The sequence below is a fragment of the Streptomyces sp. NRRL F-5123 genome (assembly GCF_000721495.1).
Classification (GTDB): domain Bacteria; phylum Actinomycetota; class Actinomycetes; order Streptomycetales; family Streptomycetaceae; genus Actinacidiphila.
Window position 1 is genome coordinate 168477 of record NZ_JOHY01000012.1, and the last position, 42517, is coordinate 210993.

Genomic DNA, 42517 nt, shown 5'->3' on the forward strand with positions numbered 1-42517 from the left:
GTGGCGGCTCCATCGCCGATGACGCGAATCGTCAACTCGGCGCCGAGGTACTGCACGCCGCTGACCTCGTACCAGCGATAGGACTGCACCCGGGTCACGTGCAGGTCGTCGGCCAGGCCACCCAGGGCGTACTCACCCGGAAGGCCGCGGGCGGACTCGATCGCAGCCTTCAGGCTGGCCGGACCGGACCCGGACAGCAGCGCGTCCAGGGTGCGCTGCCCGGACAGGTCGTCCGAGCGGGACACCAGGACAGCGCCGGTGAACTCGACCTCGTCCTGCCCACGGCGGAAGGTCTGGTCGAAGGTGACGGTGTAGTCGCCGACGTAGAACTGCGGGGTGGTGACCGCGTCGGTGGCGTAGCCGGTCGAGGTCAGCTTCGCGGTGCCCGCGGGCATGGTGACGGTGCGGGCGGCGTCGGCGATGGCGTTGCGGACAGCAGAGATGTCCATGGGGGTCCTCCTCAGGCGAAGCCGGGCAGTACGAACTGCTCGATCAGGTTCCACACGTCCGGGTCACGGCGGGACAGCCGCACGACCCCCCATTCGGCGTTGCCGATGATCCCCTCGGGGGAGTCCTTGCGCTTGTACAAGCGGTTGGCCTGGATCAGCGCGGCCTCGGTGACCTCGTCCGGGACGGCGGGCCAGCCGAACTGGGCGGTGACCCGGATCCGCATGATGGGGATGGCCCAGATGTTCATCACGCGCAGCAGGCCCGTGATCGGCTCGCCGTCCGCGAGGGCGTTGTCGGGCCAGGGTTCGTAGTCGGTGACGGCCGCGAACGATCCGGTCTGTCCGATCTCGACGACCAGGCCGTCGACGGCGCCGATGTCGTCGGTGCGGAGAAGTTCGCCGTCGTCCTCGCGGACCAGGCGCTGCCGCGGGTTGTAGGTGCGGGTGACCGGCTCCTCGTCGAGCCAGAAGCGGCGGCCGGTGGCCCGCTCGATGCCGCGTGACGCGGCGCCGAGCGCGGAGGTCAGCAGCGCGTCGCGGGTGGTGTCGTCCGGCTCGATGTTCAGGCGGGCCTTCAGGTCGGCGAGGGTGCCGTAGGAGGTGGCCATCAGGTCGAGTCCCGTGCGCGGGTACGGCGGCCCTTGGGCGGCGTCGACCGCGAGGCCGGCGCCTTCGCGTCGCCGTCGGGGACGGGCGTGCGGTGGCCGAGCTGGCGCAGCTGCTCGTCGACCTGCGCCACCCGGTCGGCGAGACCGGCCTGGACGAGGCCTTCGCGCTCGCGCAGCAGCGCGGCGATCATCGGGTCGGTGCTCTTCGGCTCTTCGGCCATGGCTTCCTCCTGATCGGGTGCGGGGTGCGCGGCGGCCGCGCCCCGCCGGTGTGGCGGGCCGCGGCCGGGGCGGGGTCAGACGCCGGTGAAGGCCGGGGCGACCAGGCCGGTGCCCGTGACCTTCTGGGCCTGCGGGTACCGCGAGTGGGTGTAGGCGGCGTAGCCGTAGACGACCATCAGCACGCCGAGGCTCGCCAGGGCTGGCTGCTCGGCCCGGATGTACATCGGGGCGTTGGGGTCTTCCCACAGGTGGCACTCGTTGCGGTCGGCGACGTAGATCTCGTCCTGGTTGGTGCCGGTGCCCAGGTTGGTGACCACGTTGTTGTCGACGATGACCGGGGTGCCGTTCGGCAGGACGCCCCGCACGCCGGAGCCGTAGGTGGCGCCCAGGTTGGTGCCGCCCATCTGCGCGGCGATGCCCGGCTGGGAGATCAGCGGCCACGTCGAGGACAGGCCGTTCTGCAGCCAGTACCAGCGCCGCGAGTGCATCACGACGATGTTCTCTCCGGACGCCATGTCGAGCATCGCGGACTCGACACCGGCCAGGCCCGCGATGACCTGCGGGTAGGCCTCGACCACCTTCGGGGTGCCGGAGGTGTAGGTGATGGTGGTGGCCGCGGCCGCCAGGCCGGTGGTCGCCTGGTTGAGCAGCGTGGAGTCCAGCGAGGTGGCGTAGCGGCGGAACAGGTCGTCCAGGACGATCGGCTCCACGCCCGCGCCGCGCTCGATCGCCTGCCGCGACAGCGTCTGCTGCCCGGCGATCGTCTGCACCGGGATGGTGAGCAGGGTGTCGTCGATGTTCTGCTCGGCGACCGCGGTGTTCTCCGACGCCTGCAGCCCGGTGCTGGTCGACGTGGTGATGCGCGAGATGTTCACGGTCATGCCCTGCGCGGGCAGGTCGTGCGGCCGGCAGGCGTCGGCGAACGGGCGGCGCGCGGCCGCGGCGGGCGCGTACTGATCGGTGAGGTACTGCGGCACGACCAGGCCCGCGAACGCGCCGGTGCCCGCGGCGCGCTGCAGCTGGTCGCCGCGCTCGACGCGCTCCTCGGCCATGTGCCGGGCGAGCCGGTCGCGGGCCTCGTAGTCGCCGAGGAACGCCGCGGCGACGTCCCGCTCGAAGTGCTGGCCGCGCCGGTCCTGGTCGGGCCGGTAGGTCCGCTCCTCGGCGCCGACGCGCCCGACGCGGTCGTATGCCGGGGCCCGGGTGCCGGTCGGCGCGGTGCGGGCGGACAGCGCCGCCAACTCCATCTCGCGGGCCTGCTCGGCCTCCAGCTGGTCGAGGGCGGCCTGGCGGCGGGTGACCTCGGCGTCCGCGGTGTCGCGCGCGGTGATCTGCGCGGTGACGGCGTCCTCGGTCAGGTTCTCGTCGGAGCGGAGCGCCATCAGGGCGTCCTGCTCTCGCTGGCGGGTGGTGATCGCGGTGTCCAGTGCGGTGCGCGCCTGGGCGATCAGTTCGTCGAGCGTCATGGCTCGGCTCTCCTTGGGTGGTGGGGATTTCCAGGCGCCCAGGTCCAGGTCAGACGGCCACCCGAGGCGATCGCGCCGGGCGGGCTCGTGCGCGCAGAGCGCAGGGCAAACACCCGCCCGCGTCCGGCGGGCGGGAAGTCGAAGAGGGAGATCAGCGGTTGAGGGCGATCTCCAGCAGCGCGCGGGCCCGCGACGACGGCGCGGCCGTGGGCGTGCGCAGGGCGCTGGTGGTGTACGGGTTGGCGCCGTAGCCGACGATCGCCACGTCGCCGCGGTGGATGTCGTACCGGTTGATCCGGTACTCCATGTAGTCCGGGGACCACTGCCCCGACTCGATCCGGAACGCGAAGCTCATCTCGTCGATCAGGCCGGACCGCAGCTTCGGCGCGATGTACGCCACGTCGTGGTCGGCCGGGTCCAGGCCGGGGGCGAGTACGGACAAGCCGGTCTCGTCCTCCGACAGCTGGAGCGTGCGGGTGGTCGTTCGGGCCATGCGGCGCAGCTGGTCGTGTCCGAGGACGAGCGGCACGTCGAGGTCGGCGCGCGCCAGCGAGTCGGCGCCGGCCCCGGCCGTGACGATCTCGGTGTACGGGCCGAACATGTCCCACATCTCGTAGGCCTGCTCGTAGACGCTGGCGTGGCCGGAGAACTCCAGCAGCCCGGTGTCTTCGGGGGCGTCGCGGACCTGCACGCCGGACAGGGCGGCGCGGACCGCAGCGCGGGCGGTCGGGTGCTCGGCGCAGCGGCGCTGCGAGGGTCGGTCGGCGCGCTGCCGCACGTGCTGGGCGCGTTCGGCAGCCGCGGAGGCGAGCGTGACAGTCATGACGTAGCTCCCGGTGCGGCAGGGGTGGGCGAGGTGGCCGGCGCGGCGTTCCGGCTGCCGAAGAGCCGGTCGAACTCGGCGTACTGCTCCTCGGTGAACGGCTGGCGCTCCTCCAGCGCGCGGGCTTCGGACGGCGCCAGGGTCCGCGCGTTGATCTGGGTGGCGACCATGGACGCGCGCGCGGCCGGGTCCATCCGCAGCAAGCTGTCGGTGTTCAGCTTCACGTACCTGGGGTTGCTGACGAGGCGGCGGCTGAACGCGTCCTCGCGGCGGCCAACAGCGGGCCCCAGATGCATGATCAGGAACTGCAGATTCCGTTGGCTGATATTGGCGTAGGTGACGCTCGATCCGGACGCCGCGGCGTCGATGAGGTCGCCGGGGCAGCCGAAGAACCGGGCAATGTCGATCGTGCCGTACTGCCGCGCCTCGATGAAGGCGGACTGCGAGGCCACCGCCTGAATCGGCTTGTACTCCCAGTCCTTGCCGTGCACGAACAGGTCTCCGGTCGACACCGCGGCGGCGAAGGCCTCGCGGGCGATCCGGGCGTCCTTCTCGTTGATCGTCTTGTCGATGTTCTTCAACTCGGCCATCGGCACCGCACCGCCGGCGAACCAGTCGCGAGCGAACTGCTGGGCGTTCAGCGACTCCTCGATCGTCCACGCGGCAAACGCCACCGGCGACAGGCCCAGCGGCAGGCCAGCAACGGTGTACTGCTTCTCGTGCCAGACCTCCCACGGCTCGTACTCCTGGCCCGCGATGACGAACTTGGTGATCTGCGCGCCCTTGGAGCGCACCACCACGTCGGCGAGCGCGACCAGGTCGATACGGGCCGGCAGGCCGCGGCCGTCCGGCCCGATGACCCCCGACCGCTCCGTGATCAGCCCGAAGCAGTTGCCCGCGCGGTCGAGGTCGACCTGCGTGGAGTAGGCCCACTCCCGCATGCCCACCTCGGCCCCGCCTGGAGTCACCAGGACCGGAGGCGTGGGCACTTCCACCTGCAGCCCGTTGACGCGGCGGTAGACGTCCACCGGCATCGAGGAAACCAGGTCGGCGCGCAGCCGCAGGCACGCCCACACCGCGCCGTGCCGCAGCGCCGTGTCCGCGGTGACGTGCACGCCCCCGCCGCCGAACCGGCGCGAGCGCTCCAGGTTCAGCAACTCCTCGGCGGTCACGATCTGCGCGGCACGGGCAGCACGCCGCCTCGGCCAGAGCTTCATCCTGCCCCCTCTCATCCGAACGAGTCGGCCACGTCGTAGTCATCGGCGGCCCCGGCGCGGGCGGCGAGCGCCCACTTCGCCAACGTCACCGCCACCAGGGGTGAGATGTCCCGCGAGGACGAGCGGCGGTCCAACGTCCACGCGTCCCCCGCGCGGCGCGTGCGCGCGTCGTTGACCGCGCCGGTCAGCGGCGGCTGGTCGAGGTGCGCAACGCGGCCCTGCCGGATCGCGTCGGCGATCTGCCCGCAGGCCTCGATCATGTCGCCCTGCCGCAGCACCACCAGGTCGCCGCGCTCCGGCTCGTCCGACAGCGTCGGCGCCCGCAGCCCGGCCGCCACCATCTCGTCGACCAGCGAGGCCGCGGGCGACCGCCCGGCCACGGCCACCGCGAGGGGCCGCCACAGCCGCGTCAGCCGGGTCACGGCGGGGACGAGCCACTCCGTCCCCGGCCGCCGGTCGATCAGCTCCAGGTGCGTGCGCCCGTCCTCGCGCAGCGACGCCACGCCGATCGAGGCGTAGTCCCGGGCGTCCGACACGTCGAAGGCCAGCGCCACGTCGCCGCCCGGCCGCCACTTCTCGCCGACCAGGCCCGGCCACTGCGCCTTGGGCACGTTCGGGTCGGTCGGTGGTGTCGGCTTCCGCGTCCGGTTCAGGTACGCCCGGTCGAACTCGGCAGGGTCCAGCTTCACCAGCTCCGCGGCGATGACCGCCTCGGTAACCGTGTGGCCGAGCGCGGGCAGAGTCGCGTACCAGGTCGCCGGGTCGTCACGCGGCATGTCCTCCGGGGCGAACCATTCGAAGTAGCAGACGCCCGGCCACACCCCTGTCTTCCAGGCCTCCTCGATCAGCGCCCGTCCGATGGCCCGCTTCTTGTTCAGCCACACCGACTTGGTGTTGCCGCCAGCGGACGCCCACCACAGCTGGGCCATCGGCCGCGTCGTCATGGCTGGGCTGAACGCCTGCTCCAGCCGGTCGTCCTCGTGTTTGAACGCCTCGTCGATGATTCCGAGGTCCAGGGCAGGACCGTGGCCGGCCGACTCAGTGTTCGCAGTGATGCCCATGCGGGACCGGGTCGCAGGCCACAAGATCTTCTCGTTGCCGTTCGACTTGCGGATCCGCGCCCGCTTCGCCAGGCCGGAGTCTGAGATCTTCTCCCAGAACTCGTCCTCCCAGCGCTGCCGCGCCATGTTTCTGTCCTGCGCCGCATAGATGATGTTCTGCCGGTGCCAGGCCATCGCCCGGTGAACCTGTAGGCCCAGGATCAGCTCAGTCTTGCCCTGCTGCCGCGACACCGAAAGGCCGGCCTCACGGTGGACGAACACCCCGTTCTCGTCCAGTTCAAGGGCGACGTCCGTGACGTACTTCTGCCACGGCATCGGCGGGGCGCCGAGTTTCTCCATGACCTTCCACAGCTTCGGACCCAGCGACTTCCGCGCGGGGTTCCGCGGGGTACCCCAACGCGGCGGGCACTCCAGTCCGTACCGCTCCTTGAGGTCCTCGGCGAACTCAGTCGGGGGAGCCCAGGTCTCCGAGGTCGTCGTCATCGTCAGCGGCCCGCCCCTCCACCAACTGGGCGAGCGTCGCACGTAGCTCGCGGTTCAACTGCGGCAGCAGCTTCCCGTCCTCCCCGCCCCCGCCGTCGATCTCCCGGGCCAGCGTGTAGGCCATCTCCGACAGCGACGGCTCGATCCTGACCAGGTCGCCGAGCTGCTCGATGTCATCCCGGACTGCCTTCTCAACGGGGCCCACTGCCGCCCCCTTCGTGATCGTTCCCTGGCCATCCGACCGGGGAGAGAAAAAGAAAAGGTGGGCGTGGGGCTGCCAGCGGGCCCGCTCTAAAAAATCTTCGAGTTTCTGACCTGCGACTTTGCGAGACTCACATCAGTGCAGGTCAGGCCCCTGCCCGTGTGCTGCGGCGGTCGGGAGCCTCATGGTCCGGCGTACCAGTCGACCGAGGTGACCAGCCGGGCGCCGCCGATGCGGTCGCTCTTCTCGTTGTTGCACTTGCGCCCGCAGGTGGGGCAGCCGGCAACGCCGTGGATCGGCGCGAGGTTGTCGGGGTCGAGCTTGGCGCCGCCCTTGCTGACGGGGATCAGGTGGTCGGCGGCGTCGGCTTCGCGGTGTCCGCACCAGTGGCAGGTGTCGGACTCGGCGAGGATCCGGGCGCGGAGCTGACGGTAGGCGTAGGAGGTGAGTTCGCCGCGGTCGGCCACGCTCACCTCCGAAGCTGATCGGCGCCCCGCTTGCCCGGGGTCGGGGCGCCGCCACGGTCCTTGCGGATACGGGGCCTCTGTGTCAGCCGCCGATGAGCCGGGCCTTGGCCTGCTCGAAGTCGGCGTCGCTGATGATGCCCTGCTGGCGAAGGGCTGCGAGCTTGCCGAGTTCGTCGGCGACGGAGCCGCCGAAGGAGGCCGTGGCCTGCTGCGGGGCATGCCGGGCGGCGATCGCCTCGTCGATGGCCTGACGGATCGGCTCGAAGGCCGGCTGCTGGCGGGCGCCGAAGGTCACGGTGTTCTCGTCCCGCTTGGCGTCGGACCCGGTCTGCCCAGGCTTGCTGCGCCGCTCGACGCCACCGGCAAGGGTGAACTGGATGAAGCCGGTGGCGAGGCTGGCTTTGCGCCACTGGACGGCGGTGATGCTGGCGACGGGGATGCGCTTCTCGCCGCCGCCGACGAGCACGCGGGCGCTGAATCCGGTGCGCTCGATCGTGACGGTCTGGCCGTCGAAGTGGATAGTGCCGTTGGTGCCCTTGGCGCTGAGCATGTGCCCCCCTCTGTCGGTTGGGCGGCAGCTTCGCACTGCACGTCCTAGCGTGTGGGGGTTGTGACGGACCTGTGACGATCAGGTGTGCTCCGGCCAGTGCCAGGTGCCGGACTCGGTGCCCTCGGCGAGAGGGAGCGGATGCGTATCGGTGCCGAAGAGCGTGAACACGGTGAGGCTGGCCCGCTTGCCGTCCGTGCCGGTGATGATCGCGGCTCGGCACTCGCCTCGCTCGTTGTAGTGGACGATCCGGCCGACGCTGGGCTGCGGCATAGCGGCTCCCTCCGAGAGTGCCGCAGGCCCCGGACCGTGTGGTCGACGGGGCCTGCGTGTGTCTGTGTCCGGGCATACCGGTTCTGCTGCACTGAGTGTTACAGCACGTGAAGCGGCTGGTCAAGCCGCCTTGGCCTGGGTGTGGTTGTGGACTTCGGCGAGGTCGACGAGGGCGCGGCCGCGGTGGTCGTGTCCGTGGTGGGTGAGCTTGCCGCGGTGGAGCCAGGAGCGGAGGAGCGCGGGGGTGACGCCGGTGGCGAGGTGGGCGGCGTGGGTGTCGACCAAGGTGGGCGTCGTGCTCATGCTCCCAGTGTGCGCTACGTGCGCTGAACGCTCGGCAGGTGACAAATTCTGGTCACCTGCCGAGCGCGCGTGCTACATGGGGGCAGTTGCACCGCTGGTGATGACGTGGACTCTGGGGCGGGCGCCGCGCGGCACGTCGCCGTAGTCCCACGCCGACCGGTACGAGTCGGCGAGCAGCTGCACGGCGAGCGTCACCGCGGCACCGGGCTCCAGTCCTGCCTGGGCGAGCACGGCGAGGTCGTCGCGGAAGTCCGGGTCGTCGGGCAGGGGCAGCGTGGCGGGCCCGTCGGCAGGCGGCGGCGCAGTGTCCGGCGCACCTTCCGGCGCGGCGGCGGCGCAGTCGGCGGCGCGCCACCGGCGCACCGTCGACTCGCCGACACCGACCCGCTTCGCGATCGCCCGGTTGCTCAGTCCCTCCTCGGCGAGCGTGCGCACCTTGGCGCGGCGCCGGGCCCTGGCCGCGGCCGTCACCGCCCGTCTCCCAGTCGGCTCTCGATGGCGACGCGGCGCGCCATTCGGCGCACCTTCACGGCGGCTTCGAGCAGGTCGGCGGCGAGCCCTTCGAGGCCGGCCGAGTCGTACTCGGGGTCGCCGTCCGGCAGGTGCACGGAGACGTACACGCCGTTGCCCGGGGCGCTCAGCCCGTAGGGCCACTGCGACAGTGCCATCCTCAGCAGCTCGTACCTCCCGCGCGGCGAGTCAACCGTGACGACGTGATCAACCCCGGCGTGGTGGATGTCGGAGCGGTGGGCACCGTCGCGGTGGTGGCCGGTGCACCACATCGGCTCGGGGATGGTGACGGGCCCGTGGTCGCTGGTGTTGATGGTGACGGTGCGCTCGTTCACCCCGCACCCCCGGCCTGCTCGAGGGACTGCCACACGGTGTAGGTGACGGCGCTGTCGGCGGTGCGCTCGGCCAGCCGCTCGACGACCCCGGGCAGGTCGGCCTGCTGGTCGAGGACGCTGTTGAGCGCGATGCGTGCGCTGACCGTGCGCTCGTGCAGAAGGCGCGCGCGGGCCTGCTCGTCGGCGTCGGTGAGGGCGGCGCGCGGCACGTCGAGGGCGGCGCGGAGGGCGGCGAGGAGGTCGAGGACGCCGCTGGGCAACGTGGACTCGCCCCGGGGGGTGTCCTTCGCGGCGGCGGGCTCGGTGGTGTCGTCGGCGGTCTCGTTCTGGCAGCGGCGGGAGCAGATGAGCATCTGCGCGCCGGACGGCCAGCGGGCGCCGGAGGGGTCGGGGAGCCAGGGGCCGCCGCGGTTGCCGCAGAGGTGGCACTCGGGCAGGTCGGGCTCGGGGCGGGTCATCGCGGCCCGGAGGGCGGCGGTCGCGTCGGGGGTCGTCACCTGGTCACCGCCGGGCGGATGCTGCCGGTGATTCCGGCGGGAGTGGCGGTGATGCGGGTCGTGCGGCCGCCGGTGCGGCGGATGATGCCCGCGGCGACGAGGCGCCGGGGCGGGCGCGTCTGGGCGCGCGGGGGCATGGCAAACTCAGCCATAGCCGTCTCCTTGCTCTGATCAGGGAGTTCGGTCAGGCCCCGGTCGGTGTTGGTAGCACCGGCCGCGGGCCGTTTTCAGTTGTGGGGCGGTTACACCGGCTTGTCGCCGGTGGCCTTCTTCTGCAGCGCCTTGATGGCCTGGTTGACGCTGGCCCGGGTGACCCCGAGTTCGCGCGCGACGGCGGCCTGGGAGCCGAGTTCGGCGACGCCGTCGAGGAGGGCTTGAGCCCTCTCAGTGGCTGACGCCTGGACGGCCTTCAGCGCATCGGCGTGGGCGGCTACGGCGGCGTCATGGCGCTCTTTCCATGTGGTCACGTCCCTCCTAGTACCGGAAGCGGTGACGGTCCCACAACTGTAAGCACTAGGGTTAACGTGCGTCAAGGCTGGTGCTGACGTCACGCCGCGTCGCTCCGTGCGGGCGCCGCCAGCTCGTCCTGGGCGCGCCGAAGGGCCAGCCACACACCAGGCGGATAGGTGGCGCCGCACCACTGGCAGCGCACCACCGACTCGCGATCGGGCAGGAGCAGCGGCGCCCCGCACGGCCTACCGTCCACAACCTGTGGACACGGCCCCATGCGGGCCGCGAGTTCCGGCTCACCGGCCACCGTGCGGACGTCGTTGAACAGGTCCCGGATCTCGGCCGCGAAGTCCCCGGCCGCCGGCCACTCCGCCGCCACCCAGCCGAGGTGCTCGCGCAGCACCCCCGCCGCGTCCACGACGCGGGCGCCCAGGTCGCCCGTCACTGCCGGCCCGGGGCGGCGCATCGCGTCGAGCAGGGCGTTGCGCCAGGACGGCAGCACCGCGAACTGGGCCCGCAGGTCGAGCCCCGCCAAGTTCGGCGTCGGCGGCTCCACCGTCCGGGCCCGCGGCCCGTCGTCGGCCGGGCGCTGCCTGGTCCGGAACAGCATCAGCGTCAGCTCGTCGTACATCACCGGGAGCTGCTTCAGGCGGTCGCCGGTGTCGAGGCGGCAGTTCTCGCACAGGTAGGAGTCGAGGACCGTGGTGCGCTCGCACAGGGCGCAGGCGGCGCAGGCGCGAGCAGGCGCTGCGTTCGACCCAGCGGTGCAGTCGTTGATCATGCTCCTTCTCCTACACACAAATTTGATTGATGTGATTGACGGGATTGGATCTGACCTGCGGCTTTTCGATGACGGGATTGGTGACGGGAATGAAGGATCGTTGACGGGATTGAGGAAGCTTGACGGGATTGGCCCTGACCTGCGGGTTTGCGGCTGCCGCGCAGGTCGGACCCAATTCCGGCGGCTGGCCCAATCCCGTCACCAATCCCGTCAAGCTCGACCCGGAGAGAACCGCAGGTCAAGGCCATTCCCGTCAATGCCGTCAATCCCGTCAGGTGTGTACGCGCGCGCGAGGGCTCAGGCACTGACCGGCTCCTCGGTCCAGGCCTCGGGCAGGTACCAGTGGGCGCCCTTGTCCCTGCCGAAGCCCTGCTGGCGGGACTTGACGCCGAGCTTCCGCTTCGCCCGGTCGATCGTCGAGTCGCTGAGGCCCGCCGCCTTGGCGCACTTCTTGATCTCCTGCATGCGCTCCGAGCCGCCCATGTCCGTGAGGAAGTCGCGCAGCCACGTGACGCCCTCGCCGAGGGCTCCCTGGTCGCCGGGGATGCCCTCGCTGCGCATGACCTCGCGGACGGAGGTGGTGCTCTCCGGGCCGAGGACGAAGCGCGAGACGTAGGAAGGCCCTTCGTCGGTCTCGACGACGGCGGGCTGGATCGCGTACTGGAACGACGGCAGCCCGAGCCGACCGAGGTTGTTCTTCTCCAGGCTCATGACGAACTCCTCGTTGCCGTCCTCGTCTTCCTGCCGGGCGAAGGCGATCAGGGAACGGATGAGCTGGCCGAACGCCCCGGATCCCGCCACGCGGCTGAGGGGGTCGGCGCCGCCGGCCTTGGTGAAGTGGGCCAGGCCCAGGATGGTGAAGGCGTGACGGTCGGCCGCGGCGACCAGGGGTTCGAGGGCTGAGCGGACCTCAGCGGCCCGGTAGTCGTTGATGCTGCTGTCGATCATCGAAAGCAGCGGGTCGGCGACAAGCAGGGCGACGCTGTACTCCTCGGCCGCCTTGCCCATGAGGGAGATGTCCTTGGGCAGCGTCAGCCGGGCGTGCAACTCCTCGTCGTCGACCACGTCGACCCGGAAGACCCGCTCCATGTCGGCGCCGGCCGCGACGAGTCGAGGGGCGATGGTGTAGGACCAGGAGTCCTCGGTGGCCGCGTAGATGACGCCCCGGGGCTTGCCCATCAGCTCGCCGGGAAGCGTGCCGGTGGTGACCCGCGCGGTCATCCAGCAGGCGAACTGCGACTTGCCGAGCCCCGGGCCGCCGGCGGCGATCCCGAGGGAGTTCAGCGGCAGTCGTCCGTGCGAGGTGGGCGCGGCGGCGGGCGGTGTGGTGTCCCACAGCCACCGGACGGGGCGCATGCGGATCTTCGAGGCGGGGGTGAGGATGAGGCGGCGCGCCCTGCCGTCGTCCACGGTGGGCGGCTCGTCGGGGAGCGGCGGCACAGCTCCCGCCCATGGGTCGGCATCTCCGACCGCCGGTGCCTCGACAGGGGCCGTCACGCTGCCCCCCGGCGGCCGACGTACTCGAAGGCCGACTCGATCGCCTGGTGGATTTCGTTCTCGCTCCGCTGGGCGATGCGCGCCGCGGCATGAATCTCGGCCCGCACGTCGGCCTCGGCGCACCGGCCTGCCTGCACGAGGTAGGCGGCGGCCGTGGTGACTGAGCACAGCACCCGGTGCCGCTGGCCCTCGGGAGCGGCGGCCAGCTGCGCGGCGAGATCAGCCAGGGTGGTGCGACCGCGGTCGCTGGTCGGCCGCCGCGCGGGCGCGGGGCGCACCGCCGACGGCGGCTTGGGCATGTGCCCGGTACCTTCCAGGTGGTGGAGAAGCCACTTCGGAGCGGCGAGCGGGTCCAGACCGGCGCTCAGCCGCCGGTACTCGCCGTCCGTGGTGACGCTGGTGGGGGCGACGATGTACCCGCCGGTGGCCCGCACGTCGATGTTCCACCCGAAGGCGCCCTCGGATTTGTTGACGGTGACGCCGGGCGGCAGCGTCCAGTACAGGTGCAGGCCACGGCTGGGCGTGCCGACGATCAGGGTGCTGCTGGGGAACGCCTGCCCGTACCGTTCCAGCGCCAGGGCGAAGACGTCGCCGCCGTCGGCGACGCCCATGCTGTCGTACTGCTGCGGCGGCGGCGAGCCGTCCTTGTTGGTGTCCAGGTCGACCACCACGAGCCGGGCCGGGCCGGTGGCGATGCCGATGTTCATCTCGGGGTAGCGAGCGAACCAGTCGGCGACGCGCTCGGGGTCGGTCGAGGCGATGTGGAAGCCGTGGCAGGTGTCAGGGCGGTGAGGGCAGTCGTCGACGCCGCGGTGGGGCTGGTAGTCGGGGGACTTGCTGCTGCACAGGCGGCAGTGCCGCAGGGGCTTCTTCGCGCCGGGGGTCAGGGGGAAGACCGGCCAGCCGCGTGCGATGAAGGCGGCGGCGGCGCGCTGGCGGCTCTGCGAGGTGTTCACGAACGGTGGCTCATTTCTTGTCCGTGCCGAACGGGCTTGTGTCCGTGGCGCGCGGGGCCGGGTCTGGGGGTTGCCCAGCCCCGCGCGCGCAGAGCGGCCTATCCAGCGCACCGCCGCTGGGCGACAAGCTCCTCGCCCACGTTGGTGATCGCTTCGTGCCAGCGCCGCACCGCGGCTCGGATGGAGTGGGTGGAGGGCTGCTCTTCGAGGTCGGCTCGGATCGCGCCGAGGGTGACGTGGAAGCGTGCCTGCTCGGCGACGAGCGCCAGGTGTCGGGCGCCCTGGTCGTCGTCTTCCGCCACCGGCGGATGGGTGTGGGCCGGCCACTCGCCGGGACCAGGGGCGGTCACCGGGATGCCGCCGCAGCTCGGACGATCTGGCCGACGATCTCGGCGTAGTGCTGCTCGCAGGCCGGGTAGTCGTACCTGAGGTTCGGCCTGGCGTAGAAGCTGACGACCTGCCGCGCGGTCGTCGGGCAGCCCGTGCACCGGTAGGCCGGGTTGTTGTGTGGCGAGTCCGGGCCGTCGGGGCAGTCGCACCAGGTGCAGCGGGTCTTGCCGTCGGCGGCCGTGATGGCGAGGGGCAGCAGGCTGGGGTCGGCGGCAGCGTCGCGTGCAGCGGCCAGTACCTGGTCGGACCAGAAGGTCTCCAGTGGGGTCCGTGCGCTCACTTCTGCCCGCCGTTCTTCGCCCAGTCCTCGCGCGCCATGACGAGCGCGGGCAGCACCTGCTGCTCCAGGCGGTCGGCCTGCGCCCGGAGCTTCGCCACGAAGTCGGCGACCCCTGCCGGGTCGAAGGGGCCGATCCACTCGTCTCCGCCGGCCACGGCCTCCACGTTGACGTGAGGGACGCGGTCTGCGGGGTTCCTGCCGTGCGGGGTGCACTGGATGTGGGGCAGGAGGATCGATTCCTCGCCGCGGTAGCGCCCCTGGTCGCCCGGGATCTCGACCAGCACGGTCTGGCCGTCGTAGTCACGCCGGTGGTAGACGTCCTCCAGGTGGTTCTCCAGCCGACCGGCGGGGATGCCTTCCTTGGACGGGTCGGTGTCGGCCCACGGGGGCAGGTGCCCCGTGACCTTGGCCCCGCGGTCGGTGGTGATGGTCCACTGGCGGGCGGGCGGCTGAGCTTCCGGCGTCTTCGGCGGCTCGGTCTGGACGTCGGCCGCGAGCGAGCTGATCATCGCGTCGACCTTGGGCAGCAACGCGGCCAACTGATTGCGGAAGTCGATGGCGCCGTCGAGGTCCAGGTCGGTGGCCGAGCCCATCTCGGGGGTCACCGCCATCGTCCTCGGCCCGTCGTAGCCGCCGAGCTCCTCCCTGCTGGGGTCGAACAGGTAGACCTTCAGCAGCGCACCGTCCGTGCCGACGGCCTTGATGGTCTCGGCCGATTCGTAGCTCGTCGGCGGGGTGTAGGCGGCCTGGCCGTCGAGGATGTCGGCCAGGGCCTCGATGCGCGGCAGGGCCGCGCGGAGCTTGGCGGCCTCGCGGCGGGCTCCGGCCGCGGTGACCTCGCAGTCGCCGATCATCACCGCCGCACCCGCGCCGCGGGCGCCGGTGGCGGGGTCGTCCTCGCTGACCAGCCTGGCCTCGACGTAGGGCGACTCGGCGTGGCCGTGGTTGTGGGCCTCGTCCACGCCGCACTCGACGTGGACGGTGACGGGCTCGGAGTTGTGCCAGGTGTGGTCGCCGCGCTCGATGCACCACGGGTGCACGGGGCACTGCTCGACCTCGATGGCCGGCACGACCTCCGGGGTCTCGGTGTTCTGGGGGAGGCCGACGAAGCCGCGGCCCTTGCCGGTCGTCGACGTCTTGCCCGACGGCGGGACGGTGGCGGCGAGGGTGACCTTCGGGACGGAGGGCGCCACGGCGGGCGGCGCCTCGGTACGCTGGGACATGAGGATCCTTCCGGCGGCGGCACTGATGGGGTGGCTAGACCCCGGGTGTCGCCGTTCTGCTAGTTAGCGCTGGTGAGGGAAGCGTTCTCGATAGGCGCGGCCGGGTGGCTAGACCCGGCCGCGTCGTCGTTGTCCGGGGCGACACGCAGCACCCGGAGCAGGTCGGCGGTGATGACCCGGTAGGACTTGCCCGCCCGGATGACCTCGCAAGGGAATTCCCCGCTGCGTGCTAGGGCGTAAGCGGTGGTCCGGCCGATCGCGAAGGCTCGCCCTGCAGTCACGACGTCGACGCTCGCGGGCAGAGCGAGCAGCTCCGCGCGTGTCAATCCGTGCTGGTCAGTGCTGCTCTGTGTCATGAGATGGCACCTTGCTCATGGGCTGTGTTCACTGCACACAGCCTTCTCGTTGTCTTGCTGGATGTCAAGTCCTGCCGTACTGTGCTGTCATGACACAACCTGGACGGGATGACGTGACGGGCCCCTCGCGTGTGACCGACAGCTTCCGGCCCGAAAACTGGCCTGAAGACTGGCCTAGGCTCATCACCTTGGTTGCCGCGAAGCGCATCAAGTCTTCGAGAATTGATCGAAAAATGAGCGCGCAGCAGCTTTCCGAGCGCTGTGCTGAACTCGGCGTGCCTATCGCTCGATCGGTCCTTGCAAACCTTGAAAGTGGCCGGCGGACATCGATCGCCCTTCATGAAATCCTTGTATTGTCTCGGGCTCTGAAGGTATCGCCGATCTCTCTTTGTTTCCCGCTCGGAGATGTTGAGAAATTCATCCCCACGCCAAATGAATCCGTTGATACCTGGGATTGCTTCAAGTGGTTCACTGGGGAAGCGCCGTTTCCCGGCGAGCCCCCCTCGGGCCTTCCTCGAGAAGTCATCGATACCGAGGATGCGCAGAAGTACGCGTTCCTGAGGGGGTTTAATGACATGGGCGGGCTGTTCCGGCATCATGAGCGCTACGCGGAGCATGTCAGATCCGCGCGAAATGCTCTGGATGTAGATAGGGCAAGGGCTGCGAAGTTCCGCGACGCGGAAGAGACGAGAGACCTCAGCGAGAGGCTACTTGAAATGTCTCAAAAGAGTCTTCGTAGTGCTGAATATCAACTAGTCGAACTGCGAAGGGTGATGCGAGATGCGGGCTTGGCGGTGCTCCCACCTCTAGGGGATCTCGCTTACATCGAAGATGAAGCATCAGCCGATCCCTTGAATACTGGGAAATGAGGCGGGTAAATGCCAAGTACGCGGAGAGCGGGCGGTGTCTCGAAGCGGTGTGAATGCCGCGGCCAGGATGGAAAGCTACTCGGCACCGCGTGCCCGCAGCTCACGAAGAAGAACCACGGCGCGCCGTTCGTGCGCCAGGAACTGCCCCTCGACGCCGACGGTAGGCGCCGGCAGTTCCGCCGCACCGGCTATGCGGGTGTGAAGGAGGCCCAGGCCGACCTCGACCGCGTGCGGGCCGTCCTAGACCTCGCTGGCGACGACCCGGACGCGCAACGCCGCGTCGGTGACCTCCTCGCCACCATCGCCCGCGACCGGGCGAAGATCCCCGACGCCACCGAGGTGAAGCGCAAGCTCGGCGTCGGCGTGCCCCTCGACGGCGCCATGACCGTAGGCGACTGGCTCGACACCTGGCGCGCCGCCAAGAAGACCCGCGACACCACCAACGCCGGGTACGACTCCCATATCCGCGTCCACCTGAAGCCGCACCTCGGCCACCACCGCCTCGACCGGCTCGGCGTTGCCCCGGTGCAGGCGATGTTCGACGCCATCGACGACCAGAACGAGGTCATCGCCGCGGAGAACGCCGCACGGCGCGAGCAGGCGGCCCGCTGCAAGCGGTCCCGCCCCGGCGTCCCCCGCGCCTTCGAGCGCCAGCAGATCGCCGAGCAGATCGCCGTGGAGAAGGCCAAGCTCGCCGACATGAAGCCCTACCGGCGCATCACCGGGCCGGCCACCAAGCAGCGCATCCGCGCCACCCTGCGCGCCGCCCTCAACGCGGCCATCGCCCGGCAGCTCATCACCTTCAACGCAGCCGAACACGTCGAGCTGGCGTCCGGCCGCCGGCCGAAGCCTCTGCTCTGGACGGCCGCGCACACCGCGCGCTGGCGCGAGACCGGCGAGAAGCCGTCCGCGGTGATGGTCTGGACACCGGTGCAGATCGGCGCGTTCCTCGACGCCGCCCAGGAGCACCGCCTGTACGCCTTCTTCCACCTGATCGCTTTCCGCGGCCTGCGGCGCGGCGAGGGTGTCGGCCAGGACTGGACCGGGGTCGACCTCGACGGCGGCCTGCTCACCGTGGCGAGGGAGATCGTCGTCGGCGCAGACGGCTGGACCCCGGTCGAGACCGAGCCGAAAACGGACGGCTCGGCCGCCACCATCGCGCTCGACAGTGCCACCGTGGAAGTCCTGCGCGAGCACCGCGCCCGCCAGGTTGCGGAGCGCGCCGCGTGGAACGCGGAGGCCGACCGGAAGCGCGCGGCGAACGAGGACGCGCCACGGTGGGCCGAGACCGGCAAGGTCTTCGTCCAGGAAGACGGTAGCTGGCTGCACCCGGACACCGTCTCGAAGGAGTTCCGCCGGATCTACGAGGCGGCCGGCCTGCCGCCGATCAACCTACGAGACCTCCGGCACTGCGCGGCCACCCTCATTCACGCTGGCGGCGGAGATCTGCACGCGATCAAGGAGACGCTGCGGCACTCCACGATCGTGCTCGCGTCCGATACCTATACCTCGCTGCTGCCCGAGGTGGACCGAGAGATCGCCGAGAAGGCCGCAGCTGTGGTTCCGCGCGCACGCAAGGCGCCGGCACCCACCGCTGGCGAGCCGACGGGGTGACGCCGTAATCACGGAGCAGGTCGTGGAAGCGATAGCCCGAATGACGGAGGCGGGCAGTATCGTGGAGGGTATCGAGGGACTGCTGGTGAAGGGCCACCGACCTGCGGGTCGGGGGCCCTTTCTGCTGGCCCGCTGCTGGCCCGAACGCCACGGAACTCCCCGATAATGGGCGACACAAGACGGCACAGAGCATCAAGAAGACACCCGCATTGAGCTGCACAAGTGGGCAGTTGGCGGCACGGAACGGCACAGTGGAGAATTGGGCGATAGACGACGCCATGCACCCGGCGGAGACTTTTAATCCATTGGTTGTGGGTTCGAGTCCCACACGGCCTACCGCATCGGCCCTTCTTCGAGGGCGCCGACCTGCGGTTCCTGTGCCCCGACCGTCCCCGGACGGTCGGGGCACAGTCGTGTCCGGGGGCGTGCGTGAGCGGCTGTCCGGTGCACGTACGGTCCCGGCTGACGCGGGGCGCCGGGCCGGACCGATGGCGCCCGGGTACTGGGGGAGACGACGCGGCCTCTGCCCGTCCGCTGTCTGCCGCAGACCGCAGGCGCGAGGCACCCGAGCTGGGCTCGGCGTCAGGCCTGGGCGCGGACCAGGAGCGTGCCAATGTGGTCGGGCTCGGGGGCGTCCAGGACACGGGCTTGAGGAGCGGTGAAACCGGCCCGGGCCAGCAGGCGTTCCCATACGGGCGGGCGGTAGCTGTAGCGGTAGGTGAACATGGCCTTCCCCGCGAAGCCACCCTTGTACATGCCCTGTGGGCCGTAGGCGCCCGGGATCGCGGGTGGCTGGGAGAAGACGAAGGTCCCGCCGGGATTGAGTCGGCGGCGGACGAGTGGGAAGAGCTTCGACGGGTCGGCGAACCAGGCCGCGCCGAAGATCGAGTACACCGCGTCGTAGGTCTCCGCTGTGGAGCCGAGGTAGTCCAGCACTTCGGCGCAGTGGAACTGCGCTCCTGACGGCGCCCAGCGCTCAGCGATCTTCCCGACCATCACCGGAGACAGGTCCACGCCTGTGGCCTTCACGCCGTTCTGCGCCAGGTGGGCGAGAGCGCGTCCGGTGCCGCAGCCGATCTCCAGGACGCTGCCCGGGTCGCCCAGGAGTTCAGGGCCGGGGCCGTGGTCGGCGTACTGCGTCCAGCGGAAGACCGGCTCGGCTTCGTCCTTGAAGGCGGTGCGGGCGTAGGCGTCCCACAGTTCGGTCTCGGCGACGATGTCGTGTTGCGCAGGCATATGTGTCCTCTGCTTGCCGAAGAAAGCGGCGCCTCGCCCCATGATGCCCGCAGGCACCGGACGAGCGGGGCACCGTTCGGTTCAGTGGCTGTCGGGGACCTTGTTGTCGCACGGCGAGCAGTCCGTGCCGTCGATCGCCCACAGCTCCTCGTCGATGTCGAAGCCGATCGAGGTGAGGAAGTCCGCGGTGCGAAGGCACAGGCCGTCGCTGCGGCGCTCGATGAACGGGGCGTGGTGCTTGTACCGGCCGCCGTTGTACAGGTCGCAGATCGCGAACCACACGGGCGTGTCGAGGATGAGCTGGTGGACCCCGATGTCGACGAGTTTGCCGACGCCCAGGTGCACCTCGGGGTGCTCGATGCAGGCGAGGGTGTACATGACGGCGTTGCCGAGGATCCGTTCGGCCATGTCGCGGACCATGGTGTGGTCACGCAGCAGGAGGGCGATCTCGCGGTCCCAGAGGGTCATGCCGCTGTCGAGGATGTTGACGGTCAGGTGCGCGATGTGGGGCAGGACGGCGTTGAGGAGTTCCTTCGGGTCCCGACTGCGCAACCCGATACCGGTGTCGATCTGGACGGCTGTGGTCATGGTGCTGTCCTCCTATTCTGGGGTTGGGTAAGGCTTCTGGAGTGGGCGATCCAGTTCTCGCGGGCGGCGGTGAGGGCGGGGCGGATCTTCTGGTCGAGGAGGTCGGCGTGCTCGCGGAGCTTGGCGGCGATCTCGGTGAGCTGGTGGGGGTCGAGTCCGAGGATCCAGTGGCCTTCGGCGAGTTGGAGGTTGGCGACGGGGATGCGCTTACGGGGGTCGGGGTCGTGGGGGTTGCAGTCGATGCTGCCTTCGAGGACGGGTTCGTCCTGGGGGCCGTCCCAGCGGTCGGGGGCGGTGACGGGCATGAGCGGGCCCTCGAAGAAGGTGCGGTGGTTGACGAGGGCCAGCCGTTGCGGCAGCTCTTCGACCGGGACGTCGATCTCGGTGGGGTCGTCCTCGGCCCAGTCGGGCAGGTAGCCCTCGCTGACGGTGCCGTCCGTGGTGGTGATCGTCCACGTGCCCGGCGTGCTCCAGGGCGGCGGCTGCTCGCGGGCCCCGACCTCGAACCAGACGACCTTCCCGGCGGGGTCGTCGGCGCTGCCCCAGTCCGCGGCGAGCGCGTCCACGAGCAGCAGCCCCCGCCCTCCCTCTGCGTCGAGCGAACCGTGCCGCGGCTTCGGCCGTACGGGACTGGCGTCCGTGACCTCCACCCGCACTCGGGCGCCGGTCCACCGTACGGCCACGACGCACGGGGCCTGGGCGTGCCGGATCGCGTTGGTGACGATCTCGCCAGTCAGCAGGCCCAGGTCGTCGAACATCACGCCCGTGAACGGCACACGCCATCCGCGCACCACGCTGAGCACTTCACGCCGGGCCGCCGTGACAGCCGCCTCGTCTGCCGACACGTGGAATCTGCGGCTGATGGCAGGGCGTAGGTCGCTTGCGTTCAGCCGGGCAGGGGGAACAGCCGACATCGTCTTATCCGGCGCGATGGTGTGGCACATGTCAGGGAGACCCTTCTTTGGGCTGAAGCGGAGCACGCCGGCAACGGGGCGGTGAGAAAAGGCTCCGCCGACCAACCGCTCGGCGGGAGCGTGTGCGGACTCCGGGCACGGGGTTGGCGAACACACACTGTGTGAAGGCGAATTGGTTACGCTCGGCTGCACTGAGTGATGCGAGGACTACATGGAGCCGAACACCCTGCTCGACGCTCTGCTTGACGAAGCCGGCATGTCACGGATCGGCTTGGCCGCACGCGTGAACGCCGCTGGCAGGTCTCGAGGCAGGCAGATGCGCTACGACCACTCCTCGGTGATTCGCTGGTTGCGCGGGCAACGTCCACGCGGCGTCGCGCCCGACCTGATCTGCGACGTTCTCTCCGAGCGCCTGGGCCGACCGGTGAGCCTCGATGACATCGGCATGGGCCTTCCCGGGACCGGTGGGCACGGCTCGCCGTTGGCCGGATTCATTGAGCGCTCCACCGCGCTGTGGCGGGGAGACGGCCAGCAGCGCGACGATCTCGTGTGCGCCCCACTTCTCACCGGCGTGGCCGCGATCGGCCCGGTCTGGGAGTGGGAGAACCCACCGGAGGACCTCGACGTCTCGCGAGCGGGCAGCCTCCATGTGGGGCGCGCCGACGTGGAGGTGCTACGCATCGCCCGAACGCACTACGAGGCGATGTACCGCCAGACGGGCGGCGTGGCCACGCGAGGCCGCATCGTAAGGTTCCTCGCCGAGCACACGTCCCCGCTTGTTCGAGGTGCCTACACGGATGCCACTGGCCGTGAACTCCACCGCGCCGTGGGCGGCTTGGCAGCAGTCGCCGGAATCTGTGCCTACGACTCCGACGCCCAGGGGCTCGCTCAGCGCTACTTCCACCAGGCGTTACGCCTTGCCAAGGCGTTCGGTGACCGCGCCTTCGGCGGCTACGTCATAGCGCTGCTGGTCAACCAGGCTGTGTTCGTACGGGATTTCCGGCAGGCAGTGGCCTTCGCCGAGGCCGGTATCCGTACCGCGGGCGCTCACATGTCCCCGGCGCTGGCCACCGACCTGTACGCCATGCAGGCCAAGGCGTTCTCCCGCATGGGGGACCAGGCCGCCGCCCACCGCTGCATGTTGCTCGCCGAATCTGCCGCCGCGCGCATCCGGCCCGCTGACGAACCGGCCGAGCTGGGTTACGTACAGCCTGGCCTGGTTGAAGCGCAGTTGGCGGAAGCCCTCATCAGCCTGGGCGATTGGGCCCCGGCACAGACGTACGCCACCGAAGCGGTGCGAGCCCGCGCGCACGCTCGCGGCTCCGTACACCGCTTGGCGACACTAGCCACCGCCGACCTCGGCCGCGGCAATCCCGAACAGGCCGCCGCACACAGCCTGGCCGCATTGAACCTGGCCAGGGGGCAGGAGTCGCGGCGGCTACGGGAACGCTTCGCCAAACTCCGTGGTCTGCTCGCCGACCATGGTTCCGCGGCAGGCCGCGGTGCGGTGGAGCAGATCGACGCCTCTCTCTCGCTGCCGCTGTGACGGGCACAGCAAGTGCCCGGTGCGATAGCGTCCCAGGCACCGAGGCAGACGATCAGGTACGGAGTGGGCACGTGTCGGTCTGGAAGAACCACGGCGAGAAGACCGTCTACGAGAATCCCTGGCTCACCTTGAACCTCGCGGACGTCGAGCTGCCGGGCGGCCGCCACCTCGACCACTACGTCATCCGTCAGCGCCCGGTCGCCCTCGCCACTACCGTCAACGAGGCCGGCGAGGCCCTGTTGCTGTGGCGGCACCGCTTCATCACCGACTCATGGGGCTGGGAACTGGCCGCCGGGGTCGTCGAGCACGGCGAGGACATCGAAGCGGCAGCCGCCCGCGAAATGCTTGAGGAGACCGGCTGGCGCCCCGGCCCGCTCCAGCACCTGCTGACCGTCGAGCCCTCCAATGGCCTTGCTGACGGCCGCCACCACGTCTACTGGTCGACCACGGCCGAATACGTCGGTCACCCTGAGGACGACTTCGAATCCGACCGCCGGGAGTGGGTCCCGCTGGCCTCCGTCCCGTCTCTCATCGAGCGCGGCGAGATCAGGTCCGCCAACGCGGTGGCCGCGCTTCTCCTGCTGCACCACATGCACGCCGGAAGGTAGGGAGCCGCCAGGGCTCTGCTTGAATCCGCGGTCTTCAGGACGGAGTTCTCGCGCTGTATGCGTGAGCGATGCGTGAGCGGATGTGCTGGCACCGGGCGGTGCTGTGCGGACCGAGTGACAACCTTGGTCCGTCTGACCTGCGGGTTTCGGATGGTGCTCCACCGTCCACCACCGCGCGGCACACCCTGGCCAGGACTTTTAATCCATTGGTTGTGGGTTCGAGTCCCACACGGCCTACCGCATCGGCCCTCTTCGCAGGGCGCTGACCTGCGGTTTCTGTGCCCCGACCGTCCCCGGACGGCCGGGGCACAGTCGTGTCCGGGGGCGTGCGTGAGCGGACGCGTGGCTGGTGGAGCGGCTCGCGACCTCAGCAGGGGTGTCGGCGCTCGTCAGGGCGGGTTGCTGCTGCCGGCCCGTTGTCACAGGAACGCCCTATGGTGCGTCGCAGCGGGGTGAAGCGACTTGGGGGTCATTTATGGGAACCAGCTACGAGGGCGTACTCGTCGTGGCCGGAGTCGAGGCGGTGCGTGAGGCTCTGGTCCGGGCCGAAGTGACGGCGATCGTTGCTCCTGTCGGTGTGGAGCGCACCGCGATACTGCCCCGTGAGGGCGCGTACAACGTCGCGGAGGTGGACGACCTGGCGCGCTACCTCAGCGGTACCTGCGGGTTCAGCGTGCTCGTCCACACTCTGTACGACTCCGACCTCCTGAGCTTGTACGTCTACAGAGGCGGCGACTGCGTTCACGAATACCAGTCGGAAATGGCCTACCTGGGAACGCCTTTCGAGGACGAAGACGGTGAGATGAAGGTCGAGTTGGGCGGCGTGCTCTATGCCTCCGATGACGAGTCCCTGCCCACCGGTCCCTGTGGTGCTGACCCCGAGGTGTTCTCAACCTTCGGCACCGGGCACGTGGACCATGACCGGCTCGGCGCGCTGCTCAGGTGCGAAGGCCTGGACGACGAGGATGCGTGTATGTACGCCCAGGGCCTCCACTGGGCTGTGTCGGAGGCGTTGAATCTGCAACCCGCAGCGCTGACCGAGGCCTACCGTCATGCCAATGTCTCCGACTACCCGGGGGCCGCGCTGGTTGGCCCTTCGCGGAACGAACCGTCGGCCGGTGCCGCCCTGCTGTAGCTCTGTTGGCTCGGGGCAGGGAAGGAGACGTAGCGCGGCCGTAGAGCAGCCGTTCGACGTGCGATGCCGATGCCCCCCACTCCGGTACCGGCTTTCGCCTGGGCGTCCTCGGCTACAGATTCGTGCTGAGGGCGCGTGCCAGCGACGTCGCCCGATCCGCCGTTGCCCTCTTCCACGGGGTGTGGTCCTGTTCGGCGATCTCCCGCCACAGGGACGCCGTCGCCGTACCGAACGCCGCGAGTGCTTCGGGCGCTGCACTCCGCCAAGACGGGAAGCGGCCGGCGTATTCGATCGCGGCCGAGGCCGGGTGGCCTGCGTCAATGAGGCGCAGCGCGAGGGTGCCGGGTCGATCCAGGCGGCGCCGCGTGTCGTCCATGCCCAGTCGATGAGCCGTGCCCGACCTCCTGCGATCAGGACGTTGTCCGGGGCGAAGTCCGTGTGCAGCAGTGCGTCACCGTCGAAGTGCTGCAACGTGCCAGGTTGCGCGTACTCCGCCCACCGGTCCACGGCCTGCTTGATGCCGACGTCGGCCGGTGCGGTGATCCCTTGCAGTTCGGAGAGTGCCGCTTCCACGAGCGGCAGGTCGGGAGAGCCGGGCGCGTAGTCGGCGTGGCGGCCGTCGACGACCTCGTAGCCGAGGAGGCTCCAGCCGTCGAACTCCAGGTGCCAGTACAGGCGTGGGCAGGAGGAGGGCAGGTGCGGGGCCACTGCTGCCTCACGGCGCTGTGCACCCGCCTGGGGATGGTCGGTCGGGATGCCCTTCACGAAGACGGGGCCGCTGTCCGTGTCGAGGACGGATGCGATGCCGGAGTTCATGCCGCCGGGCGCGGTCACCGCCTCGTGCACGGCGCCGGTCTTGTCGGAAACGGCCCGGCGGGCTTCGGTGGGAAGCCGCTCGAAAGGGATACGGGACATGGACACGCGCTGTTCCTCGGGTATTCGGCGATAAGGGAGTGCCGCCCCGGCCAGTTATGACCGGAGCGGCACCCTCAGGGGAAGGCTGTGAGACGCCGGTGAAACAGGCCTGTCGGCTACGCCAGTGACCGGTCGGTGATGATGCTCACCCGCTCTTCGAAGACTTTCGCCGCGTCGGGGGTGAGCGTCGCCAACGCGACCATGCTGCTGAGCATCACGTCGCACAACTCGTTCTGGACGTCCTCCCACGTGTGGCTGCGGCCCTTGCGGGGGTTGGCGGAGACAGCGCCCATTGCCGCCTGCGCCACCTCACCGACCTCCTCCTGGACCTTGAGCAGACGCAACAGCCGCGCCTGTGCCGGCGTCGCGTTGTCCTTCTCGTCCAGCCACTGCACGAGCTGGTGGATCTTCGTCCAGATCTCGTCGTTCACGACGGCGGTGCTCCTTGCGTACGCGTGGATTCCAGATCACGAGCGACGCTACCGAGCCGGGCGGGCGCGTAGGCGGCGATCTGCTCAGCAATCACACCGGCGGGTGCGGTGCTTGTGTCGACAACGAGGACGGGCACACCTATGTCGCGCAGGATCACCACCACCTCTGCGTAGAGCGCCGACTCGCGCGCAGGGAAGTCCGGCGCCCGGTTGAAGCGGTGTGTGGCACCGCGTGCGGCGATGCGGGCGGCGATGTTGTGGGGGTCCGCATTGAGGATGACCGCGAGGTCCGGCAGGCGTATGCCGGCGTTGAGGTTGAGCAGGTACTGCTGCGGTACCCCGTCGAGTGCCTGCACAACGAGCGTGGATGCGAGGTACCGAACGCTCACCACGGTGATGCCGGACTCCAGGCGCGGGACCACCTCGTGGGCCAGGTGGTAATGCCGGTCGGCGACGACCAGACAGGCCAGCGCCGCCCCGCTGTAGTCGTCCGCGTTCTCGCGGATGAACCGGCCCAGCGTCGAGCGGGAGGGCTCGGTCGTCGCGTGGACCTGCTCCCCGCGGTGCGCCAGCGTCTGGACCAGGGCGGCGACAGTCTTGGACTTCCCGACGCCGCCAGGGCCGTCGACGGTGATGAAGCGCCCCGGGCGTCCGGCCGTCATGCGGTCACCGCCGAAGCCGTGTTGCGGGAGTGCTGTTCGCGGGCGATCTGCGCCAGGGCCTGGCGCAGTTGCGGCAGCGGGGTGTCGGCGAACTGGATGCCCACGCTGAACGCGAACTCGTCGCGCTGCCTCATCGCTTCGTCCGCACCCTGGTCGGTCAGGTCGACGTCGGCGTAGGCGGTCATGGCGACCGGGTCGTAACCATCCGCCAGAAGCTTGTCCCACACCGGCGAGCCCGGATACGGCCGGAACTCGAACGCCGACGCGCGGAATCCGCCGGGCAGCCGGTCGGAGAGGTCCCACAAGCGCCGGATGTGCGTCAGCGTCGCGGCCAGGTCCTCCGCTCGCTCCGAGGGGTAGCCCAGAATGAAGTAGCCCTTCACGTTCACACCGCGCCGCATCAGCCGTTCGGCGACCCGCAGCGTTATGCCGGAGGTGATCCGCTTGTCCATCGCGGCCAGCACCCGGTCACTCCCGGACTCGATCCCGAGCGCGACCTCCCTCATCCCGGAGGCGGCGAGAGCGTCCAGCATCGCGTCGTCCTCGCGGTCCAGTACGTTGATCCGGCCTGTCGCGTCCCAGACCCACCGCTCTCCGACCCTGTCCGTGGTGAACGCGTCCATCATCGGGTGGATGATGCGGCGCGCACCGAGAAAGAGGTCGTCGACGAACCGGAAGGCACTCACGCCGTAGCCGTCGGCAAGCTGGTGCATCTCGGCGAGGATGTTGTCCGGCGTGCGGGTGCGGATCGTCAGATCCGGGTTCTTGCTGACAGCCGCGCCACAGAACCAACAGTCGTAAGGGCAGCCGCGCGCCCCGACCATGTTCGCCTCGCGTCGGCCGTCGCCCGCCAGGTACGGGTCCTGCGGCAGGAACGCACGGTCCAGGGACAGGCCGTCGATGTCCGGGCTCAGCCAATGCCGGATGCGGGCCGGGTCGTGCTCGATGCCCTCGACGGTCGTACCGAGGATCCTGTCGCGCCACATCACGCCCGGCAGCTCCGCGCGCCGCCCGACGTCGTCCAACAGCGCTGTCACGCGGGTCTCGCCCTCGCCGACGACCAGCGCGGCAAGGCGGCTCATGCGGGGGTCGGCGATCACGGTCTCCGGCGCGGCCTTGGCGTGGTGGCCACCGACCATCAGCCGTACGTCGTTACCCAGTCCCGCTGCGATCCTCGCAGACAGCTCATAGGTGGGCGCCAGGAGGTTCAACCCGGCCCAGCGCGGGGCGGCGTCGTTCGCCAGCCGGATCGTCTCCTCAATTCCCAGGCCGTGTGCCTCGGCGTCGAGAAGGCCGACGTTGTGGCCGGCCTGTGCGGCGTAGGTGGCGATGTATCCCATGCCGATGACCGGCAGGGTGTAATCGGTCACGCGGGGCCGCAGCGAGTAGTCCCGCAAGGGGGCGTTGATCAGGAGCAGGTCGACGGGCCGCTCCGGGTCGGCACCGGCGATCAGGTCAGGGACGTGGCGTAACGGGCGGTCGGGCATGGATCCCCCACGCGAGTGTGTAGGTGGTCAGGGCGTGAAGTTGCGGCCGGTCCGGTGCCCACCGGGACCAGGCGGCTTCGAACTTTCGTGGTGTTTCGGGCAGCGGCGCCGACGGGGCGGCTTTGGCCGCCCAGGTGCGCACCGCCAGGTCGCCGTGCGGGTAGACGGAGTAGTCGCCGGTGAAGTCCGCGGCGACGCACGCTGCGGTCCACGGGCCGATGCCAGGTACCTCCTGGAGGGCCTTCACCATGTCGTCAGGGGCCAGCCGACCCCAGTCCTCGGCGTGCTCCAGGTAGGCCGCCGCCGCAGCCGGTAGAGCCTTGCGGTGCAGTGCCGCACCGATCACCGCGAAGTGCTCCTCGGTCAGCTCCAGAACTTCGCGCGGGCCGGGCACGCTGTGCATCACCCCTGCCGGTGTGTCCCAGGAAGGGCCGTAGGCAGTGATCCACCGCTGGTAGAGGGCGCGGGCCTGCGGGGCGCGGATGATCTTCCGCAGGAGACCGCTGGTGATCGCCTCCCACAGCGTCGGCGACGACAGGCGGTGCACAGTCCCCAGGCGGGCCAGCGCTTTCGTGAGAGGCCGCGGGGCGCCCGCCGGGAGCTGCGCCGGCTCCGTCGCGACCGTTTCCACGCGCTCGCTGGCGAGCGGCCCACCCTGTTGCGACGTCGCCAGTGCGGTGCCGTCCCACGCCACGAACCAGGCATCGGCGCCCCTGACGACGAGGCGGCACGTGGCCCCGTCCGGGTCGGTCGTCCACGCTGGGTGGTCGGTCAGCAGGGTGGTGGTCATCGCGGCGCCTTTCGCTGTACGTCCGTGGGCACCCGGCGGTGTCCGGCCGGGCGTACCCGGCAGTCTGCTCGCTCTCCGTGGACGCGCGGGCACGAACTGCTCCTTCGGCGTCACCTCGAATGCCGGGCGGTCCAGTCGTCGCGGGCGGCGATGAGGGCGGGGCGGATCTTCTGGTCGAGGAGGTCGGCATGCTCGCGGAGCTTGGTGGCGACCTCGGCGAGCTGTTGGGGGTCGAGTCCGAGGATCCAGCGGCCTTCGGCGAGTTGGAGGTTGGCGACGGGGATGCGCTTACGGGGGTCGGGGTCGTGGGGGTTGCAGTCGATGCTGCCTTCGAGGACGGGCTCGTCCCGCGGGCCGTCCCAGCGGTCGGGGGCGGTGACGGGCATCAACGGCCCCTCGAAGAAGGTGCGGTGGTTGACGAGGGCCAGCCGTTGCGGCAGCTCGTCGACCGGGACGTCGACCTCGGTGGGGTCGTCCTCGGCCCAGTCGGGCAGGTAGCCCTCGTTGACGGTGCCGTCCGTTGCGGTGATCGTCCACGTCCCCGGCGTGCTCCAGGGCGGCGGCTGCTCGCGGGCCCCGACCTCGAACCAGACGACTTTCCCGGCGGGGTCGTCGGTGCTGCCCCAGCCGGCGGCGAGCGCGTCCACGAGCAGCAGCCCCCGCCCACCCTCGGCGTCCACCGAACCGTGCCGCGGCTTCGGTCGTACGGGACTGGCGTCCGTGACCTCCACCCGTACTCGGGCGCCGGTCCAGCGGACAGCGACCGCGCAGGCCGCCTCGCTGTAGCGCAGGGCGTTCGTGATCACCTCGCTCGACAGCAGTTCCACCTCGGCGACCTGCTCGTCGGAGAGCGGGACGTTCCAGCCGCGGACCAGGGCGCTGCTCTTGTGCCGCGCCTCCGGCACGCAGCCCTCCTCGGCCCCGACGCTGAATCCGTGGATGAGGGCCGCCGGGCCCAGGGCGGTCACCGGGGACCCCCGGCCTGAGCGGGGCAACGTCCGGGCGGAACGATGCAGGGTGCGCTGGCGGGGTGGGGAGGTCGCAGCACCGGGTGCTCCTTTCGCTACGTAAGGTGAGCACCAACTGTGCGGGGGTGAAGGCGAGGTGGCTTCCCCGGCGCGGGTATACCCGTGATGGGTACGCTTTTTCCGGCCTGTGCACCGCACACTCGGTTGAACTGGCAGGACGGGACAGCGCGATGACCGGATACCGACCAGCGACCGCGTTACCGCGCGCCGTCCTCGAACGAGCGGACATGCGAGCCGCGATCACCGCCCACGACGTCGGGACGGTGTTCCGCCTCGCGCGCGAGCTGGCCGGGATCAGCTACTCGAAGATCGCTGCGGAGTGCGACATCAAGCCCGAGCGGGTCGGCACGCTGGCCCGCGGCAAGGGAAGCGTGACCAGCTTCGAGAAGATCGCCCGCGTCGCGGACGCCCTGCGCATCCCCGGCCACATGCTCGGACTCGCACCCCGCCCCTGGGAGAAGAGCGAATCGGTTCCTGCACGTGACCGTACGAGCGAGGAGGACGAGAATCCCGTGGAGCGCAGGCGATTTCTCCGAGCAGGCACCGGTGCCGGGCTGGCGGCAGCGCTGCCCGAACTATCGCGCCCTACGGTGGGCCGACGCCTCGGCTCTGACGTGCCGGACCAGCTGCGCCGTCGCGCCGCCCGCTTGCGCCGGTTGGATCAGGTCCTCGGGGGAGGCGACACCTACCGCGTCTACCTCGGCGAATACCAGGCCACCAAGGCGCTGCTGCGCGACTCGACGTACACGGAGCAGACCCGCGGCGGCCTGTTGTCCGTCCTGGCAGAGCAGGCACAACAAGCCGGGTGGGCCGCCTTCGACGCAGGCCGCGCTGTCGACGCGCGCGGCCTCTACGAAGAGAGCCACAGCGCCGCCACCGAGGCCGGCGACACCGACCTCGCCGGAAACGCACTCGCCTTCCTCGCCTACCAGGCCGTCAGCGGCGACCAGAAAGCCGGAGTGGAGATCGCCGCCCGTTCCTGCGCCACGATCGGCCCCGACGCCCCTGCCGGAGTACGCGCCCTCCTCCGCGAACGCCTCGCCTGGGCCTGCGCAGTCGCGGGCCTGGCCACCGAATGCGAACGCGCCCTCGCCGCAGCCGAGTCCGCCCTCGCCACGGCCGGCGACGCGCCCCAGCCCGACTGGGTCTCGTGGGTCGACACCACCGAACTCCAGATCATGACCGGCCGCTGCTGGACCGAACTACGACGCCCGCTGCGAGCCGTCCCGGTCCTTGAAGCCGCCCTCGCCGCCTATGACGACACCAACGCCCGCGACAAGGCTCTCTACCTCTCCTGGCTCGGCGACTCCTACCTGACCGCAGGCGAAGTCGAACAAGCAGCCACCACAGCAGACCGCGCCCTCGATCTCGCCGAAGGCATCGCCTCCGTCCGCCCCCGCGCCCGCCTGACCCCACTCCTCAAACGCCTCGACGCCCACCGGGGGCTCCCCGCCGTGGACGCGGTACTGGAAAAGGCCGTGGCGGTCTGAGCTACGCGGACGGCTCAGTGCTGTCGGCAACCCATCGCAGGTACGCCTCCGAGCCGGCCACGATCGGCACCGCAACCACCTCCGGCTTAGCCCACGGATGGTGCTCCAGTAGATGCGCCTCCAACGCGGGATACCGCTCGGCGGTGGTCTTGAGCAGCAGTTGCCACTCCTCACCGGTCCCGAACATCCCCTGGTGCCAGAACACCGACACCACCGGCCCCACCACCTGCGCCCCCGCCGCAAGCTGCCCCCGTACGGCCGATTCCGCGAGCCGGACAGCCTGTTCGCGAGTCTCGGTAGCGGTCGACACCTGCACGAAGTCGGTCATGCGGCGAGCCTAACCAAGCATGCGAATTGGCCGTCTGCAGGTGCAGTGCATGGCTGATTACCTGCTGTCACTGATCGGTGACAACCGGTAATGTTGCTCGTCGTGAAGGCGTTTCGCGCGTACTGGGGGTATCTCGCCATCGCTGCCCTGATCGTCTCCTGGGGGCGTGGCGCAGCACCCGCCGTGATCGTTGTCCTGTCGCTCGCCGTGTTCGTGTTCGCCGGATTTCAAGCCCTGCTCTTTGCGGCGCCGTGAACCGCAACGGCACGTACTGCCGGAAGAACGCGTCTGGGCTCCTCATGGGCTGCCACAGGCGACACCACCGACTGCAGAAGCTGAAGATGATCGTTCTGCGCCACCGCGCGGGAACTGTCTCGCGCAGCCTCTTCCCGTCGTCAAAGGAGAAGTTCGAGGCAGCTATCGCTGTTGGCGGCCTCCTGTCTGCCGTAGCAGCTGTGGTCGTGCCCGTGATTACCGGTTAGAGGCGGACGTTCGGACATTGAACGTGGCGCCAGTGGCCTCGCTAGGACAGCAACTGCATCTGGCGTGCGTGAGCGATGCGTGAGCGGATGCGGCGGCACCGGGCGGTGCGGTGCGGACAGGGCGGCAACCGTGGTCCATCTGACCTGCGGGTTTCGGACGGCTGCTCACCACCCCCTACCGCCCGGCACGTCCTGGCCAGGACTTTTAATCCATTGGTTGTGGGTTCGAGTCCCACACGGCCTACCCGGTCGGGCCTCCCCGGAGGCCGCTGACCTGCGGCCACGGTGCCCCGATCGTCCTCGGACGGTCGGGGCACGGTCGTGTCTGGGGGCGTGCGTGGGCGATGCGTGATGGTCGCTCCGCCGGACAGGGCAGCCACGCCGTCGGACGCCGCGGGCGGTTGCCGACTCTGCACCGTTCAGCGCGCTGCTCAGCCTGGGTAGAGCGCTTGCGGTGTCGAATCTGCCGCGCCGGTCAGTTCGTTGAAACGGTCGGATACAGATCGGAGCCGGTCCGCCAATCCGGCTAGGGCGTCTGCTAGATCGCGCAGCTCATTGGGCTCGACTGGGCACCATCGGCCGTCCAGTTCGACCGAGAGGAAGGGTTCGAGACCAGGCGATCGCTCGGCGAACGGGTATTGCTGCAAGCAGGTACGCAGGAGCACCGCAGCGCCGCGGGGGATCGGGACCGTGAACTCGTCGTCGGCGCTTGAGTGAGTGATGTCCACGCGGTAGCCACCGGGCTGGTGCAGTTCGCCCGTGCACCATTCGGGCTCCGGGATGGTGACGACTCCGTGGTCGCACGTGGGGATGGTGACCGTTTGCGGTGTGAGGGTGCCTTCGGGCATGGCAGAACTCTCGCCGAACGGGCCCCACCTCGTCGTAGGTTGGCGCGAGATCAGCCGTCCGGGTCACTCCTCGTTGAGGAGTTCCGCGGCCGCCTTTGGATCCATCAGGGTCGACCATGCCTGTTCGGCTGGGAGGAGGGAGCGGCTGGGGAGCGCGTATTCGGGGTACCAGTCGGTGGCCTCGCACCCCGGGACATGGCGCAGGACGACGGCGGTCAGGTCGTCGGGGACGGAGCCTGTGATGCGTACGGCTACGTAGGTCTCGTGGCCTTCGTCGGCGCGTACCAGGATGCCGAGGCGGAACGTGGCGAAGTCTGCGGCGTGCTCGTGTCCGTCGTGCAGAGATCCGCGGGTCAGATCACGGATCGCGGTAGCGAGCCGGCGTACGAGGCGCGTACCGGCTTCGAGTTGGTAGCGATCACGATCGTCCTGGTCGGGCAGGAGATGGCCCACGTAGGTCTTGCTGGTCAGGGGTTGGCGGTGGTCGGCGTTGTAGCGGGCTCGTGCGGCCTGTGCGCTGGTTTCCAGGGCGGCGTAGAAGTCCTCTAAGGACCCGTCCTCGCGTTGACCGGCGGCTATGAGCCAGGGCAGGTCCAGGTCCGTGTCGGTCCAGACTGCTCCGCGCCATCTCTGGACCTTGACCTTGAAAAGGATCTCGTCGTCGATGGCGCGGATTCGCTCGCGGCCTGCTTCGTCGTCGCCGAAGAGTTCCCGAGCCTTTACGAGGAGGGGGTGGTCCAGTTCGTCGAGTGGCTTCTGTGCAGAAGGCAGCGCAAGCTCGAGGTCCTCGCGGAGCGTGCGAAGGGTGGGGCGAGCAGGCTGCACGGTCAGTCGTCCTCGCCTACGCCGCCGAGTTCCCTTATCCGCTCAGGTGACAGTCCGGTCAGGAGTGAAACGCTCGACTCGACGGATCCGTCGAGCTTGCGCATCTTCTCTCTCATGCTGGCGCGGACCTCCTCACGGCGGAGCTCCAGATATGTCCGGACTGCTGCGGCGACCAAGTCCTTCTTGGTCATCCCCAGGAAGTGGGCACCATCGGCGATCAACTCGTCCACCGCTGCATCCACTTTCAAGGGTGCGGTTGTGCGAGTTCCTCGACTCCGTGTTCCTTCTGCAATCTCCATGTGGCGCCTCCTGGTACCAGATGGTACTCCTATTCTTAGCTGCGCGGATGCCTGGGTCCGCCCAGTCCCCAGCGTGGTCGTAGGTGCGTGAGCAATGCGTGAGCGGATGTGCGGGCACTTGGCGGTGCGGCGCGGACAGGGTGGCAACCTCGGTCCGTCTGACCTGCGGGTTTCGGATGGCGGCCCACCGTCCGCCACTGCCCGGCATGTCCTGGTCAGGACCTTTAATCCATTGGTTGTGGGTTCGAGTCCCTCACGGCCTACCGCATCGGCCCTTCTTCGAGGGCGCCGACCTGCGGTTCCTGTGCCCCGGCCACCTCGTGGTGGCCGGGGCACAGCCGTGTCCGGGTGTGTGTACCGAGTTCTACGGTTGCGCGCCGAGGGTGCCGGCCAACGCGGCGGCGTGGTCCGCCATCGCCGCTTTCCCTCCCGTGCGGTCCTGCTCGGAGATCTCCCGCCACTGGGAGGCGGTTGCCGCGCCGAGTGCCGAGAGCGCTGTGGGCGTCGCATCGCGCCACGACGGGAAGGTCAGCGAAGGCGACCGCCTCTCCTGTGGCCGGCCTCCATGAGCCGCAGCGCCAGGGCGCTGGGGTCGATCCAGGCCTCGCCCCGCGTCGGCCACGCCCAGTCGACAGGCCGGGCCCGGCCGTCGGCGATCAGGACGTTGTCCGGGGCGAAGTCTGTGTGCAGCAGTGCGTCACCGTCGAAGTGCTGCAACGTGCCAGGTTGCGCGTACTCCCGCCCACCGGTCCACGGCCTGCTTGATCTCGACGTCGGCCGGTGCGGTAAGACCGGTCCGAGTATCACGTCGCACAGCTCGTTCCGGACGTCCTCCCACGTGTGGCTACGGCCCTTGCAGGGGCTGGCGGCGAGTGCGCCCATCGCCGCCTGCGCCACCTCGCCGACCTCCTCCTGGAGCTTGAGCAGGCGGAGCAGCCGTGACTGTGGGGGCGTCGCGTTGTCGTTCTCGTCCAGCCACTGCACGAGCTGGTGGATCTTCGTCCAGATCTCGTCGTTCACGACGGCGGTGCTCCCTGCGTGCGGATTCCAGATCAGGGGCGACGCCGCCGAGTCGGGCGGGCGTGCAGGCCGCGATCTGCTCAGCAACCACACCGCCGGGTGCGGTGGTCGTGTCGGCCACGAGGACAGGCATGCCCGTGCCGCGCAGGATCACCACCACCTCTGCGTAGAGCGCCGTCTTGCACCGGACGTCCCCGGCGGCGACCGCCTTTTTCTCGGGAGTTGCCGTGGGGCCGGAGAAGCGGGGGCCGGAAGAATCACGGCAGGGCGGGCGACGCCCCCGCCGGGACCGCTCAGGCGCCCGCCTGCAGCCGCAGGCCCGCCAGGGTCAGGTCGAGGGCGGAGCGGAACTGGTCCGCGTCGTCGTGGCCGTCGAACTCATCGACGATCTCGTGGACGAAGGGGAAATCCGCGGGGTCGAGCTCGCGCCAGGACTGCGCGTAGCGGGCGAGGAACTCCTCGCGGGTGGTGGCGCCGTCGAGGACCTCCTGGGGGGGCTCCTGGCCCATGTCGACGGCGGTGCCGACGACGACGCCGACGACCGCGGACACCGCGTGGAAGCGCTGGCGCGCGGTGAGGTCGAGGCGGAGGGTCTGCCGGCCCAGCTCCTCGTAGAGGCGCAGCGAATTGCCCTGGACGTCGGTGTTGCGCATGAAGTACGCGCCGAGCCAGGGGCGGTCCACGATCGCGTCGAACAGCGTCACCGCCATCACGCGGAGGTCGTCGATCGGGTCGTCGCTCGGCGGGAGCTTCTCGATGTCGGCCAGCACCGTGCCGATCACGTGGTCGGTGGCGCGGTCGAGCAGCTCCTCCTTGTTCGCGACGTACCAGTAGATGCTGGCGACGCCGCCGCCGAGGCGCTGGGCGAGGGCGCGGAAGGTCAGGGCGGGCGCCCCGGCCTCGTCGAGCAGGGCCACCGCCTCGGTGAGCACGGACTCCATCGAGTGCGACGCCCGCCGGCGCCCCTCGCCGGAACGGCGCCCCGCCTCGGAGCGGCGCCCCTCGCCGGAGCGGCGTCCCGCCTCGGAGCGGCGCCCCTCACCGGCGCGGCCCTCGCCCGAACGGCCTTCGCCGCTCGAACGGCTTCCCTCGTCCGAACGGTTCTGCAGGCGTGCCATGGCTCACATCCCAACCGGTCTTGCACACTCTCGAACGCTGTTCTATCGTACTCTATCGTACGTTGTTCGATAGCCGAACGGTGTTCGATTGGAGGACTGCCATGACCACCGCCACGCTCCAGACCCCCTCACCCCGCACCTACCCGTCGCTGCGCGCGGCGTGGATCCCGCTGGCAGCCCTGTGCCTCGCCTTCTTCGTCGAGATGGTCGACAACACGCTGCTGTCGATCGCGCTGCCCACCATCGGCCGCGACCTCGGCAGCGGGACGACCGCGCTGCAGTGGGTCACCGGGGCGTACTCGCTGACCTTCGGCGGCCTGCTGCTCACCGCCGGGTCGATGGCCGACAGATTCGGCCGCCGCCGGGTACTGCTGCTCGGCCTCGCCGTCTTCGGCTCGCTGAGCCTGTGCGTCGTCCTCGTCAGCACCGCGGGCGAGCTGATCGCCCTGCGGGCCGCGCTCGGCGTCGCCGCCGCGGCGATGGCCCCGATCACGAACTCGCTGGTCTTCCGGCTGTTCGACGACAAGGCGCTGCGGATGCGCGCGGTGACGGTGATGATCGTCGTCGGCATGTCCGGCTTCGTCCTCGGCCCGCTGCTCGGCGGCACCGCGCTGGCCCACGTCCGGTGGGAGTGGCTGCTGGTCGTCAACGCCCCGATCGCGCTGCTGGCGTGCATCGGCGTACGGCTCGGGGTCCCGGCCGACCGGCGGGAGGACCTGACCGAGGACAAGCTCGACCTGCCGGGCGCCGTCCTGAGCGTCACGGCCATCGGGCTCGCCTGCTACTCGCTGACCAGCGGCGTCGACCACGGCTGGCTCTCCGCGCCCACCCTCGCGTCGGTCGCGGGCGCCGTCGTGGCCGGGTACGCGTTCGTACGGCACGAGCGGCGCAGCCCGGCACCCATGCTCGACCTGCGCCTCTTCTCCCACGGCACCGTCCGCGGCGCCGCCATCGCGCAGACCGGCACGTCCCTCGCGATGGCCAGCGTGATGTTCGGGCTGATCCTGCACTTCCAGTACGCCTACGGGTGGAGCCCGGTGCGGGCGGGCCTGGCCAACCTGCCGATCATCGTGACGATGATCGTCGCGACCCCGCTGTCCGAGTGGCTCGCGCGCCGGTTCGGCCACCGCGTCGCCTGCCTGGTCGGCGCGGCCTGCCTGGCCGGCTCGCTCGCGGGCCTCTCCTGGGGCGTCAGCCACGGGTACACGGCCATCGCCGTGTGCATGGTGCTGATGACCGTGGGGCTGCGCACCGTGATGACGATCTGCGCGGTCGCGCTCGTCGATGCGATGCCGAGCAACCGCACCTCCATCGGCGCGGCCCTCAACGACACCGCCCAGGAGGTCGGCTCCAGCGTCGGCACCGCGGTCGTCGGCACCCTGATCGCCGCACTGGTCACCCATCAGCTCCCGGCCGGCACCTGGAGCAGCGACCTCGTCGCGTCCTTCTTCCACGGCGAGCGGATCACCTACGCGATACTCGCCGTCGCCGTCGGACTCATCGCGGCCCTGGGCGCGCTGACCCTCACCGACTCGCACTCCACGGACGAGCACGGGGGCGAGGAGGAGGAAGGGGCGGAGGCGGGCGAGGAGACCGGCGTCAAGGAACCCGCCTGACCCGCGCGGACCGGGGGGTTCCGCCGGCCGCGGCCACGGATGCGAGACTTCAGCGCCAGCCGTTGCCGCATCCCGCGGCCGCGCGGCGCGGTGACCAGGGACGGGAGGCAAGCGGAAGTGAGCCTGGAGGACCTCGGCCTCACGGCGGACGAGGACGCCGTCTATCAGGTGCTCATCGCACTTCCCACCACCTCGTACGACGCGGTGGCGGCCGCCGTCCCGCTGCCGGGGGAGCGGACGGAACGGGCGCTGCGGTCGCTGGTGGAACGCGGGCTGGCCGTACGGGCGGCGGACGGCCGCCGGTACGCCGCGGCGCCTCCGGCGGTGGCCCTCGGGGCCGAGCTGGCGGCCCGGCGGGAACGGGTGCAGCGCGCGGAGCTGACGGTGGCGCGGCTCGCGGAGACGTACCGGATGGCGACCGCGGACCGGGCGCAGCGCGAGCTCGTCGAGATCGTCGAGGGCACCGAGGCCATCCGCACCCGGCATCTCCAGCTCCAGCTCTCCGCGCGCCGCACGATCGACCTCTTCTCGGCCGGTGAGCCGCGGGCGGTCACGCCGTCCGACAGCGAGGAGGTGACGGCCATCGCCCGCAACGTGCGGGTGCGCGCGGTCATCGACCAGGGCTTTCTCCGGGAGCCCGGCGCCGCGCAGAACGTGGCGCAGTCGCTCGCCGACGGCGTCCATGTGCGGACCGTCGCCGAGGTGCCGTACAAGCTGATCCTGTGCGACGGCTCGGTCGCCATGCTGCCGCTGCACGGCCGGGCCGCCGACGTGGACCCGGCGGTCGTGCTGCGCGGCGGGCTCGCCCACATGGCGAAGGAGCTGTTCGAGCAGGTGTGGGAGCGCGGGCGGCCCTACCACGAGGAGCCCCATCCGGGCATCGACCCGGTCGACGCCCACATCCTGCGGCTGCTGCTGGCCGGGCTGACCGACACCGCCGTCGCCGGGCAGCTCCAGATGTCGGCGCGCACCGTGCAGCGCAGGCTCCAGGTCCTGATGACCCGCGCCGAGGCGACCACGCGTCTCCAGCTCGGCTGGTACGCGCGTCACCACGGCTGGGTGTGACGTCCCGGCCGCGTCCGTGCGGCGGGCCCCCTCCACCGGAGCCCGCCGCACGGATCGGGGTCACGCCAGCGCGACGGCCCGGATCACGTCCTGCTGGACGGTGAGCCCGCCCGGTGCCGCGGCCGTGGCACGCAGCGAGAGCGAGCCCGCGGTGCGCGGGGTGGTCAGCACGGCCGACCAGCGGCCGTCGCCGGTCCGCCGCAGCGGCGCCGTCCGCCAGGTCGCGCCGTCGTCGTAGGACACCTGGAGGGCGGCCGAGGTGGCGGCGACGTCACCGGTGTACGTGGCCGAGCGCAGGCCCAGTTCGAGGCGCTGCCCCGCCCGTGCCGCGCCCCGCAGATCGGTGTCGACGTCGTAGGAGAGGTCGAGCAGCGGGACGTCGGCGCGCGCGGCGGAGTTCGGCGCCGACGGCTGGTAGTCGAAGCCCCAGGTGGTGCTGGTCCGGGTGGACGTCGACCAGCCGGCGGCGGGGCGCTGCCCGGTCGCGACCAGCGTGTAGTGGCCCGCCGTCAGGTTGTACGCGCGGCCGGACTGGGCGTTGAAGGCGGCCAGTCGGGTGCCGTCGCGGTAGAGGGCGGTCTGCTTGGCCCCGCTTCCGGAACCGACATGGCCGTCGTCGCCGCCCGACCACATGGCCGCGTTCCAGTAAAGGGTGCTGCTGCTGGTGGCGTACGGGACGTAGGTGTCTGCGCCGAAGCGCGGCGCCTGGACCGGCTTGAACCACGCCCCGTCGTACCGCCGCCCCGGCGTGTACGAGGCCGTCCGGCCGCGCTCGAAGTAGCCCGCCGCGGCGCCCAGGCCCTCGTGCTGCTCGTACCACGAACCGGTGGCGCCCGTGCCGCCGGTGACGTACTCGGTGGTGGTGCGGGCGTAGGCCTCGTAGGAGTCGCCGCCGAGGCCGGGGCCCCAGGCCGGGATGAAGTAGCGGCCGCCGAAGCCCAGCGTGCCGTCCGCCGCGTAGAAGGAGTTGTCGACCCGGGCCAGGTCGGAGTCCTTCGGCGTGTAGGTCAGCGGCCGGTCGGGGATGGAGCCGGTGAACTCCTGGACCAGGTCGTAGGTGTAGTCGGGGTACTGCTGCTGCGTCACCCGCAGCGTGCCGTTGCCGGACCTCGCCTCCGTGTCCAGCCGCGCCCCGTCCGCCTGCGCCACCGAGGCGATGGTGAGGCCGCCGGCCGCCGGGTAGGTCTCGGAGAGGCGGCCGCGGGTGTCGTTGGCCACGATCAGCATCGCGGCCCCCGCACCGGCCGCCGCCTGGGCGCGCTGGGCGGCGGTGACGCCGGTGCTGCGGTCGACGACGACGGCCTTGCCCCGCGCGTCGAGACCGGTGTAGTCGGAGGCCGCGCCCAGGCCCGCGTACACCGTCTGCAGGGTGCGCGTGCCGTCGTGGAAGGTGGTGCCGGGCTGCGCCGTCAGCGTGATGTCGCGGCCGGTACCCGTCCGGGCGGCGAGGGACTTCTCGCGCAGCCTCGTGTGGACGAACGCCTTCATCGTGCCGTTCCCCACCTCGGCCGTCGGCGAGACGTAGAAGGAGTCGTACACGGTCGGCAGCAGGTCGGACGTGGTCCAGCCGTGCGCGGAGGCGTCGGCGTAGGTCCGCTGCAGGCCGAACACGACCTCGGTGGTCTCGCTCGCGCGCTTCGGTGCCATCGACACCTTGCGCACCTTGGTCGCGTCGAGGTCGGCCGTCCCGGTGGGACGGTCCTTGCCGAGGGTGACGTCACCGGATATCAGCAGCGCCTCGCCGAGCGAGTCCGGGGCCTCGCCGGGCACGTCCACGTAGGACGTGGCGGTGTACGTGCCGGGCGGCAGGCGAAGCGTCGCCCGACCGCCGGTGACGTCGACGTACAGGGGGTCGGACCACGCGGTGGAGTACAGCGTCACCGTGTCGGTGAGGGGGCTGCCGTCGCGGCCCGTCACCTTGATCGTGCAGTCGTACATCTCGGCTTCCTTGAAGAGGGCGAAGCCGGTGTGCGCGACCAGGGTGCCGGTGGCGCTGTCGGTGGCGAGGACCTGGCCGGAGAACGTCGTGTCGGCCGGGACCTTCGTGGGATCGAGGAGCAGCGTCACCTCGGCGGTGCCGCCCGCCGGCACCGTCACGGAGGGCGCCGAGAGGATGTAGGCGCCGCCGGCGCCGCCGGTGGCTCCGGTGGCTCCGGTGGCTCCGGTGGCTCCGGTGGCTCCGGTGTCGAGGGAGAGGTCGAGCGTCACGTCGGCGGCGCCGTCGTTGCGGTAGGTGACGGTGCGGGTGGTGGCCTTCGCGTCGGTGTTCGGCCAGTCGTACGCGGCGGCCGCGACCGACCCCGTCGCCTCGATCGTCGAGCCGACGGCGGTGCCGACGGCGACCCGGCCGGTGCCCGCCTCGTACGGCGTCTCGCCGGTCCGGTCCGACGTCGACATCAGCGCGTCCTTGATGCGCTGCCCGCTCCAGTCCGGGTGGCGCCCCTTCAGGATCGCGGCCGTGCCGGCAACCAGCGGCGTGGCCATCGACGTACCGCTCATGGTGCGGTAGAGGCCGCCGGGCCAGCCCGGCACCGACTGGGAGGCGGCCGCCGTCACGTCCACGCCGGGCGCGGAGACGTCGGGCTTGAGGCCGTGGGTGCCGGTCAGCGGGCCCTGGCTGGAGAAGTCCGCCCGCCGGTCGTTCCCGTCGACCGCCGCCACCGTGAGCGCGGCGGCCGCGGCACCGGGCGAACCGATGGTGCCGGGGCCGTACGCGTTGCCCGCGGCGATCACGAACAGCGGTCCGCCGTCCGCGGACAGCTCGTCGACGGCCTCGGACATCGGGTCGGTGCCGTCGGAGCCGTCGGGAGAGCCCAGGCTCATCGACACGATGTCCGCGCCCTGCGCCTTGGCCCACTCCATCCCGGCGATGCTGTACGACTCGTCGCCGGTGCCCTCGTTGCCGAGCACCTTGCCGACCAGGAGGCGCGCGCCCGGGGCCGCGCCCTTCTCCTTGCCGCCGGACGCGGCGCCGGTGCCGGCGATGGTGGAGGCGGTGTGCGTGCCGTGGCCGTTGCCGTCGTCGACGCTCTGGCCCGGCACGAAGCTCGCGGTCGCGTCGACCTGGCCGGCCAGGTCGGGGTGGTCGAGGTCGGCGCCGGTGTCGAGGACGGCGACCTCGACGCCCTTGCCGTCGAAGCCCTGCTGCCAGGCGTCGGTCGCCTTGACCTGCGCCGTCTGGTCGGCGAGCGACGCTTTCACCTGGCCGTCGAGCCACAGCTTGCCGATGCCGCCGCCCAGCGTGCGCGGCGCGGCGCCGGGCGCGACCGCGTGCCAGAACGTACGGGCCTGGTCCTTGCGGGCGCGCAGCGCGGTCGCGTCGATCGACGCGAGCGTGCGCAGGGACGTGGTGCCCGCGGGCGCGGCCGGGGGCCGGCTGTTTCGCGGGGCGCTCGCGATCAGCGGCAGGGAGGTGGTGTGCGCGTCGTCGTACCCCATGGCCACCAGCGTGGTGACGTCGAACAGCCGCGGGTCCAACTTGCCTGCGGCGAGCAGCGGTTCGGCCTGCCGGGGGACGGCGTACGTGTCGCCGCCGTGGGTCTGCACCTCCACACCGCCGGTGCCCGCCTCGGCGGGGTCGACGGACACGACGTCGTTGGCGCCCGGCAGGTCGGTGTAGTGCACGCGGTCGCCGGTGACCAGGGTGACGTCGTAGGACGGTCCGGCGGCGGGGCCGCTCGCCGCCCCCGGCGCTGCCGTCGCCGCTGCCGTCGCCGGTGAAGCGTCCGCTGACGCGGCCGACGCCCCTGACCAGCCGATGAGCGCCATGGTGAGCGCTGTGGCCGCCGGGAGGTACCGGCGTCTGGGTATGGATCGCATGGCAACGGTTTAGCCGTCGCGAGGGGCGTAGGCCCAGATCCGGCCATGGCGAACACCCGTCATGACGAGGATCGGACGGCGGCGCGGGAGCCCTGCGGGGCGGCGCCGGGAGGGAGCGGCGGTCGGGGCGGGGACGGCGGCCGTCGGGCGCCGTGGTCAATTGGCCGGGGCGCTTTTTCTCCGCCCGAATTCCTGTCGACAAATCGGCTCAGTAACATCGTTGCGGCTAAAGAACTCCGCTGACGTTTGATTTCTCCCCGAGTGGTGTGAGCCACGCCTACAACCCGTGTTCGCGACTGTACAGAAAGCCGGTTTGCGGGGCATAATCGGCGGCCTGGGCCAACTGGCCCCAGCTCAGAAGACTTTCGGCGGCGAGACGCCTCGCAGG

Annotated in this window: 49 protein-coding genes and 1 tRNA gene (1 of these 50 running past the window's edge); 10 read left to right on the forward strand and 40 right to left on the reverse strand. The window is 70.6% G+C overall.

What is annotated here, in order from left to right; all coding sequences use genetic code 11:
- From IH54_RS0114760 to IH54_RS0114875, 24 genes are all read right to left on the reverse strand, one after another.
- A protein-coding gene (locus tag IH54_RS0114760; protein WP_031516780.1) for a hypothetical protein crosses the window boundary here: on the reverse strand, positions 1-449 show its 5' portion. It extends 4 nt beyond the left edge of the window; the window shows 449 of its 453 coding nt (coding positions 1-449); it begins with the start codon at positions 447-449; its stop codon lies beyond the left edge, outside the window.
- 11 nt (positions 450-460) lie between these two features.
- Entirely contained in the window at positions 461-1057 is a 597-nt protein-coding gene (locus IH54_RS0114765; protein ID WP_031516782.1) for a head-tail connector protein, read from the reverse strand.
- Positions 1057-1278: a hypothetical protein gene (locus IH54_RS0114770; RefSeq protein ID WP_031516784.1), complete on the reverse strand. Its 222-nt coding sequence runs from the start codon at positions 1276-1278 to the stop codon at positions 1057-1059. Before IH54_RS0114770 ends, IH54_RS0114765 begins: the two co-directional genes overlap by 1 nt.
- 75 nt (positions 1279-1353) lie before the next feature.
- On the reverse strand, positions 1354-2745 hold the full coding sequence (locus IH54_RS0114775) for a phage major capsid protein (protein ID WP_031516786.1): 1392 nt from the start codon (positions 2743-2745) through the stop codon (positions 1354-1356).
- Positions 2746-2896: 151 nt separating this feature from the next.
- Positions 2897-3568 carry an HK97 family phage prohead protease gene (locus IH54_RS0114780; protein WP_031516788.1) on the reverse strand — a complete coding sequence of 224 codons (672 nt, stop codon included), beginning with the start codon at positions 3566-3568 and terminating at the stop codon, positions 2897-2899.
- A complete protein-coding gene (locus IH54_RS0114785) occupies positions 3565-4785 on the reverse strand; it encodes a phage portal protein (protein WP_031516790.1) in 1221 nt (406 codons plus the stop codon). The genes IH54_RS0114780 and IH54_RS0114785 overlap by 4 nt, the downstream gene beginning before the upstream one ends.
- An 11-nt stretch (positions 4786-4796) precedes the next feature.
- Positions 4797-6329: a terminase gene (locus IH54_RS0114790; RefSeq protein WP_031516792.1), complete on the reverse strand. Its 1533-nt coding sequence runs from the start codon at positions 6327-6329 to the stop codon at positions 4797-4799.
- Complete coding sequence (locus tag IH54_RS0114795) at positions 6292-6534, reverse strand: hypothetical protein (RefSeq protein WP_031516794.1); 243 nt, start codon at positions 6532-6534, stop codon at positions 6292-6294. The genes IH54_RS0114790 and IH54_RS0114795 overlap by 38 nt, the downstream gene beginning before the upstream one ends.
- Positions 6535-6713: 179 nt before the next feature.
- Positions 6714-7004 (reverse strand): HNH endonuclease, encoded by a 291-nt coding sequence (locus IH54_RS0114800; RefSeq protein WP_234343522.1) that lies wholly within the window; start codon positions 7002-7004, stop codon positions 6714-6716.
- 76 nt (positions 7005-7080) lie between these two features.
- Positions 7081-7548, reverse strand: coding sequence for a DUF4429 domain-containing protein (locus tag IH54_RS0114805; RefSeq protein WP_031516798.1), 468 nt, complete (start codon positions 7546-7548; stop codon positions 7081-7083).
- Between the two features lie 78 nt (positions 7549-7626).
- Positions 7627-7818 (reverse strand): hypothetical protein, encoded by a 192-nt coding sequence (locus IH54_RS39730; protein ID WP_043180881.1) that lies wholly within the window; start codon positions 7816-7818, stop codon positions 7627-7629.
- A 120-nt stretch (positions 7819-7938) separates the two neighbouring features.
- The gene (locus tag IH54_RS0114815; protein WP_031516800.1) at positions 7939-8121 is read right to left on the reverse strand and encodes a hypothetical protein; all 183 of its coding nucleotides are present in this window, start codon (positions 8119-8121) and stop codon (positions 7939-7941) included.
- Between the two features lie 72 nt (positions 8122-8193).
- The gene (locus tag IH54_RS0114820; RefSeq protein WP_031516802.1) at positions 8194-8592 is read right to left on the reverse strand and encodes a helix-turn-helix domain-containing protein; all 399 of its coding nucleotides are present in this window, start codon (positions 8590-8592) and stop codon (positions 8194-8196) included.
- On the reverse strand, positions 8589-8966 hold the full coding sequence (locus IH54_RS45515) for a DUF6907 domain-containing protein (protein WP_031516804.1): 378 nt from the start codon (positions 8964-8966) through the stop codon (positions 8589-8591). Before IH54_RS45515 ends, IH54_RS0114820 begins: the two co-directional genes overlap by 4 nt.
- Positions 8963-9463 carry a hypothetical protein gene (locus tag IH54_RS0114830; RefSeq protein ID WP_031516805.1) on the reverse strand — a complete coding sequence of 167 codons (501 nt, stop codon included), beginning with the start codon at positions 9461-9463 and terminating at the stop codon, positions 8963-8965. The genes IH54_RS45515 and IH54_RS0114830 overlap by 4 nt, the downstream gene beginning before the upstream one ends.
- A complete protein-coding gene (locus tag IH54_RS45520) occupies positions 9460-9615 on the reverse strand; it encodes a hypothetical protein (RefSeq protein WP_159011838.1) in 156 nt (51 codons plus the stop codon). The genes IH54_RS0114830 and IH54_RS45520 overlap by 4 nt, the downstream gene beginning before the upstream one ends.
- A gap of 90 nt (positions 9616-9705) precedes the next feature.
- Complete coding sequence (locus IH54_RS0114840) at positions 9706-9930, reverse strand: helix-turn-helix domain-containing protein (protein ID WP_031516806.1); 225 nt, start codon at positions 9928-9930, stop codon at positions 9706-9708.
- 80 nt (positions 9931-10010) lie between these two features.
- Positions 10011-10694 (reverse strand): hypothetical protein, encoded by a 684-nt coding sequence (locus tag IH54_RS41600; RefSeq protein WP_052397442.1) that lies wholly within the window; start codon positions 10692-10694, stop codon positions 10011-10013.
- A gap of 297 nt (positions 10695-10991) precedes the next feature.
- Entirely contained in the window at positions 10992-12134 is a 1143-nt protein-coding gene (locus IH54_RS0114850; RefSeq protein ID WP_052397443.1) for an AAA family ATPase, read from the reverse strand.
- A 53-nt stretch (positions 12135-12187) separates the two neighbouring features.
- Entirely contained in the window at positions 12188-13147 is a 960-nt protein-coding gene (locus IH54_RS41605) for a bifunctional DNA primase/polymerase (RefSeq protein ID WP_052397444.1), read from the reverse strand.
- 98 nt (positions 13148-13245) lie between these two features.
- A complete protein-coding gene (locus IH54_RS45525) occupies positions 13246-13449 on the reverse strand; it encodes a hypothetical protein (RefSeq protein WP_234343523.1) in 204 nt (67 codons plus the stop codon).
- 44 nt (positions 13450-13493) lie between these two features.
- The gene (locus IH54_RS0114865; protein WP_031516815.1) at positions 13494-13817 is read right to left on the reverse strand and encodes a hypothetical protein; all 324 of its coding nucleotides are present in this window, start codon (positions 13815-13817) and stop codon (positions 13494-13496) included.
- Positions 13814-15040 (reverse strand): DUF6907 domain-containing protein, encoded by a 1227-nt coding sequence (locus IH54_RS0114870; RefSeq protein WP_031516818.1) that lies wholly within the window; start codon positions 15038-15040, stop codon positions 13814-13816. Before IH54_RS0114870 ends, IH54_RS0114865 begins: the two co-directional genes overlap by 4 nt.
- Before the next feature lie 59 nt (positions 15041-15099).
- Positions 15100-15396, reverse strand: coding sequence for a helix-turn-helix domain-containing protein (locus IH54_RS0114875; RefSeq protein WP_052397445.1), 297 nt, complete (start codon positions 15394-15396; stop codon positions 15100-15102).
- A gap of 131 nt (positions 15397-15527) precedes the next feature.
- On the opposite strand from IH54_RS0114875, the gene IH54_RS45530 reads away from it, so the two are divergent.
- The 3 genes from IH54_RS45530 to IH54_RS45535 all read left to right on the forward strand — a co-directional run bounded on the left by IH54_RS45530 (position 15528) and on the right by IH54_RS45535 (position 18215).
- A complete protein-coding gene (locus IH54_RS45530; protein ID WP_159011840.1) occupies positions 15528-16265 on the forward strand; it encodes a helix-turn-helix domain-containing protein in 738 nt (245 codons plus the stop codon).
- Positions 16266-16274: 9 nt separating this feature from the next.
- On the forward strand, positions 16275-17879 hold the full coding sequence (locus tag IH54_RS0114880; protein WP_043180883.1) for a site-specific integrase: 1605 nt from the start codon (positions 16275-16277) through the stop codon (positions 17877-17879).
- A 224-nt stretch (positions 17880-18103) separates the two neighbouring features.
- A tRNA-Lys gene (locus tag IH54_RS45535) sits at positions 18104-18215 on the forward strand.
- Positions 18216-18461: 246 nt separating this feature from the next.
- Here the strand turns inward: IH54_RS45535 and IH54_RS0114885 are convergent.
- The 3 genes from IH54_RS0114885 to IH54_RS41610 all read right to left on the reverse strand — a co-directional run bounded on the left by IH54_RS0114885 (position 18462) and on the right by IH54_RS41610 (position 20647).
- Entirely contained in the window at positions 18462-19115 is a 654-nt protein-coding gene (locus IH54_RS0114885) for a class I SAM-dependent methyltransferase (protein WP_031516824.1), read from the reverse strand.
- Between the two features lie 81 nt (positions 19116-19196).
- Positions 19197-19703, reverse strand: a complete 507-nt coding sequence (locus IH54_RS0114890; RefSeq protein WP_031516827.1) for a hypothetical protein — start codon at positions 19701-19703, stop codon at positions 19197-19199.
- The gene (locus tag IH54_RS41610; RefSeq protein ID WP_078862205.1) at positions 19700-20647 is read right to left on the reverse strand and encodes an ATP-binding protein; all 948 of its coding nucleotides are present in this window, start codon (positions 20645-20647) and stop codon (positions 19700-19702) included. The genes IH54_RS0114890 and IH54_RS41610 overlap by 4 nt, the downstream gene beginning before the upstream one ends.
- A 181-nt stretch (positions 20648-20828) precedes the next feature.
- On the opposite strand from IH54_RS41610, the gene IH54_RS0114900 reads away from it, so the two are divergent.
- From IH54_RS0114900 to IH54_RS0114910, 3 genes are all read left to right on the forward strand, one after another.
- Entirely contained in the window at positions 20829-22163 is a 1335-nt protein-coding gene (locus tag IH54_RS0114900) for a hypothetical protein (protein WP_031516841.1), read from the forward strand.
- Between the two features lie 71 nt (positions 22164-22234).
- Complete coding sequence (locus tag IH54_RS0114905) at positions 22235-22771, forward strand: NUDIX hydrolase (RefSeq protein WP_031516843.1); 537 nt, start codon at positions 22235-22237, stop codon at positions 22769-22771.
- 475 nt (positions 22772-23246) lie between these two features.
- The gene (locus IH54_RS0114910; RefSeq protein ID WP_031516845.1) at positions 23247-23906 is read left to right on the forward strand and encodes a hypothetical protein; all 660 of its coding nucleotides are present in this window, start codon (positions 23247-23249) and stop codon (positions 23904-23906) included.
- Between the two features lie 112 nt (positions 23907-24018).
- On the opposite strand, the gene IH54_RS46815 is transcribed toward IH54_RS0114910, so the two are convergent.
- The 6 genes from IH54_RS46815 to IH54_RS41615 form a co-directional block, all read right to left on the reverse strand.
- On the reverse strand, positions 24019-24282 hold the full coding sequence (locus tag IH54_RS46815; RefSeq protein WP_234343524.1) for a hypothetical protein: 264 nt from the start codon (positions 24280-24282) through the stop codon (positions 24019-24021).
- Positions 24283-24937: 655 nt separating this feature from the next.
- On the reverse strand, positions 24938-25252 hold the full coding sequence (locus IH54_RS0114920; protein ID WP_031516847.1) for a MazG-like family protein: 315 nt from the start codon (positions 25250-25252) through the stop codon (positions 24938-24940).
- A complete protein-coding gene (locus IH54_RS0114925; RefSeq protein ID WP_052397447.1) occupies positions 25249-25914 on the reverse strand; it encodes a dTMP kinase in 666 nt (221 codons plus the stop codon). Before IH54_RS0114925 ends, IH54_RS0114920 begins: the two co-directional genes overlap by 4 nt.
- A complete protein-coding gene (locus IH54_RS0114930) occupies positions 25911-27401 on the reverse strand; it encodes a B12-binding domain-containing radical SAM protein (protein ID WP_031516851.1) in 1491 nt (496 codons plus the stop codon). The genes IH54_RS0114925 and IH54_RS0114930 overlap by 4 nt, the downstream gene beginning before the upstream one ends.
- Positions 27370-28191 carry a hypothetical protein gene (locus IH54_RS39740; protein WP_043180886.1) on the reverse strand — a complete coding sequence of 274 codons (822 nt, stop codon included), beginning with the start codon at positions 28189-28191 and terminating at the stop codon, positions 27370-27372. Before IH54_RS39740 ends, IH54_RS0114930 begins: the two co-directional genes overlap by 32 nt.
- 110 nt (positions 28192-28301) lie before the next feature.
- Positions 28302-29159, reverse strand: coding sequence for an ATP-binding protein (locus IH54_RS41615; RefSeq protein WP_052397448.1), 858 nt, complete (start codon positions 29157-29159; stop codon positions 28302-28304).
- Between the two features lie 287 nt (positions 29160-29446).
- On the opposite strand from IH54_RS41615, the gene IH54_RS0114945 reads away from it, so the two are divergent.
- On the forward strand, positions 29447-30709 hold the full coding sequence (locus tag IH54_RS0114945) for a helix-turn-helix domain-containing protein (protein WP_234343526.1): 1263 nt from the start codon (positions 29447-29449) through the stop codon (positions 30707-30709).
- Position 30710: 1 nt separating this feature from the next.
- Here IH54_RS0114945 and cutA read toward each other — a convergent pair whose 3' ends face one another.
- Complete coding sequence (cutA, locus tag IH54_RS0114950) at positions 30711-31037, reverse strand: divalent-cation tolerance protein CutA (protein ID WP_031516860.1); 327 nt, start codon at positions 31035-31037, stop codon at positions 30711-30713.
- Positions 31038-31127: 90 nt separating this feature from the next.
- Here cutA and IH54_RS45540 point away from each other — a divergent pair, with 90 nt between their 5' ends.
- A complete protein-coding gene (locus IH54_RS45540; RefSeq protein ID WP_159011845.1) occupies positions 31128-31292 on the forward strand; it encodes a hypothetical protein in 165 nt (54 codons plus the stop codon).
- A 658-nt stretch (positions 31293-31950) separates the two neighbouring features.
- On the opposite strand, the gene IH54_RS45545 is transcribed toward IH54_RS45540, so the two are convergent.
- The 5 genes from IH54_RS45545 to IH54_RS0114980 form a co-directional block, all read right to left on the reverse strand.
- Complete coding sequence (locus IH54_RS45545) at positions 31951-32367, reverse strand: DUF6907 domain-containing protein (protein ID WP_159011846.1); 417 nt, start codon at positions 32365-32367, stop codon at positions 31951-31953.
- Positions 32368-32430: 63 nt separating this feature from the next.
- Positions 32431-33192, reverse strand: a complete 762-nt coding sequence (locus IH54_RS0114960; protein WP_031516861.1) for a hypothetical protein — start codon at positions 33190-33192, stop codon at positions 32431-32433.
- Positions 33193-33194: 2 nt separating this feature from the next.
- Positions 33195-33422 carry a hypothetical protein gene (locus IH54_RS0114965; RefSeq protein WP_234343529.1) on the reverse strand — a complete coding sequence of 76 codons (228 nt, stop codon included), beginning with the start codon at positions 33420-33422 and terminating at the stop codon, positions 33195-33197.
- A gap of 597 nt (positions 33423-34019) precedes the next feature.
- Positions 34020-34511 carry a MazG-like family protein gene (locus tag IH54_RS47920; protein WP_052397449.1) on the reverse strand — a complete coding sequence of 164 codons (492 nt, stop codon included), beginning with the start codon at positions 34509-34511 and terminating at the stop codon, positions 34020-34022.
- A gap of 293 nt (positions 34512-34804) precedes the next feature.
- Positions 34805-35452: a TetR/AcrR family transcriptional regulator gene (locus IH54_RS0114980; protein ID WP_031516867.1), complete on the reverse strand. Its 648-nt coding sequence runs from the start codon at positions 35450-35452 to the stop codon at positions 34805-34807.
- Positions 35453-35730: 278 nt separating this feature from the next.
- Between IH54_RS0114980 and IH54_RS0114985 the strand changes: the two genes are divergently transcribed.
- Positions 35731-37245, forward strand: a complete 1515-nt coding sequence (locus tag IH54_RS0114985; RefSeq protein WP_031516869.1) for an MFS transporter — start codon at positions 35731-35733, stop codon at positions 37243-37245.
- A 117-nt stretch (positions 37246-37362) separates the two neighbouring features.
- Positions 37363-38310, forward strand: coding sequence for a helix-turn-helix domain-containing protein (locus IH54_RS0114990; protein ID WP_159011848.1), 948 nt, complete (start codon positions 37363-37365; stop codon positions 38308-38310).
- Positions 38311-38370: 60 nt separating this feature from the next.
- On the opposite strand, the gene IH54_RS0114995 is transcribed toward IH54_RS0114990, so the two are convergent.
- Positions 38371-42129: a S8 family serine peptidase gene (locus IH54_RS0114995; protein WP_234343530.1), complete on the reverse strand. Its 3759-nt coding sequence runs from the start codon at positions 42127-42129 to the stop codon at positions 38371-38373.
- Between the last annotated feature and the right edge of the window lie 388 nt (positions 42130-42517).

What these genes read in the sequence shown, in the direction of transcription:
- IH54_RS0114765 (WP_031516782.1), bottom strand. Translation starts at nt 1,057, where the DNA reads ATGGCCACCTCCTACGGCACCCTCGCCGACCTGAAGGCCCGCCTGAAC.
- IH54_RS0114770 (WP_031516784.1), bottom strand. Translation starts at nt 1,278, where the DNA reads ATGGCCGAAGAGCCGAAGAGCACCGACCCGATGATCGCCGCGCTGCTG.
- IH54_RS0114775 (WP_031516786.1), bottom strand. Translation starts at nt 2,745, where the DNA reads ATGACGCTCGACGAACTGATCGCCCAGGCGCGCACCGCACTGGACACC.
- IH54_RS0114780 (WP_031516788.1), bottom strand. Translation starts at nt 3,568, where the DNA reads ATGACTGTCACGCTCGCCTCCGCGGCTGCCGAACGCGCCCAGCACGTG.
- IH54_RS0114785 (WP_031516790.1), bottom strand. Translation starts at nt 4,785, where the DNA reads ATGAAGCTCTGGCCGAGGCGGCGTGCTGCCCGTGCCGCGCAGATCGTG.
- IH54_RS0114790 (WP_031516792.1), bottom strand. Translation starts at nt 6,329, where the DNA reads ATGACGACGACCTCGGAGACCTGGGCTCCCCCGACTGAGTTCGCCGAG.
- IH54_RS0114805 (WP_031516798.1), bottom strand. Translation starts at nt 7,548, where the DNA reads ATGCTCAGCGCCAAGGGCACCAACGGCACTATCCACTTCGACGGCCAG.
- IH54_RS39730 (WP_043180881.1), bottom strand. Translation starts at nt 7,818, where the DNA reads ATGCCGCAGCCCAGCGTCGGCCGGATCGTCCACTACAACGAGCGAGGC.
- IH54_RS0114815 (WP_031516800.1), bottom strand. Translation starts at nt 8,121, where the DNA reads ATGAGCACGACGCCCACCTTGGTCGACACCCACGCCGCCCACCTCGCC.
- IH54_RS45520 (WP_159011838.1), bottom strand. Translation starts at nt 9,615, where the DNA reads ATGGCTGAGTTTGCCATGCCCCCGCGCGCCCAGACGCGCCCGCCCCGG.
- IH54_RS41600 (WP_052397442.1), bottom strand. Translation starts at nt 10,694, where the DNA reads ATGATCAACGACTGCACCGCTGGGTCGAACGCAGCGCCTGCTCGCGCC.
- IH54_RS0114870 (WP_031516818.1), bottom strand. Translation starts at nt 15,040, where the DNA reads ATGTCCCAGCGTACCGAGGCGCCGCCCGCCGTGGCGCCCTCCGTCCCG.
- IH54_RS0114875 (WP_052397445.1), bottom strand. Translation starts at nt 15,396, where the DNA reads ATGACACAGAGCAGCACTGACCAGCACGGATTGACACGCGCGGAGCTG.
- IH54_RS0114880 (WP_043180883.1), top strand. Translation starts at nt 16,275, where the DNA reads ATGCCAAGTACGCGGAGAGCGGGCGGTGTCTCGAAGCGGTGTGAATGC.
- IH54_RS0114885 (WP_031516824.1), bottom strand. Translation starts at nt 19,115, where the DNA reads ATGCCTGCGCAACACGACATCGTCGCCGAGACCGAACTGTGGGACGCC.
- IH54_RS0114890 (WP_031516827.1), bottom strand. Translation starts at nt 19,703, where the DNA reads ATGACCACAGCCGTCCAGATCGACACCGGTATCGGGTTGCGCAGTCGG.
- IH54_RS41610 (WP_078862205.1), bottom strand. Translation starts at nt 20,647, where the DNA reads ATGTGCCACACCATCGCGCCGGATAAGACGATGTCGGCTGTTCCCCCT.
- IH54_RS0114900 (WP_031516841.1), top strand. Translation starts at nt 20,829, where the DNA reads ATGGAGCCGAACACCCTGCTCGACGCTCTGCTTGACGAAGCCGGCATG.
- IH54_RS0114910 (WP_031516845.1), top strand. Translation starts at nt 23,247, where the DNA reads ATGGGAACCAGCTACGAGGGCGTACTCGTCGTGGCCGGAGTCGAGGCG.
- IH54_RS46815 (WP_234343524.1), bottom strand. Translation starts at nt 24,282, where the DNA reads ATGGACGACACGCGGCGCCGCCTGGATCGACCCGGCACCCTCGCGCTG.
- IH54_RS0114925 (WP_052397447.1), bottom strand. Translation starts at nt 25,914, where the DNA reads ATGACGGCCGGACGCCCGGGGCGCTTCATCACCGTCGACGGCCCTGGC.
- IH54_RS0114930 (WP_031516851.1), bottom strand. Translation starts at nt 27,401, where the DNA reads ATGCCCGACCGCCCGTTACGCCACGTCCCTGACCTGATCGCCGGTGCC.
- IH54_RS39740 (WP_043180886.1), bottom strand. Translation starts at nt 28,191, where the DNA reads ATGACCACCACCCTGCTGACCGACCACCCAGCGTGGACGACCGACCCG.
- IH54_RS0114945 (WP_234343526.1), top strand. Translation starts at nt 29,447, where the DNA reads ATGCGAGCCGCGATCACCGCCCACGACGTCGGGACGGTGTTCCGCCTC.
- cutA (WP_031516860.1), bottom strand. Translation starts at nt 31,037, where the DNA reads ATGACCGACTTCGTGCAGGTGTCGACCGCTACCGAGACTCGCGAACAG.
- IH54_RS45540 (WP_159011845.1), top strand. Translation starts at nt 31,128, where the DNA reads ATGTTGCTCGTCGTGAAGGCGTTTCGCGCGTACTGGGGGTATCTCGCC.
- IH54_RS45545 (WP_159011846.1), bottom strand. Translation starts at nt 32,367, where the DNA reads ATGCCCGAAGGCACCCTCACACCGCAAACGGTCACCATCCCCACGTGC.
- IH54_RS0114980 (WP_031516867.1), bottom strand. Translation starts at nt 35,452, where the DNA reads ATGGAGTCCGTGCTCACCGAGGCGGTGGCCCTGCTCGACGAGGCCGGG.
- IH54_RS0114985 (WP_031516869.1), top strand. Translation starts at nt 35,731, where the DNA reads ATGACCACCGCCACGCTCCAGACCCCCTCACCCCGCACCTACCCGTCG.
- IH54_RS0114995 (WP_234343530.1), bottom strand. Translation starts at nt 42,129, where the DNA reads ATGCGATCCATACCCAGACGCCGGTACCTCCCGGCGGCCACAGCGCTC.